Origin of the sequence: Bacillus sp. BB081 (assembly GCF_008368895.1) — a bacterium.
Classification (GTDB): Bacteria; Bacillota; Bacilli; order Bacillales; family Bacillaceae_G; genus Bacillus_A; species Bacillus_A wiedmannii.
The window spans coordinates 1-56196 of sequence record NZ_QOZX01000035.1 but is presented as its reverse complement, the minus strand read 5'-3'; the positions used below and the strand labels follow the sequence as shown (position 1 = coordinate 56196).

The following is a 56196-nucleotide window of genomic DNA, read 5'->3' as shown; positions in this document are numbered from 1 at the left end:
ACAGAAATGAGTGAAAAAATGCTAATTAAAAGGGCATATGAACATGGAATTATAGTTTATCCTTGTTCAAAATATTATTCAAAATGCATACCACAATATCCGCATATTCAACTTGGATTGAGTGATTTGTGTGAAAAAAAGATAATAGAAGGAGTTTCTCAATTAGCAAAAATTTGGCTGTAGCTTTGATATAACTACTTAAAATATAACAGTATCTCTTTCACATATAGAAAGGAAATGAAATCATGGAAAAATCAATAAAAAGTGAATTGATTGGAATGTTTATCTTTAATGAAACTTTTCATACATATGAACAAAACGAAGGAAAAGTACATTGGGGATTGGATATTGGAAAAGAGCTTGTACATGTACATGTACATGAAATGATGAAAAGAGCAGAAAAGCTTTATGTATGTTTAGAAGAATTTGATAAAAAAGCTAAGGTCGCTATAGCGGAAGAATTAATAGAGTATAAAAATGATTTTTGGCCTGAATATGATGAGAATGATGAACATTTAGATTGGGATGCTGTAGATGCGGGAGAATATGATATGACGAAAGAAACATTTGAGCAGTCTATTACTCTTATGGACATTGTAATTAGAGAAAATGATATATATTGCGAATATAATGATGGAGATTTATTTGGTGGACATAGAATCCATGCTTCTTTTGACAATGAGTACAATTTATTAGCTGCAGAGATTTAGTTTTGAGCGGTGAAAGTAAAAAGGATTGATTACTATAATCAATCCTTTTTTTATTATTTATATATAATAACGGTGAAATACTAGGTAGAGAGTTGCATAGTTTTAACGTATTATCCGAAAGGAGTCTACCTCCTCAAGCGTGTGAAAGGCGATAGTCAAGCGGTAGATGGGAGATGAATTTCGGTTTTGTGTAGCCAAACATTTGGTTTTCTTATTTATTTCGCCCTTGATAAAATCAGTCTTATAAGAGGTAACGTTTGGTATAACAATGAAAGTAGATAATAATTGTGTAATGTTCAGGTTGTGTAATCACAGTCATAGCTTATGGGAAATGAAGCGGAAAATGAGGTGAACGGATATGATAAAGCCATAATAAGGCGTACAAATTCCGTTTGTATCCAACAGAAGAACAAGCACATCTCATACGTAAAACGTTCGGATGTGTACGCTTTGTTTATAATAAAATGCTGGCTGAACGAAAAGAAGTAGAAACAGTTGTTGGGTTAGACTTCGCAATGGCTGAATTGTACGCGACTAGCGAAGATGAGAAATCCAATGTTGTAGGTGGATTTAGTTTGTTATTCAGAATATAATTTTTTGACGGTATTTTTCACTTCGAAATGGACGAAAAAAAATAATTTATCTTTCAAAAACGAACATTAAAAATATTTTCAATTAAAATGTTCACTTTTAGATTGCATGCACACTAAAAGTTTGATATATTACCAATATAATAATTTTACACATCATCACTCGTATATACTCGGTAATATGGTCCGAGCGTTTCTACCTAGTTCCCAATGAAAGAACTGGACTACGGGTTAAAGTATTCGGCCGTGCTATGTAATGTACGCTACCGATTTATAATTTTGCATGTGCTTAATTAACTTTGACTACCGTAGTTCTAGAAAGTAGAGATTCTTCTACAATTTCTAGAACTTTTTTGTTTGGACTAAAAGCATCGAGTATAGAAAACAACAAGAGAAAGAGGAGATTATTTATGAAAAAGAATACGTTGAAAAAATGTGCTGCCCTAGTAACTACTGTTGCATTGTCGTTCTCGATACTTGCGGGATGTAATGCGAGTCCGAAACAAGTTGAGGCAAAAAGCAATCAAAAACCAATCTTAATTCAAGGTCCAATGCCGATAGAAGCTGAGAAGTTTGCAAAAAGATTAAAAAATGTGAAAGAAGAAAAGTCTGGAACTTTCGTATTTTATAAAGGCACTGTCGACAATTATCCTGTAATTGTAGCGAAAACAGGTAAAGGAATGGAAAATACAGCAGCCGCTACAGCAGTGGCTATTGAAAAATATAAGCCTATAGCGATTATTAACCAAGGAACATCAGGTGGACATGATCCTAATTTAAATGTATTTGATATTGTTTTGGGGAAAAAAGTTGCGAATATAGGTTCATTAAAAACAACAAATATGGATGAGAATCAAGGGATTGAACCGACAAAATGGATTTCAATGGACTTAATGGCTTCTGAAGGAAGTGCAGGAGAAGATCCAAATGCTGAGAAAATCCGATACTACGAGGGAGATAAGAATTTACTTGCAGCAGCTAATGCGGTAAAAGATAAATATACAAAAGGTAAAGTAGTGGAAGGTACGATTGGTTCAGCAGATGTTTGGAATAATGAAGTTGATAGAATTAAATGGTTCCATACAAAATACGGTACATCTGTTGAAGAAATGGAAGGCGCTGCAGCAGCGCAAATCGCAAAAGCGTATGACGTACCATTTTTAGGAATTCGAGTGTTATCTAACAATAAAACAAACGGCGGAAAATATAATCCAAATACAGCGGCGGCAAATCAAGAATATGTATATGAAGTAGTTAAAAAATATATAGATTCAATGCAAAGTAAATAGTAGTAGTTCTGTCCCAGTATAAACGTCAAGTAACTGTAAATGTTTTCGAGACGGATAAACTTGTCTTAGGAATGGTAGTTGAAAAAGAAAAGCTTGTTTCTTATAAAAAATATAAGAAACAAGCTTTTTTATTTAAAATAAATTGGGTAATTAAACTATAACGTCAATGTTTATCGTTGAATATCATAATAATATAATGGAGGTGATGTTATATGGCTCTTACTACAGGACCAATTGAAAATGTAGGAAATCAACCTGCTAATGCAAATAGAGTTAGGGTGAAGATCCTTAACCGTACTGCGGGCCCACTTACTGGAGTAGCTAGAGTTTTTAGACTTGACGGTTCATTAGCATTAATTGAACAGGTAAACTTCAATGTGAATTCTAATGCTTCTACTTTTGCAACTCTAAGTTTAGTTCATCCTGCTTTTGGACAAGCATTTGAATATGAAGTTCAAATTGTTCCTAATCAACCTGGTGGCCTATATAGTGTTTATGGACTAACAGCTGAAAGTGTTATCATTACTGCACAACGTGTTGTGAACTCAGAATTGACACAGTTTCTTTAATTAAAATAGATTGGTGCCTACATGGTATCCAATCTATTTTTGTACTTATTCTTGAGAGGAAGAAGGGTTTTACACAAAAATAAAGACAGTTATAGAAAAAGGAAAAGTCGATTTATCAAATATGCATAATTGCATAAAAAAATTGAAATTTATAGGTTAACATTAAACTACTTTTTAATTGTAAAGAATATTTTAATAATCTGTACTAGAGAAGGATATTCCTTGTGAAAAGTAGATAAACAAAAAGTGTGGAAATAATACAGACTCAATAGAGTTTTGTATTAAATAAAAAGAAAAGGATGGGTATGGCTTTCTAAAAGTTTTTAGGGGTTAGAAAGCATTTTTTAGTTAATAGCTTCAAATTATATGTTAAAGGGGAAATGGGTATATGAAGTTTCGAAACACAAAGCTTGCTATGGTTACACTATCTTCATTTTTTATTTTAGGTTCTGCATCTCTATCATTCACAGATATCATACACGGTGAAGTAGCTTCTGCATCACCACAAGAGATTACTGTAAAAAGCTATGATGATACATATTATAATAATGCAATAGGAAAAACGGGTTTAGAATTAAAGAAGGAACTTCATAATATTATTGATGATCATACAAAGTTATCATACAGTGCGGTTTGGGAAGCACTAAGAGATACTGATGAAGATCCAAATAATAAAAACAATGTGATACTCTTATATACTGGGCGTTCGCAAGGGAAACTTACGAATGGTTCAGGAGTTGATAATTGGAACCGAGAGCATGTTTGGGCAAAATCTCACGGTGATTTTGGAACGACTGCAGGAGCTGGAACAGATTTGCATCATTTAAGAGCGACGGATGTATCTGTAAATAGCTCACGTGGAAATCTGGATTTTGATAATGGTGGTGTGAATCATTCGGAAGCGACAGAATGTAAATACGATGGTGATTCTTGGGAACCTCGTGATAGTGTAAAAGGGGATATCGCTAGAATGCTATTTTACATGGCTGTTCGTTATGAAGGAGACAACGGCGAAATAGACTTAGAATTAAATGAAAAGGTGAATAACAATAAAGATCCATACATGGGCAAACTATCCGTTTTACTAAAATGGAATGAACAAGACCCTGTAGATGATTTAGAGCGACAGCGTAATGAAGTGATTTTTACGAAATATCAACATAATCGTAATCCTTTTATTGATCATCCGGAATGGGTAAATAAAATTTGGAACTAAAATACTTAAAGTTATTTTACTTTGAGAGAAGGGATTGATCACTATGATCAATCCCTATTTATATCTATACTAGAATAAATGATTTATATAGGGTTGGAGAGGAGAATAGGATAGATATTTTATCAAGTTAAGTATAATAAGAGTCTTTTAATACGGTCCCCATTCTATACTCACACCAACAATAAGAAAAATAAGTCCAATGATAAACCAAATGAATGCAAGTGGAGCCATAAATCGAATCCATTTTCCGTAAGAAATGCCGCTCGCTGCGAGAACGCCCATTAAAACACCGGAAGTTGGATTGAGGCAGTTCACTACACCTTCTCCAAGCATAACAGCCTGTACTGTAACTTGGCGTGTAATATGCATGAAATCAGCTAATGGAGCTAATATCGGAATGAAAATAACAGATTCTCCTGTCCCGGATGAAATGAGGAAATGTAATGCGGCACTACTTACATACATACCGATAACGCCAAATACAGGGCTATGTCCTTCGAGAGACTGTGCAAGTTGGTTAACGATTGTATCAAGTAATTTGCCTTGCTCCAAAATGACTGAAATACAACGAGCCATTCCGACGATTAAAGCACCATATATGAGATTTTGGCAGCCTGCTAGAAAAGTAGAAGCGATATCGTTTGCTTTCATGCCACCTATTATTCCCGCTGTAATTGCTATGAAAATAAAAGTAGCAGTCATTTCTGCGTCTGTCCAATGTAGACGAAAAGCGCCTACTAAAAATACAATTAATGATAAAGCTGAAACGAGTAAAATTAATTTATGACGTATTGTCCAAGGAACTTCAGTTTCCTCTATTTCTTTCTCACTTGAAAGAGCATTACTTGGAAACCAGTTATCTCCGAGAATGCTTCCTTTATTCGATTTTTTTAAGCGTTTTACATACCAATTAATATATAAAATAGTGGCAATTAAAAAAGAGATATAGATTGCGGTACGTAAACCAATCCCTGAAAACATTGGAAGTTCTGCGATCTTTTGTGAAATGCCTAAAGGTGAGGGCGATAATATAGTAGCATTAAAACCAGCATAAGTGCCTAAATAAATAATTGCTACACCAACGATAGCGTCCCATTTCAATGTGCGTGCAACGATGATGCCGATGGGGATAAAGCCGATAACTGAGTTAACAATAATGCCAGTCGTGCCGAGAATAGAAAAGAGCGCAGCGACAATACAAATGAAAAGTAATTGCTGATTTCGAAATTTGTTAATCACATGATAGATTAAACCGTCAAGAGCACCTGTTTTTTCAAGAATTGCAATGGCTCCACCTGTAAATAAAATTAAGAAGATGATAGGAGCAGCAAGTGTCATCCCTTTTTCAATAGCGGTAAAAAAAGAAACAAACCCTACCGGCGATTGTGGAACAGAATGATAACTTCCTGCTATTGTCGTTGTAACAGTACCGTTTGTAACTCTTTTAAACTCTCCAGCAGGAACGAAATATGTAGCAATGGCACAAAGTAAGGCAATAAAAAATAGTAGTACGTACGCGTCAGGCATTTTAAACTTTCGTTTACTCGGCTGCTTTTTTACCTCGGTATGTAATTGCATAAAAACCCTCCTTTTTCACTTGGTTAATTTTAAATATTCTGAAATTTATCTGTGAAATAGATTATAATAAAGGTGGCTTCTTAAGGCAATAGTTTTTCTATGCTTTTCCTGCACATACAAATTATTGCACGTTAGACAGGGAAACGAAAATAACCCAAGAATATGTTATATAGAAGGAATAAGGAAAAGAGGGGAAAAAGATGTGGAAAACTACCGATCTATGTGATGAGTTTGAAAAGGAATTAAAAATATGTCGCGAGTCTTTTCGGTCTTTTGGGAAGAAAGAACAATTTTACGGGAAAATTGCAACGGTAAAAGTGAAGGATGATAATGTACTAGTGAAGGAAGGATTGCAAACATTACCAGAAGGAACGGTATTAGTTGTTGATGGTGGAGCGTCTACGAATTGTGCGTTACTTGGCGATAATTTGGCAGCTATTGCGGAGGAAAGAAAGCTGGCAGGAATTATTGTGAATGGATATGTTCGTGATTCTAGTGAACTAAAGAATATTAATATTGGTATTTTAGCGTTAGGGGCGATGCCAAATAGAAGTGTAAAAGAAGGAAAAGGAGAGCGGGATATTTCATTGCAATTTGGACAAGTAGAATGGAAGCCAAATGAATATGTGTATGCGGATGAAGATGGCGTCATTATTAGTGAAAAGAGTTTGCATCGTTAAAGGATAGTAAACTACTATTCTTAGAAAATAAATCCGATAAAGCATGGACAAAATTCTTTGTCAATAGTAAAATAATACAGAAATTTATAATTAACAGAATGTATAGGTTTATCGTTTTACGATAACTGAAATGGAAGTAAGTAGTGCCTAGAAAAGTGAATGTTATCACAATGATACGTTCATAAACAAAATTATTTTTCCTATACAAATATAGCCGCGAATGATGCGGGTCGGAGGTGTTGCGCAGTTTGTTCGACACTTACAAAAAAAGAGTGTCAATTGCACGCCCTTGAAGGGCCTTTTTTTGTGTAAATAGTAGTAAGGGAGGAAATTTTGGGATGGCAATGTTGAAAAAATGGCTGCTTACGTCGTTAATGGCAGTTACACTTGTATTTGTTTCTTTTGCGAATACAGTACATATTACGTTTGCTGAAGGAAATACAGCAAAACTTGCAATTATTGGTGAATCACAAAAGGGCATTATGTTATGTCCGAAAGAAGAGCAAATTAAAGATGGGGAAACAGCTTTAAGTTTGCTGCAAAAAGTCATGGGGGACAAAGTAACAGCAGAGACGATGTCGTTTGGAACGTATGTTAAAGGCATTGACGGCTTAATGGCTGGGGACACAAGCGGCTGGTTGTATGATGTAAATGATAAATCTGCAGAAGTTGGAGCAGATAGTTATAAATTAAAGTCTGGAGATGTTGTTGTCTTTCGTTTTGTTGCAGACTGGAGCAATATGAGCCAGGAAACATTACAGCAAACATTAGATAAATTTGGTACTTGTAAAACTGTAGAAGAACCAAAGACAGATGACCCAAAACCAGAAGAACCAAAAACGGATGATCCAAAACAAGAAAAACCAGAAGAACCAAAGACAGATGATCCAAAACCAGAAGAACCAAAAACAAATGATGAAAAGATAGAACAACCAAGGCAAGAGAACATTCAAGTTCCAGCAGCGAAAGTAACTGACGCGATCTCTAAGACATCTGAAAAGATGTTACAAGATGGAATTGAAAGTGATTGGGTAGCTTTAGGCCTTTCTCTTTCTGGAAAGAATGTTCCAATTGAGGCGAAATTAAATTATGTTAAGTCAGTAACTGAAAAAGTAGAAAAGCGCATTAACCGTTTTTCAGCGACAGATTTAGCTAGAACGATTATTATGATGAATGCAATGCAAGCAGACCCTACAAAGGTTGGCGAACATAATTTAGTTCAAAAATTGTATGAATCAGATAAAGTAAATTCTGTTACAGGTTATACATTTGCTTTACTTGCATTTGATACGAAGAAATATGAAGTGCCAGTGAATTCAAAATGGAATCGAGTTGCTTTAGTAGATGCGCTTTTAAACTCACAGCATACAGATGGCGGCTGGACTTACGATAGCGCAAGCAGTAAAGACAGTGCTAGTAGCGTTGATGTAACAGGTATGGTTTTATCAGCATTAGCTCCATATCAAGATCGACCAGATGTAAAGACAGCTGTAGAAAAAGCTGTTGCCTATTTATATAAAGAGCAACTAGAAAATGGTGGTTTTTCTGCTGATGGACAAGAAAATTCTAATAGTGTTGCGCAAGCAATTATTGGACTATCACTTGTGAAAGATGTAGATCAAAACCGTCTACATAAGGCAGTGCAAAATCTACTGTCATATCAACTTCCAAATGGTGAATTCAAATGGTTACCAAGTGATCAAAACGGTAGCGGAATGGCTACAGAGCAAGCGTTATTAGCACTACTTCAGTTTAAAAATCTTGAAAAATCGATTTATGACTGGTCAAATGTATCTGTTCCTGAAATCGATAAGAAACCAAATGTGGATTCAGAAAATGTTGTAGTAGAAAAAGAAGTTACTGAACAACCAGAAGAACAAAAACAAGTACAACAAGAAACAAAAGATGATAATTTAAAAGTTGTTGTTGATAACGAACCGGTTAAAAGCAAAAAGTCAGGAAACGGTAGCACGTTACCAAAAACAGGAGCATCTTCTCATAGTGCAGCTACAGAAGTAGGTATGGGTGTATTATGTATTGCTTCTGCATATGTATTATGGAGACGTAAAGCAGCTTAACAAAAATTAGGAGCAATCATTTGCTCCTAATTTTATTATGAAAGGTGAGAGGCAATATGAGTAAGATGAAATGGTTTATTTCTTTAATGCTTTCACTTGGGCTACTTGCTGGATGTGAAGAGGCAGCTGTAAAGCCTGAGAAGAAAGTAGAACCAAAGCAAGAAGAGGTAGCAAAACAAGAAGAGAAAAAAGATGAAGCGAAACCGGAAGAAAAACCGGAGGAAAAACAAGCTGAACAAGAGAAAAATAAGCAAGACGAACAGAAAGAGAAGCAAGAACAAAAAGTAGAAGAGAAGCCGCAGGTGCAGCCGGAAGTAAAGAAAGAAGAGAAACAACAGGAACAACCGAAAGAACAACCAGCTGTAAATAAGCAACCAGAACAGCAAAAAGCACAAGAAGAGAAACAACAACCGAAAGCGCAAGAAGTAAAAGAAGAAGCGAAGGTTGTGAATCAGCCGAAAGAAACACCGAAGCAGGAGCAAAAAGTTGATCCGAATAAAGAGGAGAAAACGATACCGACTCCGACCGTTCCAAAGCCAGAACCACCAAAACCAGATCCAGTACCAGAACCTAAAGCAAAACAAGTTACGATCTCGGTTAAAGGTAATCAAGGATACTTATTAGGTGCGAAAAAGATGGATGTACAAGAAGGCGATACAGTGTATAAAGTATTGCAGCGTACAGGATTAGATGTTGATGCAATGGGCTCTAAAGATGGAGTTTATGTAAAAGGGATTAATGATTTATATGAAAAAGATGTTACTGCTACTAGTGGATGGAAATATCGTGTGAATGGTGCTTTTCCAAATCATAGTGCTGGTGTAGTAACAGTTAAGCCAGGCGATACAATTGAGTGGGTGTTTGTATTAAAATAAGAAAGGCATTCGGTAAAGGACTATGAAAATAAGTTTTTCTTCTTTACATCCTTTTGTGAATTTTTTCTATTATATCGGGGTGATGATACTATGTATGATGTGTCTTCATCCTCTTTTTTTAATTGGAGCAATACTATTAATCGTCATAATCAATATGATGCAAGGGAATAGCGAAAAGATAAGAAAGATGTTACCGAGCACAATTGTTTTCTTTTTTATGGTCATTTTATTTAATGCATTATTAACGCATAGAGGCCGAACTACATTATTTTGGTTAGGTGATAGCCGTATTAAGCTTGAGGCGATTATGTTCGGACTAGTAATGGGGTTATTATTAGTTGCGATTATGTTTACGTTTGCTTCGTATAATGATATTATTTCAAGTCATAAATTTTTATATTTGTTTTCTAGAATTTCACCGAAAGTAGCATTGTTAACGATGATTACAGTGAGGTTTGTTCCATTGTTTATGAGGCGATTGCAGAAAATAACACTCGTTCAAAAGACAAAAGGTATACAAGTAGATGCAGGTTCAATTGTTGAAAGAGTGAAAAATGGTATGCAATTGCTGCAAGTATTATTAATTTGTTCATTAGAAGATGCGCTGCAAACAGCAGATTCTATGCAAGCGCGTGGGTTTGGTGTAACGAAGCGTACGACATATATTCGGTATAGAATGGAAAGACGAGATTGGTACACGCTCATTTATTTAAGTATTCTATTTATAATTGCTATTATATGTAGCAATTATGGCGGAGGAAAGTTAATCATTTATCCGAAAGTTGAATCTATTCTATTTCAGCAATGCGATGGAATGATGTTTGGAGTATTTACGATGTTTATTAGTCTACCAATTATAATGGAAGGAAGGGAATGGATATGGTGGCGCATGCAGAAATAAACAATTTATCATTTGTATATACTGATGAAAACGAATACGCGTTACAGCATATTTTTCTTTCTATTCAAAAAGGAGAGTTTATTGCACTTGCCGGCGGATCGGGCTCTGGGAAGACGACTTTATTAAAACATTTTAAAAAGGAATTACTTCCAATCGGTAAGCGTACTGGAGATACATATTATGATGGTACTTTATTAGGAAATGTACCTGATTTATTATCTGCACAAGAAATTGGTATGGTATTTCAAAATCCAGAGAATCAGCTCGTAATGGATACGGTCATTCAAGAATTAGCATTTTCTTTAGAAAATATCGGGTTACCATCACAGATTATTCAAAAACGAATAGCAGAGCTTATTAGCTTCTTAGGATTTCAAGATTTATTGCACCAATCTGTTCATACGTTATCTGGCGGGCAAAAGCAGCTCGTCAATTTAGCTGCGGTATTAGTTATGCAGCCGAAATTATTATTATTAGATGAACCGACGGCGCAGTTAGATCCAATTGCTGCGAAAGAGTTTTTAGGATTGTTAAAACGTATTAACGAAGAACTTGGCATTACGATTGTTTTAAGTGAACATCGTTTAGATGAAGTGATACCACTTGCAACACGCGTTATTTGTATGGATAACGGCCGCATCGTTTATGATGGCAGTCCTAAAACGGTTATAGCGAACATGTGGGAAGTAGAAAACTTTCGTCCATTTATTCCGCAAATTCCAAGATTGTTTTTAGAGTGGAATGTAGAAGATATACCATTTACAGTGCGAGAAGCGCAGATGAAACTGAATAACTTTTCAGAGATATCATATGTGAATGAGCCAGTAGCAAAAAGTGAAAAGCGAGAAGTCATTTTAAGTGCAGAGCATATATCTTTTCAATATGAAAAAAATAGTCCACTTATTTTACGAGATTTAACAGTATCGATTGAAAAAGGAAAATGGGTAGCACTCGTTGGGAAAAATGGGACAGGGAAGTCTACACTGTTAACGATTTTAGCGGGATTGCAAAAAGCGAGAAGAGGGAAAGTAAAGTGGAATGGGAAAGTGATACATAAAATTGATTCGAAAGAACGATTTAAAAGGATCGGGTATGTATCACAGCATCCGTATTATCATTTTACATTTGATACAGTGTGGGGGGAAGTGTATGAACGTGCACGTGAATTATACGGAGAACAAGGAAAAGAAATAGCCGAAGATATGCTAAAACAGTTTTGGTTGTATTCGCTTAAAGAACGCCATCCGCATGATTGTAGCGGGGGAGAGCAACAACTACTTGCGTTATGTACAACGTTATTATCAAAGCCAACTTTATTATTACTCGACGAACCGACAAAGGGGTTAGATCCATGGAAGAAAGAAAGAGTAGGAGAGCTATTTAGAAAGCTGCAAAAAGAAGGTACAACAATTGTAATGGCAACGCATGATATTGAGTTTGCAGCGAAATACGTTGATCAATGCATGATGTTATTTGACGGAGCAGTTATTATGAATGATGCACCGAAAGAATTTTTTAGTGGAAACTTCTTTTATACAACATCTATCAATCGATTCATTCGAAAAGAGTTGCCACATGCATTAACGTGGGAGGATGTGTACGAAGCGTGTCCAAACGATATGTTGCATTCATAATATGTATTTTTGCAGTAATAATAGGCACATTACTCTTTACTACACTTATCATGGACGGTTATTACATGTTAAGTAGTTTGTTTTTATTAGTTGTTATTATGTTACCGTTCTATATCCGCTTTGAAAGAAAGGCTTTTGTTTCACGTGAAATTGTGCTCGTTGCTGTGTTAGCGGCAATTGCAGCAGTTAGTCGTGTACCATTTTCTATTTTACCAAGTGTACAACCAACTTCATTTGTCATTATCGTTTCTGCAATTGTGTTTGGAAGTGAAACTGGCTTTATGATCGGTGCTACAGCGGCTATCGTATCTAACATCTTTTTAGGACAAGGTCCGTGGACACCGTGGCAAATGTTTTCGTGGGGTATGATTGGTTTTATAGCTGGATTACTACGTAATACATTTTTAATGAGAAAGCTATGGGGAAGACTTCTATACGGATTGTTTGTTGGATTTTTATTTGGCTGGATTATGAACTTTTGGGGGCTTCTCGGTTTCATACGTGAGGCAACGTGGGAAGCTGTCATTTCGTATTATATCGCAAGTTTTTATTTCGATTTGAGCCATGCGATTTCAAATGTTGTTTTCTTACTATTATTTAGTACGTCTTGGATTACGATTCTTACAAGATTTAAAAAGAAATATGGCATATTAGATAAGCATAACACGGCATAGAAAAGCATACTCATATAAGGTAGGGTCGCGACTTACATATTCGTTTGCCTCTTTCATGCTTCTTACATATTGTAAGGAGCATTTTTTATTGTCAAAAAATAGATTCAATATATACCCGTTATTATATAAATTTATTTGTATAATAGTAGGTGAGAACTATTTTCATAAGGGAGGTGTATAGTTAATGAAGTTAGTTATTCCGAAGCAACATGGTGCATGGGCCATGCTCGTTATACCATTTCTATTAAGTGTCATACTTGGGAAACCTACTATGTATCATATTCCATTGTTTTTAGCTTGGTTCTTTATCTATTTAGCTACGTATCCATTTCTTACGTACATAAAGCAAAAACGAAAAAAAGAGTACTTACATGCTGCAATTGTATATTTTATCATTGCGTTCGTATTTGGAATGATTTCTCTATTATATGAATGGCGCATTCTTTTATTCGTAGTATTCATGATTCCATTATTTATTGTAAATATGTATTACGCTCGTCAAAAAAATGAAAGAGCATTACTAAATGATATTAGTGCGATTATTGTTTTTTGTATTGGCGGTTTAGTTAGTTATTATTTTTCAATGAAACTTATAGATAAAACAGCATTATTTATTGCGCTTATTTCATTTTTATATTTTTTAGGAAGTACATTTTATGTAAAAACGATGATTCGCGAGAAAAATAACCCGAAGTATCGTCTTATATCATGGGGGTATCATATTGTATTAACAGTCATTGTCTTTGCTATCAATCCGTGGTGTTCTCTTATTTTTATACCGAGTGTCATTCGAGCAATTATGTTATATGGCAAAAAAATTTCTATTATAAAAGTAGGGGTTTTAGAAATTGCTAATTCTGTATATTTTTTAATTATAACGGTAATAATTATGAAGTATGCCATTTGAAAAAACTTCCCACCTTATGATGGGAAGTTTTTTCAATCTTGTTCTAAAATATGAACCGTGTAATCACAGCGTTGAATAGCTTGTTCGATCGCATAAAGTGATTGTTCAATACGAGCGCGATTAAAATCTTTTTCAACAGTCTGTAGCGCTTCTTCTAAACAATGTTTTGCTTCTTGTAATGATTGAAAAGAATTTTGGACATATCCGCGAGCATTTTCGTGCATTTCATAATCCTCCTTGCATATTTATATATGTATAGTATGAACAGTAAGGCACAAAATATAATTTGTTATATTTGTTTGACAATTAGAATGAAATTACGTATAGTAAGAATTAAGTGAATATTTTCTTATCCAGAGAGGTGGAGGGACTGGCCCGATGAAACCCAGCAACCGCGATGCAGGTGCTAATTCCAGCAGAACATATTTGTTCTGGGAGATAAGACGAAGATATATACGTAACTTCTTCTTATCGGAGAGGTTTTTTTGTTGCAAAAAAACCGATTACGAAAATTTATATTAAGAAGAAAGGGGTTGCGAAGTACTGTGACACTCGAAAAATACGTAAAACTGCGTAGTACAGTTTATGAATATATGATAGAGCAAGATAAGCCAATATCATTGTTAGATATTCAAGAACATATCGTTTCGCATCATGAAGGAAAATTCACGAAAAAGATGTTACATCAATTTTATTTATCAAGACTATTAGATGAACTGAAACTGGATGGGAAAATTACATTAGCTGATGAATATCTCTATACTGAAAAAGGGGTATTTTATAAGGCGGGAAAAGGGAGCTAAGCTCTCTTTTTTTTGAAGTATGTAGAGTAAAAGACTGCTTAAGCAGCCTGATACAAGGGAATGGTGTTGAGTGTGTAGTGTCAAAGATTGAATGTGCCTGAAAGAGGCACTTCATATCGGCTGCAAATGAAAAGAGACACCTCCGCCGAATAGGTGTCAGTCGTTTTGTCATATAGACTTGCTATTTGACAGTTATTAGAATAACATGCAGGGGTTGTGGAAGTCAAAAGGGAATTAAAGGAAGAGGTGTTGTTATGTACGCTTATTTAATAAAAGAACTATATACGCATATTCCGAAATATATTATTGATAGAGGATATGAATATTATGAAGAAGGACATGTAGAAGATGTTGAAATACATAATAATAAAGTATTTGCGTTTGTGACTGGTAATGCAGGGAATTATGAAGTAGTGATTGAACTGGAGGATTTTTCGGAAAGTAGCTGTGAATGTCCATATGAAAACTATTGTAAGCATATGGCGGCAGTTGTTTATGATATTCAAGGTGCTGGTGAAAGTACGGTAAAAGAGAAACTGAAAGATTTAGAAAAGGAAGAGTTACTTACAGTATTAAATCGTTTATTACAAAGTTCGAAAAACGTACAAATTGTAGAGAAGATGTTAAAGAAGGGGACACTTTAACTTATAGAGGGAGTTGTTTTGTAGTGAATGTACTAATTGTATACGCTCATCCTAGTCCTTCCAGTTTTAATGCGGCGATATTAAAGCATGTGCAAAAAGGGTTACAAGAAACAAATCATTCGGTTACGGTACTTGATTTATATAAGGAACAATTTGATCCAGTCCTTGTATTTAATGAAGAGAAGAAAAGACGTGATTTAGTAAATGAGGAAGAGACAGCGCGATATAGAAAATTAGTGGAAGAGGCAGATACGCTTCTCTTCATCTATCCGATATGGTGGTGGGGGATGCCTGCTATTTTAAAAGGATTTATTGATCGCATTTTCGTAGCTGGATTTGCTTATAAATATGAAGGTGCCCTGCCGAAAGGATTATTGAACGGAAAGAAAGCGTGGGTTATTAATACGTTGGACTCGCCTTTATGGTACGTCGCATTATTATACCGATCAGCAGATTGGATTATGATGAAGAGAGGCGTTTTACGTTTTTGCGGTATTCGCGATATAAAACGGTCAGTTTTCCAATCAGTGAAAACGAGTAAACTAGAGAAGCGGGAAAAATGGTTAGTACAAATAGAAGAAAAGGCTCGTACATTATGAATGAAATCGATCGTATTCTAAACTGTTGTGGGTATGATAAAGAACTTTTGCGAACGTATATTACATGTTTACTTCAATTGAAAAAATGTAGCGAAACATTTCAACAAATGACGATTCAATTAAGAAATGATTATCTAATAAGAGGGATTTGTGAAAGAGAAGTTGATGAGGTGGTAAGAGGAAGTAAAGAATATGAAACATATTTTCTTCCTAAAGCGTTACAGTGGAATTTCCTTAAGAAAAATCCACATTTAATTGAAAAAGTATGTGAAGACTTTTTTGCATTTGAGGCATTACATCTTACGGATATAGAGTGGGAGACCGTGATAAATTGCACGGGAAATAAGTGATTTATTGTGTAAAAAAGCTAGTATAAAACTAGCTTTTCGTTTAAATAAATAAGAAACATAGACTAATGATGAATCCTGCATATAGTAAGTTCACAACGCAAAATCCCATAATATCACGAGCGCCTAAACCAGCTATCGCTAATGCCGGTAATGCCCAGAAAGGTTGAATTAAATTCGTCCAAGCATCACCCCACGCAATTGCCATTGCTGTTTTTGCAGCAGGGACACCAAGTTCAGCACCAGCTGGAATCATAATGGGTGCTTGCACAGCCCATTGACCGCCGCCAGACGGAACGAAAATATTAACGATGCCAGCACTTAAAAAAGTAAAGAGCGGGAAAGTCGTTTCGTTTGAAATGCTAATAAAGAAATTCGAAATAGCTCCTCCAAGTGAAAGTCCTTCACTATTAGCTCCAATCATCATTCCCATAATTCCTGCATAAAACGGAAATTGAAGTAAAATACCACAAGCACTTTTCGTAGAATCTGAAAAAGCGCGAATATATTGAATCGGCGTACGGTGGAAAATAAGTCCAGCAATTAATAACATAAAAATAACGATGTCTAGCGTAAGGTTAAAACCTTTCGTATAAAAGTAATTGAAAATATAAATGAGACCTAACAATCCAACGCAAAGTGTAATAATGATACTATTTTCCATTTTTTCAGCGAACGTATTGTTCCCTACTTCTTGAGCGGCAGCTTCTTCATGGAATACGCTAGGATCTACCGTTATCGTATGTTTTTCATCTGGATGCATCGCTTTATTAATGAGAGGCATCGTAACGAGAAAAATAATAACTGGAACGAGTGCGTATGGTGAGAATAGCGTTTCTGTTATTGGAATCGCTTCTTTTATACTTCCAGCTGTCGTTTTAATTAATGTTTCGCCGCCAGTTGCTAACGTAAGAGGAATAGAAGCAGAAAGCCCCGCATGCCAAATGAGAAATCCAGAGTAAGAAGAAGCGATGGCTAGTCTATAATCCAATCCTTCGAGCTGCCTTGCCACTTCTTTTGCATATAAAACAGATACAACAATACCAAATCCCCAGTTTATGTATGCTCCTAGTAAACTTACGATTGAAATGGCAATAATACCTTGTCCATTCGTTTTCGGTAGTTTCGCAGCTTTCGTTAATCCTTTTTTAATGAGGGGAGCATTTGCTAAAGCAGATCCTGTTACGAGTACAAGTGCCATTTGCATAGAAAAGGCGAGTAGCCCCCAAATGCCATTACCCCAGTGATTAATCATTTCCACAGGTGTTTGGTGCGTTGCAAACATGCCGAAGAAGATAACAAAAACAGTTAATAAACATGATAAAATAAACGGTTCTGGCAAGAAACGTTGCACTAAGGCGACGCAACCATTAGTAAAAGAACGAAACAAAATAGATCAACCTCCTTATGTATGTTTATTACAATTATTCGAGGTTGATTTGGGAATGACCTTTTAAAAATAGAAAATTCAGATATTTTAGATGGTTTTCATTTATAGTTCGGCTATTATACGAAGTTGGATAGAGAAAATAAGAGCCTGTAAATTTTAAATGTTAGAGTTAGTGAGTGTGTTATTATGACACGTCAACGTCGAACTATTACAACCAAAATTAATATTGCCTTGAAATAATATTAATTGTAAAATAGTGGTCAATGCTCTTAATTTTAGCAAAAAATAAAAGGGGTGATGTAATGAACAAAATGAAATTGTTTAGTGGATCTTCTTTAACGATGGCTATGTTGAGTACTTCAGCTTTTCCAACTTCTGTAGTTACAAATCATAAGATAATACAAAGAGAACTTAGTGTGTACTAATGGGTGGTAATAGATTTATGAAAAAAAATGTGGAATAATCATATTGGTTTTGTTTTTTATTTTGAGTGCTTGTTCTAGTAATAATACTTTTAAACAAGCAGATATTGAAAAGGGAATAGTATATGAATTACTTTCTAAAAATACAAATACGAACACTGAAATATCTTATAAAATAAAAATGACGAATAATACCGATTATGTTATTGCGCAAAATAATGTTATGTTTTCATTTCCTAAATCCCCAACAAAATCTGGTCAAACAACTAATCCATTTAAAGTGTTAGCTAAAGGTAATACTTTAAATATTAAACCTGGGGATAGTGTTGTTTTGGAAGTATCATTTTCTCCTGATTTTTATTCTGAATTTAAGAATACAGAAGTGACTAAAGCGAATTTGTATATAACGGGTTATATCGATAAATTAGCTGATGAAAATCATTTTGATTTTATTAAAAGTATTAATTTAGATTGAAAAAGTGAGCTATTTAACATGTTAGTGTTAAATAGCTCACTTTTATTTAGAAGAATGCACTAAGTTAGACAGGCAAAATGGGGGTATGTAGTTCACGTTTCTGGAATAATTGTAATAGCAACGGTCCGAACCGAAGCCTCTATTTCATCATTACTTTGGCTATTGTAGTATTTAATCATTAATTCGTTAAGTTCGCTTTGAAACTTTCCAAAGTGTTCTTCATCTAGCTTTAATTCTACTACAGAAAAAGTAGCCTTATCTTCTTGACTGTTTTGTTCCTCTAATTTTTTTAGGTAACTTTGATATTGTGTCATAAGTGATAATTGGTAATAGGAAATGTAATTTAACTTTTCCTCATCACATAATCCTTTCCACTCACTTCCTTCAATTTTTGCATCTTCTTCATTGATTGCGTAATATTTTTCAGAAACAGATTTTACCTTTTTTTCTTTAATTACATGGACGATACCAGAATCAACCATAGTTTGTAGCTGTCTATATAGTGTTGCTTGTGGTACATTTTTAATGATTTTTACCATTTCTAATGGTGTTAGCCCATCTTCTTTATTTCTCATTAACACTTGGCAAATTTTCATTCTTACCGGATGCATTAAGATTTCAACTTTATTACTCATTATATCACCTTATGTATTGTTTTTTATTCTCATTATAAATAATGAGAATAATGATTGCAATCCATCCGTTTTTATTTTATCATTATCAATAATGATAATGAGATTTGAAAGGAGTGATGACAATGAAAATACATTATGGATTGAATGATCTTAAAGACATTGATATTATGGCTTTTTTACCCATTATATTTCCAGTTATTGCAGTGGGGGCACTTTTAGTTTTAATTGCATTCATTGATTTATATCGTCATAGGAAAACAAGAAAAAATGTACTTGTATGGACGTTAATTATCCTTTTCGTTAATATATTGGGACCTATTTTGTACTTTGTTATAGGAAGAAAGGACAGTGAGAAATTATGAAATTAGAGATTAAAAATGTAACAAAATCATTTAAAGGAAAAATTGCTGTCAATAATTTCTCGATGGAACTGCAAGCGGGGGAATGCGTCGGATTAATTGGACCAAACGGAGCAGGGAAATCCACATTAATAAAAGTAATTTCGGATATTACTAATCCAACTGCTGGTGAAGTTTTATTGAATGGGATAAAAATATCAAAAATGAAAAGAGAAATTGGTTATCTACCTCAATATCCTAATTTTTTTCATTGGATGACGGCGCGAGAAACGCTTACGTTTATGGGCCAACTTTCGGGATTGAAAAAAGAAGAATTGTCAAAGTCAATTCCAAAAATGTTGGAGAAAGTTGGACTAAAGGGCGAAGAAAATGCAAAGGTGAGTACCTTTTCTGGAGGAATGAAACAAAGACTCGGTATTGCACAAGCATTACTGCATAAACCAGCGCTTATTGTCATGGATGAACCAGTATCTGCATTAGATCCAATCGGTAGAAGGGAAGTATTAAATCTCATTGAAGAAATAAAAAAAGATACGACCATTTTATTATCAACCCATATATTAAGTGATGCAGAAGAAATCTGTGAACGATTTGTCATGATTAAAGATGGAACAAAGATAGAAGATACAACAATTACTGAGCTTTTGCACCGCAATGGCGAAAATAAATTAATCATTGAAATCACAGCTAAAGATCGAGAGTGGATTGATGTTGTAAAAAAGTTGCCCTATGTGAAGGACGTAGAAGTAATTGGGCTTAAAATCAAAGTGAAGGTTGAAAGTATCGAAATAAACAAAAATATGTTACTGCAAAATGCACTCGAACATAAAGTGGACATCGTTAAATTTGAAATAAACAACGATACTTTAGAAGAAATTTTCTTGAAATTGGTGGTGCAAAAATGAATAATCTAATGGTATTGATAAAAAAAGAATGTGTTCAAATGTTACGTGATTTTAAGGTGATTTGGCTACCAATTGTTTTTATATTTTTAGGGGCAACACAACCAATAGTAACGCATTACTTACCATCAATTTTGGGGGCATTAGGTGGAGGTCAGGGAATTACCATCGATCCGAGTATGACAGCACAAAAAGGAGGTGAAGTACTGGCGAGTACTTTGGGATCCCAGTTTGATCAGCTGGGACTTATGATTCTAGTGATTTCTATGATGGGTGCTATTCAAACAGATAAAGCCAATGGTATGTTGGCTTTTATTTTAACAAGGCCCGTTACTGTTACTTCATATGTAGGTGGGAAAATAGTGTCCAACTATTTACTGGTAGCTTGTAGTGTAACAATTGGATACGTTACTTCTTATCTATATGTAAATTATCTTTTTACTGCTGTTCCATTTGCACACCTAATTACCGGATTACTATTTTATTTAATTTGGGTTCTTTTTATCGTATCTTTCACAACGATGATAAGTGCTATTTTTCACAGTCAAGGTATTATTGCGCTAATTTCAATTGCTTTTCTTTTAGCTTGCAGAATAATCGTCGGTTTGATTCCAATAGTAGATCAGGTTAATCCAGCTAGTATGAGTAAACATGCAATGGAAACGTTAGTCACAGGGGTAGTAAATTCAAACGCAATAATTAATGGATTACTAACTATAGTTTGGATTTTATTGACACTCTTCGTAACAAATTATTGGATTGCTAATAAAAAGTTTAATGATGAATAACTTTGATGAGGATAGTGGCTTCAAATAAAACACCTTAATAAGAAAAAGCTTCCACTACTGTGGAAGCTTCTCTAACTGAAAGTGTTGGAAGTACTACGAGAACAGTGGTGCCTTATGAATAAGGGACAATAAAAAAATTCTGGATGCAAGAGGATTTTTTTATTGGGAATAGTAAGGATGAGGGGAGGTGCATTACATATGGGAAAAGGTAGAAGTAATAATGCTGGTAAAAAGCAACCAAATTTCGATGATTCATCTAATTTCGCTAAACAAAGTCAACCGACAGAAAAGAAGAAGAAATAAAAAAAGGAGCTCTCTTTATCAAGAGAGCTCCTTTTTTAGATATATTGATGTTTCAACACAACAGATCGTGTGTTCAATCAAATAGTCATACATGTAAGGTTTAAACTCCTGCTTCCACTACTGTGGAAGCTTCTCTAAATGATGTGCAATATCAATATACATATTTGAGTAAACTGAATGGATGTCATTACTTGGTGTAGCGTTAGAAGAGAAATGGACAATGACCATATTCGCTTTCGGATCGATGTAAAGTGTTTGTCCGTAACTACCTAACACTTCAAAAGCACCTTGTTCATTGTGCGGAATCCACCATTGATTATGATAAGAAATGGAAGCTCCAGGGCCAACTGCAAGTTCACCTTCTTGGACATTTTTTATATCTTCAGTAATAGAAGAAGGGAGAATTTGTTTTCCGTTATATTCCCCGTTATTTAATAATAATTGTCCGAATCTCGCCATATCTCTAGCAGTTGCATTTAAACCAGCGCTAGCTTGTTCAACTTTTGTTTCATCTGTTACGTAATACGCGTTTTCTTCCATACCAATTTGAGACCATATGCGCTCGCTAACATTTTCAGCTAATGATTTCCCAGTGATAGTTCGAATAATCCAAGCGAGTGTTTCTGCTGATCCGTTATCATAAGAAAAATCGGAACCAGGCGGTGCAGTTTCTTCTGCTTCTCGTAACATATCATAAATTTTCATCGGACCGTCGTAGTTTTTACCTCTAGGTAAAATATTGCTCGCTAAATATAGTTGTGCATCTTGATTTTCTAACGCTGGATGTTCGTATCCGTGAGTAGGATATTCTACAGAAACTTGCATGTCCATTAATTGCTGAAGTGTGGCATTACCGAACGGTGTATTTTTTAATTCTTTTATATATGCGTCAGCTGTTTTTTCTAAGTCAATACGATTTTCTTCAGCGAGAGATTGTATAATTGCACCGGTAAAAACTTTTGCTAATGATGCCATGCCATGAGGTTCACTTTCGTTATATCCATTGAAATATCGTTCATAAACAAGTTGTCCATTATGTACAACGACAAAAGCATCCGTTTTATTATCGTCTAAAAGTTTTTTTAGAGGAGTTGTATGTCCAAATCTACGCTCCACAGCAAAATCGTCTAAGTTTTGCGATGCGGTAGAGAAGTGGGAAACGTGATCCGGGTTATTATTTACCTCGTTAATTAAAGTGAATTCTTTCATATGTGTGTACGACCAACGTAAGTAAGGATCATCTAACCAATTTTTCTTCGTCACGTTATTTTTCGATGGGATTGTTTTATTATGTTTGAAGTATGTAAAACCGAGCCCTGTAATTACAAATATAAATGTGATTATGAGTAAGAGTAGGGGAGATTTTTTAAGTTTCATATCGGTCCCTCCTTTTTATTTCTATTATAAGTATACGCTTCTATTGAAATAAATACAAAATAAGGAAAGTAAACGGGGAAGTTTACTTTCCTTATTCGTGTTAAGCGGAAACTTTTCCGTCCGTATGCTGTTTCTTGAATTTTTGTTTTCGTCCGTGTAATCCATAATATAGAAGTAAAGTGAAGGCAACGATAATAGCTGCGATAAAATACATATTATGGTAACTTGATTTCGCTGCGACGATACCTAAAATGAAAGAACCAAAGCCAATACCACTATCAAAGAATGAGAAGTAAGTAGCTGTCGCAGAACCACGTCGGTGGTTTGGAGCGGCAGAAATCGCAATCGTTTGGAAGCTAGGAATTAATGTCCCGTAGCCTAAACCGATTAGCATACCTGCGCCAAGGAACCAAAATGAAGTCTGTGCTTGACTTAAAATGAACATCCCAATTGTGAAAATAATGATAGCTGGGTAAACAAGTACATTTTCACCGAAGCGATCAAAAATCTTACCTGTAAATGGACGAGAAATTACAACAACAAGTGCGTATAAAATAAAGAAGTAACTAGCAATGTCAGCTAAACCGAGCTCTTTTGCATAAATAGGAATAAAGGATAAAATGCCACTATAAGAAAAGGCTAAAACAAATCCTGTAAGAGCGATCGGAATAGAAGATGGTTCAAGTAAGTCTTTCCATTTCATTTTTTCTTGTCTTTGTTTCTTTATTGGTGCTTCATGCGGAATATTTACAAGTAGTCCTAATAAAAATGCAAGTAATGAAAATACGGAACAAACGATAAATAATACAGTAAATGAAAAATGAGAAATAATTGTTAAACCTAAAAAAGGACCAATTACCATCGGCAGACTCATGAATACGCCGAAATAGGCAAGTGCTTCGCCGCGTCTATGAGCTGGCGCAACATCTGTGACAATCGTACCTGTTGCAGTTGTTGCCATACCGAACCCAATACCATGTAAGAAGCGAAGGGAAAGTAATAAAAATAAACTTTGCGCACCGAAATACATAACAGTAGCGGCTAAAAATAATGAAAGTGAAATAAATAATATTTTCTTTCTTCCTAAATCATCGAGCCATTTTCCTGTAAATGGTCGACATAAAACAGATGAAATAAGAAATACAGTTGCAACTAAACCGATTTCCTCAGGTTTTCCTTTTAGGTTGTCTATAACGTAGACAGGCAAAGTAGTCATAAGCATATAAAATGTTAAGAAGAGAAATAGACTACTAAAACAAGTTCCGAGGAAATCCTTCGTCCAAAGTTTCTCACTTTGCATCGTCATCCCTCCAATTTAATCTAAATTTTTAATAATTTGTTGTAACACTTGAAATGCTTGATGTAACTCATCTTCGTTAATATCTTCTAGCGTCTTTTCTTCAAAAGTATCAACTTCTTCTTGCCATACCGGAATCATTTTTATCGCTGTTTCTGATAAAGAAATAAGCTTTTCACGGCGATCTTTTCCTTCTGTACGAATAATCCATCCCATCGTTTCCATACGTGTTAACGTACGAGTCATCGTTGGTGATTCAACATTTAAATACTGACATAATTCTGTTTGCGTACAAGAACCAGTTTGATTGATGCGGAAAATAACAGCCCATTGCGCACTAAATAACCCAGTTGGAGATACGCGTTCATTAAATTTCTTTGTGAATTTTCGAGAAGTCTGGCTGACAATGTGAAAAAAATGTTGTTTTTCGTCCATGTATTTTGATCCTTTCAAATTAGTTACCTAGCTAACTATATACTTTTTCATTATAATTGTCTAGTAATAGACATGTTGATTTATGTAAAAAATTCGTATAGGTTTTATGTTGCGAACATATATTCTGTATGCTATTCTTTAAGTAAGTAAAGAATTTTCTTTCTATTAAATAGAATGGGGGAACTTGTGATGATTAAGCCTGCAACAATGGAGTTTGTTTCACTATCGAATGGAGAAACGATTGCGTATCAGGAAGTTGGAAGGCAAAATGCAGAAATTCTTGTACTCATTCACGGAAACATGACATCGTCACAACATTGGGATTTAGTAATTGAAAAGCTGCAAGATCAATACCATATTTACGCTCTTGATTTAAGAGGATTTGGCCAATCAACGTATAATCAATCGATAGATTCATTACAAGACTTTGCGGTTGATGTAAAACTATTTATTGATCAATTAAAACTAGAGAAATTTTCATTAATGGGCTGGTCAATGGGCGGTGGTGTTGCGATGCAATTTACAGCGAATCATCCAACGTTTGTCGAAAAGTTAATTTTAGTAGAATCAGTGGGCATGAAGGGATATCCAATTTTTAAAAAAGATATTAACGGGCAGCCGATCGTATCAAGTTTAGTAAAGACGAAAGAAGAGATCGCACAAGATCCCGTACAAATTGCTCCAGTACTAGACGCGATAAAAAGTATGAATAAATTATATTACCGTACAATATGGAATTTATTAATATATACACATAATCAACCTGAACCGGATCGTTACGAAAAGTATTTAGATGATATGTTAACACAGCGTAATTTCGTAGATGTAAATTATGCGCTCATTACATTTAATATTTCGGATGAACATAACGGGGTTGTAGAGGGGAATAAGCAAATGCATCGTATTAAAGCGCCGACACTCGTCATACAAGGTGACAGAGATTACGTCGTACCGCAAGTAGTCGGTGAGGAATTAGCAAAACATTTGCCGAATGCAGAGTTGAAAGTGTTAGAGGATTGCGGTCATTCGCCGTTTATTGATTGTTTAGATGTATTTATAAAACATGTTGAGGATTGGTTAGAATAGAAAGAATCCCCAAAATGATAAGTATTGCATATACTATAACATTGTAGGTAAAAGGGGAGATTATCCATGCATCATCCGTTCTTAATAGCGCATTCGCCATATAATCATCACTTATATACAAAAATAATGATAGCTCCGATGTATATGCAAGTTTCACCAGCTGTAGTTCCTTTACAAATGCAATACCCGCAGCCACCAATTGCTCATGCACAGCAATACGTGTATGAAACTGCTTTTTATAAACATCCGTATTTTAAGCAATTCCATAACAATGTGAAAGCGCAAGTATGGGAAGGATAATAAGCTAAAAGAATCATTCTTTTAGCTTATTTTTTATCCTTTTCGGTAATTCATCTCCATCTGATTTGTGTCATGGGTGAAACCCAACAATTCAGGTGGAGATGAATTGCCGTCAGAAGGTAGGCTGCACGCTTTTGTTTCGTTCATTACAATTTTCCCAGGGCAAATATTTGTTTCTTTTTGTCTTGCGATATAATCTTCCCTTAGATAAGGAAGGAATATATTGTAAGATAACGAAATTGGATAATAATAATCATTTTGTTACTTGAGTCAATAGGAATTGCGATGAAGACCATGTCACATTTTGTTCCGTTTTGTTTAAAATATTGATTTTTCAAAAGAAATAATTTTAATGCACTCTCTAAGAAAGGTGGTGAAAACAATGGCTAGAAAGAAAGCGGTGAAAGTATTACGTAAACAAAAGAAAAGAGAAAAAATACAACGATTCACTCAAAAACAAAATATTGGACGAGCTTGCTTGACTGCAAAAGAATTTCGTTTACTGCAACGCATGTCACATAGTTCAAAAGCATTGCGAAATGTTGGATTGTACACAATTAAACAAAGTTATTTGAATCATAACAAGATGGCTACTGTAAATGAAGTGGACACCGCCATGCAAGCCGATATGAATTACTCAGGTATTCAATCAAACTCTGTTCAAGCGATTCGTAGAGCCTTATTTACAGAAGTGAAGAGCTTTTTTAAAGCATTGGAACAGTGGAAGAAAAATCCCGAAACCTTCACAGGGCGTCCTAAGTTTCCGAACTATTCTCCTTCAACGGACAAACGAATCATTGAAATCTATCAAGTTCCAAAAGTGGATGAGAACGGATATTGGATCATTCCGATGAGTGTGGCATTCAGGAAAAAATTCGGTTCCATTAAAATACGTATGCCTAAAAATGTAAGAAATAAAAAAATCTCCTACATTGAGATTGTACCGAAGCAAAAAGGTCGGTTCTTTGAGGTGCATTATACATATGAAATGCACGTTTCTCAAATGAAGAAACAATCAGCGACCACTAGTAACGCTTTGAGTTGCGATTTAGGTGTAGACAGATTAGTAAGTTGCGTGACAAATACAGGTGATGCATTTTTAATCGATGGAAAAAAATTAAAATCCATTAACCAGTACTTCAACAAAATGATATGTAATCTGCAACAGAAAAATATGGAGAATGGAATTTCCAAACGTGTTGTAACGAATAAAGTCGCTGCAATTTGGCATAAACGAGAACGACAAATAAACGGTTACATTTCACAAACGGTAGGATTGTTGTTCAAAAAAGTGAAAGCATTCGATATAGATACTATTGTCGTAGGGTATAACACGGGTTGGAAACAAAAATCTGATATGGGAAAAAAGAATAATCAAACATTTGTTCAAATCCCATTTCACAAACTGATTGCGGCAATTGAGAATAAGTGTGTAAAAGAAGGTATCCGATTTTTAAAACAAGAAGAAAGCTATACTTCAAAAGCTAGTTTTCTTGATAAAGATCCGGTTCCAGTTTGGTCTAAGGATGATAGGACGCATTATCGCTTTAGTGGCAAACGAATCACTCGTGGTCTGTACCAAAGTAAAGCAGGAACATGTATCCATGCTGATATTAATGGTGCACTGAATACATTGCAAAAATCAAGAGTTGTAGAATTGGATGACAATCTTAAAGTGAAAACGCCGATTCTATTAGAAGTGCAAAAACGTAAGGCTGTTGCTTCGCGCATAGCTTAGTGGGTGCGTCAACCATCCATGTGTACTCGACTTGTCGGGGCTTGTAGCAAACGCTGGGTTCATCTGAGTGGTGGCTTCTTCCACAAGGGAGAACTGCTCTTTTTCTGAAAGGGTGGTGCAAGTGGGAAAACAATGTTCGTTGCCAGTACCAACCAAAAATAGACTTTGGGGTGTTACCGTAAGGTGGCATGAATGCTAGAGCGTCAAACTGTCTAGCGATAGACGAAAAGACCTAGCATTCTAACTCAAGCCCCCACTGAAATGTTTCATCTCAGTGGGGGGAGTTGACTGCGAATATTCGTACACGCATTTGAAGAAACAGTTTATAATGAGAAGTGGACAGCGTGAGAAGGAGAGGGAAGAGGATGTCAATGCGTTTTACATTTTGGATTATGGTTGGGATTGTAGCAATCTCGGGTTTGTCGCAAGGGATGCTCTTACCAGCCATTGCAATGATTTTTGAACAAGAAGGGGTTAGTTCAAGTATTAATGGTATTCATGCAACGGCATTATACATTGGGATATTAGTTATTTCACCGTTTCTTGAAAAACCGATGCAAAAGTTTGGAATGAAGCCAATTATCGTCATTGGTGGGTTTCTCGTTATTATTTCATTATTCTTTTTTACACAAACCTTTTCATTTTGGGTATGGTTCGTACTTAGATTTCTAGTTGGAGTCGGAGATCATATGCTTCATGTCGGAACACAAACATGGATTACGACAACATCAGACCCAAGTAAAATAGGTAGACAAGTATCGATATACGGTGTATTCTTCGGAATTGGTTTTGCCGTCGGCCCGTATTTAGCAAGCACTGTGCAGTATGGTCTTGCAACGCCGTTTATTATATCTACTATACTTTGTTTAATAGGTTGGCTCCTATTACTTCCAACGAAAAATGCATTCCCAGCGCAAGATGAAAGAGAAGTGAAGAGCGAATCATCATTTTCTCGTTATAAACAAGTTGTTGGATTAGGATGGATTGCGCTACTGGGACCACTTGCATATGGCGTACTGGAAGCAATGTTAAACAGTAACTTACCAGTATACGCGCTTCGTAAAGGATGGTCTGTTTCAGAAATATCCTTCTTATTACCAGCATTTGCAGTTGGGGGCATTATTACACAAATTCCGCTCGGTATATTGAGTGATAAATATGGAAGGGACCGTATTTTAACGTGGACGTTCAGCATAAGTACGGGTATTTTCTTGCTGGCAGCCGTATTTGATCAATATTATTGGATCGTCTTTGCCTGCATGTTGTTAGCGGGTATGGTCATTGGATCGTGCTTCTCTTTAGGGCTTGGATTTATGACAGATTTATTACCGAGACACTTATTGCCAGCAGGTAATATATTATCTGGAATCGCCTTTAGTTTAGGAAGTATACTGGGACCTGTATTAGGAGGCGTATTTATAGAAAAAATACAGTATACAAGCTTTTTTATTGCGGTTATGATTATAATAGGAATTCTCGCAATGGTATATATGATCTACATGAAGAATCAATTCGCATCAAGAAAAATAGAAAGTAGGTTAGGGCATGACAAAACAACCTAATAAAAAGAAATTTGAAGTACTTGAAAATGAAACAATTACAGACTGTTTAGCGCGCATGGAACAAGAAGGATACGCACCGTCTCGTCGTATGGAAGAGCCAATCTTTCATGAAGTGAAGAAAGATGGCAAAACAGAAGTTGAACCGTGCGGTAGAAAAATTGTTTTTGAAGGGAAATTGAAGTAATACAAATAGCAAATTCTCTTTATAGTATAGAGCCACCCAATTCATTTGAGTTGGGTGGCTTTTTTTTATACTGACCAATGAAAGACTAGGCTAAACGATCTTCATTTGTAAAGGTAGTATGGAGAGGAATTAACTACATAAAATTGAAGAAAAATGCGAAACCTTTTTATAAAATATGGAAATGTTAAAACCCCTTTGATAAAATAGCAATATGTAAAAATAATTATTTATAAATTCTCAATGTAATGAATATTCATGTTTAAATATACGAATTTAACTACATAGTTATTGTAATAAAGGGGGAGAAAGATGTTAGATGAATTGTATAATGCTTTTTTAAATGCATCGGGTTTTACAGAAAGCGCGAGGAAACGAGACCAGTATGATAAATTACATGATTATTTGAAAGATCAAGAAAGAGAGTTAAAACGATTCATTCAAGAGGCTGAATCAGCGAAAAGAGATTATGAGAGTAAAAGTAATGGTTTAGAAGCTAATAAAATTCCGGCAGTTGAATTTGAACAAAAACGTCATGAAAAGGATGAAGACTTAAATACAGTATTATCCTATTTTAAAAGTGAATTAAGCAATGTTGGATCTGCGATAGGTACAGCTTATGCAAAGTATTTGGAATATAAAGCGAAAGCAGAAGCGGAGAAAGCGTCAGCATACGCTGCCGCGACCAGAGCTTTCGAAGAAAAGAAAAAGGAAATTGAAAAACTTATCCATTAAGTATACAAAGAATGGAGGGAATCCACATGAGTGGCAAAGAGGTTGAAATTATAGGAAGTAACACTGCAAGTGCCATTTCTTACGCACAAAACATAGAGAACGGCATGAAAGATTCTTTAAATCAAGCGAAAAACTTAAAAGCATACGTTACATGTGCGAAATGGAATGGAAAAACGAGAGATGCCTTTTTAAGTTATCTTGATTTAATCATTCAATATAACTCAGAAATGGTAGAGGCATTTGAAGGACATACGAAAGCTTTGAAAGAGTTAGAGAAAAGTATTCAAACGTATGGCGATATATCGGAAGTAAGGGCGATAAAAAAATTGTGATGGAGAAATGAGGAATAAAAGAATGGGGAAAGAAATGATTTTTGCACCTGCTGAATTATATGTTCTCGCAGGTGCAGCTGGGGTTACCGATATATTTGGATTGCCAAACCGTGACGTAATTATTTTACTTGATGAAGAATGTGTCACGAAAGCAACTACGAGTTTAAAAGAAAAAGGCTTACTTACAAATGAAAACGGAATTACCCCTGCAGCTTTTCAAATGATTGAGCTATTAAAAGAATATGAAAATTGTCATGAATACACGAGAATGAATAATGTATTAATTGGATTTTTGAAAGAGGATAAAGACCGAGTGGCTGTATTAACGGAAATAGAGCCAAATAAAAAATACGAGATCGACTACATACCAAAGCCAGACGTATATTTTTCCTTATTAACACGCATCCCTTTCTTATTGAGAGAACCGAGGGAAATAGAAGATACATTTTTCTCAAAGAGAATGACAGAGGCAGAACAACAAACATTTGAGGAAAAAGATTTATCAAATAAAGATGTTATAGCGATAGAAACGTATACGAGGCCTCGGAGTAATAGAGGAGGAAAATGGGAATGTTTCTTATATTTCACTGAAGGAGAAGATTTCGTTCAAATTGATGTAGAACGTAATCAATATGACTGGGTGAGTCTCTATGCGGTAAATAAGAAATTGTATGACGTGTTAAAAATGCCGTATAAAAAATTAATTGACCCGAGACAATTTTCGTTAGGAGGTATTGAATAATGCAAGTATCAATGGGAGATGGTGGTTCTGGTGGTGGAGAAGAAGTATTAGTTAATTTTCAAGAACTACTTGATATAGTAATGAAATTAGAAGATATATATAAAATCCATGTAGACGTCATTGGAACGAATATTGAGAGTTTATTAAGCAGTGATTTTTATCAAAAAGGTGAAGCGATGAGAGTAATTGAAAAATATCCTGATATATTACACAAAACACTTGAATTTGCTCAACACTATTCTAGGTCGGCGACACTTGTAAGGAACGCATGTGTAGAAATGCTTGAAAAGGACGAACAATTACGTGAAATATTAAGTAAGTTGTAGAAATCACCATACGGCTGGGGGATGAAAACGAAATGGATGTGAAATATAGACCTGAACCATGGCAAAACATGGGAGATGGTATGAATCGAATTACAAAAGATACACTCATAAAATTACGGCACGCAAATGAATTATTGAAAAAAATTGATGGAAGAATACGAGATTTAGACTCAGATGGTAGTATACATTTTAACCCAAAAGATCAATCGCAAAAAATCGGGGAATTACTCGAGAGCTATTCGACATTACAAAAATATTGCGGAGAAGCAGGGCGATTGGTCTCTGAACATATAGATAAACCTTTTTTAGTAGAAATGGATAAATTCGCTCAAAAAATGAGAGATACATCTATTCTCAGTTTCAAAACAGATAACCGAATTGGCTCCACAACAACGACAGTATTACCAGATGCGCATGCAGGGTACGGAAGTGTACCACAAACAATAAAAACAAAAAAAGATAAAATAACAATAGAAGATATTTTTAAAGATTCACCTGCATTTGATAACGTACTGAGAGAGGAATACAAAGAACTAAAAAAACAAAATCCGGATGCAAAACTAAATTATGAAGAATACAAGAAAGTAGTCCCATCCACACGAGGATTTGAATACAAATCGATAGAAGATGAACAGAAAAAACTAGAAATGGTGCGAGACATAGGAATAGGCGTAGGAATCATCATCACAACAATCCTTTGTCCACCACTCGGGGCCGCTGCCGCAGTAGTATACGGAGGTGTACAAATAAAAAGCGGTATCGACGGAGAAGACTGGGGAACACATAGGAAATTGAGCCAAGAAGAGCGGGTAGGAAACATCATTTTTGGCGGATTAGATGCCATCCCAGTTGTTGGAGCAGTAGGAAAAGGAGTAAAAGCATTCAAAGGCACGAGTGAATTAGCTGATTTAGCGAAATTATTAAAATTCAAAGAAGGAATGCCTGGTTTTAATCCAAATTTGGGTAAAAATGTGGTACAATCGCTTAAGGAAAATAATCTATTAAAAAATTTAAAAATACAAGGCTGGAAAACCGTAGATAAGATTAATGATGCGGACTATTTCATTAAAGGTCTAGTAGCAAAAGGTGTGGACGAAACAACCGCCTTCATTAGAGGTGAAGAAGTATTACTTGATGGAAGCGTACGTAGATACGGTGGAACGAACTTCAGTGAAAGCGTAAAAGAAGCCCATGATGCCTCAAAGGCGAGTATTCAGAGTAGGATCTCGAATTTGGAGAGTGGTGGGGTTAAGGGTACTGGTAATAGAGAGGCTGAAGTTCCACCAGCCTTCAAGCAAGAGGAATTTGCCAGTACATATGAATCAAGATTCAAGCAAACACCCGCAGAAACGAATTCAAATGTCGTTTTTGAAGGGGTTAGAGGTGAGTCTTTATGTACCCTAAAACCACCACCAGATCCTACGTTACAGAAAATCTTAAATGAAGCTGGTATTAATGGAATTGAGTATAAAAATGGAGTTCCTGATTTTTCACCAGTAGCAAAAGCGCAATTTGAAATTGAATACATGTTAGGCGGGACCGGCAAGCACGGAACAAAAGCTAGAACTATTAATTTTAAACAAGCAGATCAAAAGTTGGCTGAACAGCTTAACAATTCACCAGAGTTGGCAAGCAAATTTGGAATGACTCCTGGGAAAATTAAAGCGGGAGACATTGCAGATTATCGAGAAGAATACAAGTTAACGTGGCACGAATTAAATGATGTGAAGACTATCCAACTTGTACCATCAGAAATAAATGGCAAATTTGGGCATCTTGGCGGCGTAGGAGAGATAAATGCAGGAGCGTTTAAGCCAGGGGAATTTGCCAATAAATAGAAAGGGGAAAATTTAAAATGAAAATAAATGATGAAGTTTTTGGTGAGCTTGAATATGATTATGTCTGGAGTAGAGATACTACCATTGAGTTTTGCGGCAAAGAAGCCGATATTGCTTTGATGATAGATGGTGAAGAAGATGGTGAATTTAGTGAAAAACAGTATGCTTCGTATAATTCTTTAATACAAAATTGGGGGCATCTTCAACAAAGTATTTTGCAACCAATTTTAGATTATTACAAGCAAAAACGACATGAGCTTGGGTATGATGTTTCATATAATGAAAATTATCCTTTAATTGAAACGATTGATCAGCTTCTTGAAAGGATCAGGCTAGTGGGGATTTATGTCCCATCTGCTAGACGCTTTGAAGGCAGATATATTGGACTAACATTTGACTGTACATGGGACATGGAAAATGGGTTAGGTATTCGTCTAATAAATGAAGAAGTAGCTAGGGTAGGATACCAAGATGTTGCAATTTAAGCATTACTATTTGTTATAAATACACATAACAGAGTATGAAAAATTAGTTCGTTTTGGAAGTTAATGAAAAAACAGTAGAGATAGGTACTAGAAATCTCTGCTGTTTTTTTATGCAAATGGAAAAATTAATCTTGAAGGTTATTCCTATCGTACATACCATTGAGGTCTTTTCCTAAAGATATTGAATTTGTAAATCCATCTGATAAGGGTACGGGTGAAGTTAATAGGCTTATTCCCAGTACTCCCGGAAAGGTGACAGGAGGAAGTTCTACAAAACTGGGGAAAAATATGTTTGAAGAAATGGGTTTACCTAAAACTACAAAACGAACTCCTTATGAAGCGCAACATATTATTCCTAAGGAATTTAGAAGTCATCCTGTATTACAAAAAATAGGTATGGACATGGACGATGCTTCAAATGGATTTTTTCTTCGAGTTCCAGATGCTGATGTTAGTGCAACTTCTAGACATAAAGGATATCATGCAGTTTATAGTAATTTTGTGAGGGGAAAATTGGATGAAATAGATATTAGGCAAGATATATCTATAATAGAAAAATAAGTTTTTGAATTGCAACAAAAGTTAAGACTACTTCAAGAAAAGGGATTACCACTATACATGAAGGGTAATTATCTTGAAAAAGAACTTAAAAAGATTAAAGAAATTGGATTGGAACAATACAAAATAGAAAGAATGGACAAAGAGGTTGCGACCCTTGTATGGAAAAGAGGAGGAGGGGCAACAGTTGACCTTTGGGAAAGGTGGTATAATAAGTAATGAACTATGGTGAATTTAATAATTTAGTTGAAGAGGTAATTCAGTTCTCGAAAAAATTCCAGAGCGAACTTACTAATAATATTTCCAATGAGATTGTTATTATTAATGATATAAAAAAAGCAGAGCATTTAGCTTATGATGAGCTTTTTGGCGAGGATGAGTATAATTGGAAAGATATCAGAGAATTGGAAATGAGTGCAGTTTGGGGTATTTATTACGCAATGCCAGAAAATGAAAAGCCTAAAGGATTGGAAGAATTATTAGAAATTATTGCTGATAATGTGAGAAGAAGCTCATTTAAATATAGTATATTTTATAACGATGTTGTAGCTGACCTTACTAATTGTGCCATCAATAGAGCGATAAACGGAAAGAGTAGTTCCTTTTTTGAAGAATTGTTTGAGATATATCAACTCGGTGCTTTTCCTTGCGGTTGGAATGGTGATTATCCAGAAGGAAAAATTGTAGCGTTTAAATTAGATTAATGAAATTTGTCAAGACATGCAGGGTACCATACTGTAATTATCAAATGATTGTATGTATAAACCTAAAGTGACTAACGACTTATAAACCTAGAAAACACTTGAACTTAAAGCACTTGATTGTCTATGATAGGCAACAAGTGCTTTTTTAATTGAAAGGTATGCTATAAATTTAAAGAAATTATTTTTATGAATTAAAGCTAACGAAAATTACCAGTATTATATAATTGAAAATACAGTAGCAAAAGGTGTGGACGAAACAACCGCCTTCATTAGAGGTGAAGAAGTATTACTTGATGGAAGCGTAGGTAGATACGGTGGAACGAACTTCAGTGAAAGCGTAAAAGAAGCTCATGATGCCTCAAAGGCGAGTATTCAGAGTAGGATCTCGAATTTGGAGAGTGGTGGGGTTAAGGGTACGGGTGATAGTAGTAAGACAAACCCAAACAAAATTAAGCTAACTCCGGAAAGAGAAAAATACTATCGAATGAAAATAGATGAAGCCAAAGCGCGAGGGGATTATAAGGAAGCAGATAACATTAGGTATAATCGTCATTGTGAAGAAACAGAAGAGCCTTTAGAACGTAAAGAGTGGGATGTTAAGCGTGAAAATTTAAGGAAAAGTCAAGAGCGTGGAAGAGAAGAAATAAAAGGGAGAAAAGCTTTGGGAGAACACCTAAATCGTACATTAGAGGACAATAACTCTGGCAAGGTTGTTACGTATACATCCAGTGAAGGGCATCTTACGCGTCCGGATAGTATAGGTCGTAATGCTAAGGATGAAATCGATTTAGTTCATGATCACAAACACAAAATAAGTGACAAAGAACACGTTATTCATAATGACAGTCAAATGCTCGAAGATAAAAATGGAAGTCATATTGTGACAATATCAAGTGATAAACCCGATTTGAATGGGATTCCTCCTCATCCAAGACCAAGTGGGCCTTTAGCGAAAGAGAGTGACATTTTCTATACTGATCCAAATAGTGGTAAAGTAACACATAAGTGGGAAGCGCACCCAGATATCCCTGGTGGAGGTATATGGATAAAAATATAGATAAGTATGTAACTTTACTTTTTAGTATTAAGGAGGATTTAAATGAAACCTAATTATTTTACAATTGCAATGTATCCTACAGTATCGATTAATCAGGAAGAGATACTAGTTCGTCTTTTGAGCGTGTTTGATTCGAATGAAAAATTTGCTCCTACTCATTGGGGTAACAGTGAAACCGTACGGGTAGAATATAATCGTGAGGAAATTCTTGAAAAGGTGATTTTGGAACGTAAAGTATCAGAAGTACACTTATATCGTGATAAAGCAGTGCACTATAGAGGAAGCTTTAAAGTTAACTGGAGTCATAGGTCATATCTTGAGTTTGAGTTTCATAAATCAATACCTAAAAGTTTATGGTCTGCTTTTTTTGAGTTATCCGATCAAATCGCAGAAATTGTAAAACCACGTTTTGGGGTGTCGCAAATTTTTTGGAAAGCGTCTTATCCATGGAATACGGAACGTGAACGGTTACATATGTGGATGAATATGTCTGCCTTACCTATACCGGTAAGGTTTCTTCCTAACGGTCCTTTGGGGGTAGGTGCTAGAACATATTTGAGTGGTCATATTTTAGACATGTTTGATAAGGAATTATTACTAAATAGCCCAGCTGTCGTATCAGAGCTGGATTGGGGTGGGATTTGTATAGACCTTTTACAAAATCCATTAGAAGCCGATATAGATATGTTACTTGATAGTTGGTTACATGTGATGAAATACTTAGAACCAGCTCAAGTAATGGCCATGCCAAGTTTTCATGAAAGTCGAATGGTTGTAACTTATTCTCCAAATGTTGCTTGGAAGGAGTATCTGGAAAGTTAAATGAAAGGAATTTGTAATCATGGATGAGAAAAATAATGATAGAATAAGAGTCATGGAAATATTAAATAGATCTCAATACAATGATGAAATTATAGATGGGCTATATATGAGTGATTTAGATCTTACTTTTTCAGATTTGTCAGAGGTGATGGCAGAGGGTATCATGGCAAAACAAGTCCATTTAAGAGCTTCTTCACTAATGAGAGCATCTTTTTTTGATTGTGATTTTGAGTTGGCTGATTTCAGGAGCTATAATTTAGAGGAAATACATATTGCAGATTGTAGATTTGGTGAAGCTAATTTCTCTAAAGCCAATATGAAATATGCAAAGATAAATATAAGTAGTTGTTTTGAAACATGTTTTGATGAAGTTGATTTTTCATATGGAGAATTAGTTGGAACGATATTAAATCATGCTACTTTTCGACGAGCAAATTTATATAAAATAGATGCAAAACAGGCCGACTGTACGGGAACGGATTTCAGCAACGCGAATCTTACAGAAGGTAACTTTGAAAAAGCATATTTAGAAGATGCTAATTTATCAGAAGTAAACGCTAGAAATGCAGATTTTACTGACGCAGATTTAACGGGAGCGACCCTTTTAAATGGTGATTTTACTGACGCGAATTTTACCGGTGCTAAACTTGACAATGTAGTTTGGACAGGAGCAAAGGTAGAAGGAGCTAAATTTGATGAAAATGTGAAGGAACAAATCTTAAAAATGATTTAAATATGATGGGGATTATATACATTTGAGCACTCGAAAACCTATGATTGGTAGCGAGTGCTTTTTTCGTAGAGATTGATAAATAAGTGAAAATCAATATAGATTATTTTTAAGGATTGTTAGATAGATTAAGTCGGGAATATTATATAATTGAAAATACAGTAGCAAAAGGTGCGGACTCCGTAACCCAAAACTTTAAAGGTGTAGAAATACTGCCAGATGGAAGTGTCGCTAGAACTGGAACAAACTATAGCGGGAAATTCCAAGAAGCCCATGATGCCTCTAAGGCGAGTATTCAGAGTAGGATCTCGAATTTGGAGAGTGGTGGGGTTAAGGGTACGGGTGAAAGTGGAATTCCTCCTAGGTACGGTGAGAGAGAGATTACAGATGAAGAATATAAAGCATTAAGAAAAAAACACCGACAGCAAAAATAAGAAAACAAGTAAATAAAGGCCACAATAAAAAGATAGAAACGGAAGATCAAGCTCTTCCTGGAAAAAATTTTATAGGTTCACTAGAAGCAGATCATATTGTGTCTATGGACAGAATTGCAAGTATGGATGGTTTTGGTAATTTAACAGAAAAACAACAGTTAGAAGTATTAAATAACCCAGAAAACTTTACAGGATTAAGTAAATCTGTAAACACTTCAAAGCAATCTAAATCGTATGAAGAATGGACACATTATAAAAAGGGAACACCAGATGAGATAGAAGTTAGTCCTGACTTTAGGAGCAAGATGATTACAAGAGAAAAACAGCTTGAAAGAATATTGCAAAAACAAATTGATGATTTTAACAAAGAATAATATAAAATAATATTAAAAAGGATGGGAAAAAAATGAGTTCTAAGTTAGATATATTAAGAGAGTATAATGAAGATATTCAATTGATTAATGCAAATGAATTTAAGAATATAAACGCATCTTTAATTCCTGATTTATGGGTGGAAGTATTTAGTGAACATGATAGAGAAAAGAGAATCAAGAAAATTTTAAGTATATGGAAAAAATATGTGAATAATAATTTATCTAATACTATTGCTTACTTATCAGAATACCTTGAGGATATTGAACTGATGGTAAGTGAGGACACCTATTCAATCTTGTATACAATAAAAAATCAAGGTGGAGAAGATTTATATTATGAAGGAAGAAATCCTAAAGATAGTTTTAATAATGAGGAATTAGAATCTTCATGGAGAGAAATTCCTGAATCTATTAGGGACTTTTACGAAAATGTTCATAATGGATTTTATGATTACACAAGTGAATCGATGGGATTGATGCCATTAGAAGCTATAACTTACTTTGGGGATGATGACTTAGAGTGGGGGATTATAGATGAATTGGAAGAACCGATAAGGGTTAATTTAAAAACATCTTTTGGATTCTTTAGTAATGGTATGGGGAGTTACATAGCTATAGATTATGAAAATTGTAAGAATAACAATGCTACTTTTTGGTCAGCTAAGAGTCAGCCTAAATATAATGTTCACTTTTGGAATTTTGTAGATGAATGGATTGTTATCGGTTTTGAATAAAAGGGTTTTAAAATTTTGCTACAAAGTCTATAAACTTAAAGAGATTTTTAGGTTTAGAAAACATTTCCCCCAATATGATTTAAAAGAATTATATAATGACACTTTATTACATCATCACATTGGTGGTGGAGGTCAAACTGTGGATGTACTCTCAAAGCTACATCCAGGTTTAGGAGGGATTCATAATGCTGAGAAAAGCGCAGGAATTTGGGGAAATGACCAAAAAATGCTGAACTATTAGAAAAGTGAAGGTGATTATTTTGGTAATGAAGGATGCTATGAGCAAATATTTTAATTTAAGAAAAGAATATTTTGATAAAGGGTTAGATTTTTTATTTAAAACGCCATATAACGAAGAAGTGGATTCATTTATATATCAGGGTGAAATGGGTGATGAAGAAGAGATTTCATGGAAACCTATTGAAAAAAATAATAAGAATGATTTAACGACGATTGAGGAAAGATTTGAAATTAAACTGCACACTTCAATTGATGATTATTTTAATTCTTATTGGTTTGCTGATTTAGATGGATTTATTGGTAATCATTATATTAGGCTAGAACCTGTATTACCAAATATTGAATTGGATTCCTTCGAAAGTAATTTAGAAGGGTATAAAAACAATCATAATAAGGTTGATAAGACTCCAATAGGTGTAGAAGGGAACGGTTTGATAGTTGTGTTAGATAATGTAAGTGGTAAGGTTGAATTGGAGGGTTTTGAACGAGGTTCGTTTGAAGCGCTTTCGGATAGTCTAGATGAGTTAATTTCTAATTTAAAGTTACAAAAATAATATACTAAGAACATTTATATGAAAAAATGTCTGATATGAAGTGTAGACCGAGTGTTAGATACAATTGGACTGCAGTATTTTATAGAAAGATATGATTAAGATCAAGCTAAGACCTACAAAATTTATGCTATTTAAAAAACATATGAAATTAATGCACTTGATTGTCTACTTGAGGCAAGCAAGTGCTTTTTTATTCGTGCATGCAATACTATAAACTTATTTTATATGAATTCAAGTTAACAAAATTTGCTAATATTATATAATTAAAAATAGATTAGCAAAAGACATGGACAATACCCCATTCTTCATAAAAAAGCAAGAAACATAACTTAATGGAAGTACACGTAAATAGTGTGGAACGAACTTCGGTAGAAAGAGTAAACAATAAAGGAGATATGTAATGAAAATAAATGATACAGTTTTTGGCGAACTTGAGTTTAATAATTATGATTGGATTGGATATAAAAACATTGAGTTTTTTGGGAACGAAGTTAAGGTGGCATTAATAGTCAGGGGAGAAGATGATGGTCATTTTGAGAAAGAACAATATACGGCACATAACTTTTTAATAGAAAGATGGCTACAATTACAACAAAGTATTTTAGAGTCTATATTAGATTATTATAAACAAAAAAGATATGAACTTGGTTACGATGTTGAGCCTAACGAAAGTTATCCTTTAATAGAAACAGCTACTCAAATTCTTGAAAAAATAACTTTAGTTGGAATTTTTGTTCCAGATAATGATCTTATCGATTTTCTTGATATTGGACTTATATTTGACTGTACATGGGATATGGAAAATGGATTAGGCCTTTGTCTTATGAAAGGTGAAGTAACAGAGGTAGGTTATCAGGATGTTGTACTTTAAATTTTGAAGCCTATTTTTATAGAGACAATAATATTGTTTTATTATTCATTCGTAATAAACGAGCTGCAGCTTTAAAAGAAAAACCACCAAAAGAAGTAACAGTTAAGATGGATATTATATAATTTGGAAATGAATGGTATAAATCTGAAGTATATAGGATCGGTAATTTATGAAGATTAGAAGTTTAATGTAATAATAGGGATGGAGTAAAAATGACAATGATACAATTTAATTCTTATCATCAAAAAGTAGAGATAAAGAGAAATTTAGAACTTATGAACTTAGAATATAAAAAAATTAGAGAGTATGTAAATTTTGATGTATGTTCTTTTGAGCAATTAGATGAATTTCAAGTAGGATACAGCATTGACACCGATGGAAACTCCCTTGTAACCGATGAGGAAGATACTTGGGATGCAAATTGGATTGTTATTGCATATGAAACTATGTGTGGAGATCCAATTATTATTGATTTAAATGAGGAAGGGTACCCTATATCTTCAATCATGCACGGAATGGATAGTTGGAGTGGTGGCGATTTTCTTGCAGATTCCATGGAATCATTTATTAATTTTATGAAAGATATAGGTGATTTTCTAACTGAGCAACAAGTGTTAGAAGGTAAAAGAATGATAAAAACTAAAGAATTGGAAATATTGCTAAATGAGTTTTTGGAAAGAAATAAATTTACTGATTTTGAAATATGGCACTCTTTATTAAGTCCATTATTTGATATTGCAGAAGAATATGAGCAAACAATGGAGATAAAAGTAAAAAAGATGAAGGAAGAAGGAAAGAAAATAACGGAGATTGCCCACATGCTTAATATAAAACCTAAAGAAGTGTATGAGTATATTAAGAAAGTTTAATAGCAACTCTTCACTTTTAAGAGAATAATCAAGCGCGATGATGGAGCAATACAGGCAGAAAATGCTCGAATTCTTATAAAGCCGAAACAAAAAATCTGCTGAAGAAGAAACCATTTTGCTCAATCTTTTTTCAAAATGGTTTCTTTTTATTTATCGTAAAACTTAGGATTAAGAGTTGTTTTTGATTAGACTTTATTTCTATTGATCATATAAATATTCTTGAAGAAGTAGAAAGAGACCTTGAGATGTGTGCACTAAGATGTGTGCACTAAATCGTTTAGTAAATGGAAAAGTGGATAATTTTTATCCCGCATTAACGGGCAGTAAGACCCCCACCTCAAAATTCAGCGAAAACAAAGAAGTTAGGTGGGGGATCAACTGCCAGTAAAAGCCCGATTGGTTCAACTAATAATCAGTGGGTGATGAACAAAACCCCCACTGAAAAGGTATTTAAGGTGTATAAAATGGGAGGATGGCCTTGTGGATGGAAAGGTGAGTACATGAAAGGGGAAATGATTGTCTACTTACCAAATGAAAAATGAAGGCTTACATACCGACATACTTTATGAATTTCATGAAATCTATTGCGAAACGATTATAGAGAGATGACAGGCGATACGTTTAAATATCTTGATAGTTTAGGAGGAATTATTAAATGATTAATCTATTTAATATTCCAGATTTGATAGAAAAGTCAGCAGCGAGTGATATTGAAATCCAAGCAGTAGAAAATCGTATGAATGTTACATTACCTAATGTATATAAGGAATTATTGAGATGTACAAATGGCTTTTCAATCGGTAGTGGATTACTTATTTATGGTACGGAGCATATTGCAGAAAGGAACGAGGTTTGGGAAGTAGATGAGTATGCGAGGGGGTATGTCTCAATTGGTGATGACGGTGGGGGAAATGTATTTTTAATGGCTCAACATGCAGAGGAAAAAGAGGTGGTAGTAATTGATTCTGGGGACATGAATCCAAGCCATGCTACTGTAATTACCGCTGATTTTAAAAAATGGGTGAATAGTGGTTGTGTAAGTGAAATAGAACAGAAAACAATACATAAGTCATCTGATATTTGTAATATAGTGTTAGTGAAAACTCCTAGTGAAGGTTTGAAAGATTTAATAAGAATAAAGAACGTATTAGGGTTTGAGATTGCCGCGGTAGATTTGCTAAAGGGTTCAAAAAATCTTCCTTATATATTAGTAGAGAGATTTCCATACGGTAAGGCGAAAAAACTCATTGAAAAATTAGCAATTGATAGTACTATACTGAGTATAGAAACGACTGGAAAAAACAGTTAGTGTTAGAGGGTAACTTTCATACGATTAGAGAAATCGATATGGATCCAAGAGAGTAAATGGGGAGAGTTAAAAATGATTATAAATGATGCAGTTTTTGGTGAGATTGAGTATACATATGGATGGGTTAAGGACATTACCGTTGAATTTTGTGGAAAAGAAGTTGAAATAGCATTGATAGTGAAAGGTGAAAAAGACAGTAAGTTTGATGAAGAACAATATACTGCTTATAATTCATTATTGCAAAATTGGGAACAATTGCAGCAAGTTTTTTTACAAGCGATTTTAGACTATTACAAGCAAGAACGTCAACAATTAGGATATGATATTGGATTTAATGAAAACTATCCACAAATCGAAACAACTAATCAATTACTTGAAATGATAACTTTAGTTGGAATTGTTGTTCCATATGGAGATATTCATGAAGAGCGAGATATTGGGATAACTTTCGATTGTACGTGGGATACAGAGAATGGATTAGGAATACGTCTACTAAATGAAAAAGTAATTGAAGTGGGGTATCAAGACGTTGCTATTTGAATTTTAATCTAAGGAGTGAAAAAGTAATATGAAAGAATTTGAGGAAAGGTTTAGTGAATTGCAAGCTGATATGATATCTATATGCATGGAATATGTTGAAAATAGAGCTGATAAAGTATATGTGTACGCTTCATGTGAAGAAGATATGATTTCTAGTAGTTTCTTTTATTTCATTAACAATAAGTATGTAGAGTGTCACAAGGTTAATGATGCATTGGAAAATGGGAAAAAAAGATATGATGTATCTCCAGAACGAATGTTTCAGGTTCTACAAATTATAAGTGAAGATATTGAAGGAATTGAAATGTTATGCAAAGAATACGAAAAAGATATGCCAACTGAGATGAAATTAATATACGATACTAAGAGTGGTAAGTTTAAAGCTGAATATGAGTATGATTTAATCCATACAAATGATGATATAAAAACGGCGGATGATTTTGCTGATGAGTGGTTTGAGGAAGTGAAAAATAATAACCTTTAAAAAATCAAAATCAAAATCAAAATTAAAATTAATAGATATATTTAAATTGAATTAATAACTCATGAAGGTTATAACATTCATTTGTAGAATAGAAATAACACCAAATTCCAGATAAAGTGCAATTGGTATGAACCACTTAGATGAGTCATATAGAATGGGATAACCAAGAAAAACTTGTTAGTCGGTATTATGTGCTAGGGGGAGCCCGGAAAATGGGTGTTCATTTTCCACAAGATTATATTGAATGTGTACTTGAAAATAATGGTGCAAGTGCGGAACCAGAAGCTTTTGATGTAAATGAAGTAGTGAGGTGATTTGGCTCGTTACTTTTTTATGATGAAAAACGCATAGAGAATATATTAAAGGTTTATGAAAATTATAAAGGAACGATTCCTAATCAGGTTATTCCTTTTGCAATTGATCCTTCAGGAAATTTGATCTGTTTTGGCTATAAAAATCATGAAGAAAATCCAATTGTCATCTATGGGGAGCATGAAGGCGCATGGGAGAAAAAAGTGTTAATAGAGGGTGAAGGGATTACAACAGAAGAAGCAGAGAAAGTTAGTGAGGGTTTCCTTTTTTATGGATTCAATCTTTAATAAAGGCTCTGTTAAGGGTAAATGTTGATATTTAAAACCTATCTGAAATCTTATTATTAAATACATCATAAATAGAGAGAGGAGGAATAACAATATGAATTTAGTAGAGCAATATGATACGTTATTAATTAATGCAGAAAGTCTTTTAAATACCTATGAGGATATTGTAAAGAATAAAGATTTTTATAAAGAAGGACAACGGGTAATTGGTATATGTAAAGAATGGATAACAAATAATAAAATTACTGCTGATGATATATACGAAACTGTTGATTCACAGGATGGATACGATATAGTAGAATTTGGTTGTTTGAAAGGTATAACCGAGGAAGAATCGTATATGTGGGCTTTATTAACGAATATAGTGTGTGTATTATGTAGTCTTGCCTATCAAATGGAAAATCAAAAATATGTGCCACAGGCTATCGAGTGCATTATAGAGGAGAGAATAGAACTATTTGTAATATTTATTAATCAAAATATGGGTGTACATGAGAACGTTAAAGAGTGTATCAAGTATTTTAATGAAAACTTAGGTTATTAATATAGCCTACTATCAGCATTGTTCTTTAACAAAGCCTTAATAAAAAAGTTAGTTTGATAGCAAAAAGTAATACCCTCAAAATAAAAAATACGTTATTCTTTCTGTAGAATCAATGGAGGAAAGTAAATGAATACAGAGAACTTGGAAAGTATTTATCAAAAAGTAGTTTTACAGTTAAACAGTATTATTCCAGAACCGTGGGAAAAAGTAATGGTATATTCAGAAGTTGATGAATATAGTGATTCGACGGTATTTTTCTACTATCCAAAAAATAAGCAGGAACCGATATACAATTTAGATATTGAAGATATGGAAGGGATTGATGAAGACGAGACTGATCGTCAATTAAATATTCTTGACAGTATCTTCAGAGCGTTATGGGAAGAATTTAAAAGAAATAAGCAGGAACCTTGGACCAATTTAACATTTGAGTTATACTCTACTGGTAAGTTTGATGTTGAATTTGATTATACTTTATTAGAGGAAGAAAATAATTATAATCATTATGAGAGATTACTTATATGGAAGTATAAAAAGTTAGGAGTTTCTCCTGATGAAAAGAGAGAAAGTGATCTGAAACTAATTAAAGAATATATTCATACACAAAAATAATCTCTACTAGGTTTATAGATATAAGGTGTTTGAAAATACATACTCCATGATAGCGGTCCTATCATAGGAAACCTCGTGCAATGATTGAGGAGAAAATAGGTGAGATGAAGTTTTAAAGACATAAAAAATGGCACGTATTGTTATAGTTACGAGTACAGTGACGCGTTTTATATTGAAAATAAAACAAGCATAGCCACGCCTAAGTTTAGCAAGGTGTTATGCTCGTTTTAGGTTTTAAGATTAAATAACTTTATTGCATTTTTACAATTTCGGGTAATACTCCGATAGTTAGGAAAGATTCTAATCTTCTTCCTCTTGAGCTAAAGATAAAGAGATATCATCACGTACAACAGACAGCTTCTTCTTTTCTCCATTTGGATACACAATACTCCATAACGCATATCCATTGTAACGATCTGTGTAATTTTCATCACCTTTAACATAATTTACTGCCGCAATGGCAGCAGCTGAAGGACTACTATATTCTTTCCCTTCAAAAAGGATTTTGCCACTTGTTAAGTCGATTTCTGCTTTTGTTATGGAACCTCCATAAGTAGCCTCTAGGTATTTTTCGTCTTCGTTTAGTCGTGAATATACCTCTTTCCAAGAAATGTTTGATTTACGAATCGGAGAAGACGTTTTTACCTTTCTTTCTTCAGGTGTCTCATTTTTCACTGCATCGAATATCTCATCTAATACGTCCTTATATTTATCATATATAGCTACACACAACTCATCGTTTACTCTTGCCATCGGTTTATTCACTCCTTTATAGACCATGCGAAGATTATGGATATATTCCTCTAAAATATTTTTATTTGCTGTTGTAATTTTTGGGTGATTCACACAAGGCAATATAACAAAATCATATAGCCCTTGATAATCAATTTGAATAAATTCGGGACATTTAGGTTTTATCGTGGCATCTGGAGACAAAAAGACCTTTAGTTCATACTGATACGATTCCTCCATCTGTTTTAAGATTTTCGTATAGGTTTCAGTCTGGTCTTTGTTTTCTCTTGCCAATACCTTATTTTCCACAATGATTCTCATCGAATCATTTGTCATATATAAATCAAATCGAGCCCGCAATTCCTGGTTTGTTTCTGGAATAACTACAGACTCGGCTACCTCAGTTGCCACTTCTAATTCCTCTAGTTTAAGTGATGGATCCGATTCGATTAAAGCAAAATTAAAACTGGTTTTCTTACTTGATATATTTTCCTCACTAATATAGTAGAGAAAACGCTTCAGTGGGAAAGTACCTAGATTCAATGAAGACATTGGCGAAAGTAACCAACTGATAAAAGAACTATGCATCGTTTCGCGGTGTCCAAAACCCAATAATTGAAACAAGCTTTCTTTTTCAAAAGATTCTTGTAAGCGCAAGAAATCAGGGTCGCTAATTAACTTATTCAATTGGGTTTTCAACTCTTTTTCATTTCTTATCATCTTTTAACCTCCAAATCTTAGTAGATATAAATATCGTAAACTAAAGTTACTGTAATAATCAAATTTTTTATAAAAATAATAAAAAATACGAAACTTTTCTCCAAGTGTATAATCAATATTTCCCCTGCTATTTGTAGGTAGTAAAACTCCATCTCAACATTCAGCTAGAGTAAAGAAGTGAGAGTCAGGCTGCTCGTAAAAGCTCGATTGGTAAGTAAAGGCTAATAATTGGTGTGGGATGAACAAAAACTTACTAACTAAAGTTTTACTTTATTTTAAACCTACAATCATCAAGTGGTTGATCGCTTTATGTCACAACAGATTATTGGTAAAACCTTATAATCAAAATTTAAAAAAAATTAAACAAAATGTTAAAGTATGTAATTATTTGTTTTATAATGGAATTGTATTTTGGTAAGAATATTTTAAATGTTTGTAATGTAAATCAAACAGGAGGTTGTAAATATGGGGAGGAAATATGTAATTAGGATTCTAGCTTTACTCTCTGTCATATCTCTTTTCTTTAACTTAATGTTACCAAAGGCTAGCGCAGAAATTGAAAAGATTCCATCATTGAAAACAACAGCTACAAACAAAGCTGATGGCGGAAAAGAGATGCATGCAAAGGAGTCTATCACGATCCAAGACAAAGTAGAGTACACTAACTTAGTTGTTGGTAAAGAGTACACTGTAAAAGGTAAACTAATGAACAAAGTTATTAACAAGCCATTATTAATTGATGGAAAAGAAGTAACAGCTGAGACTAAGTTTACAGCAAAAGAAACGAATGGTGTTGTAACATTAGACTTTCCTTTCGTTGGTGCAGAGCAGCAACGAAGAGAAGTGGTAGTGTTTGAAGAACTATATGAAGATGGTGTTTTAGTGGCAACTCATGCTGACATTAATGATGTAGGGCAAACGGTTCGATTTGTAGAACCAACAATCAAAACAACAGCTACAAATAAAGCGGATGGTGGAAAAGAGATGCATGCAAAAGATTCCATCACGATTCAAGATAAAGTAGAATACAAAGATTTGATCGTAGGGAAAGAATATGTTGTAAAAGGTAAACTAATGAACAAAGTTACGAACGAACCATTATTAATTGATGGAAAGGAAGTAATAGCTGAGACTAAGTTTACAGCAAAAGAAAAGAACGGTTTTGTAACATTAGACTTTCCTTTCGTTGGTGCAGAGCAGCAAGGAAGAGAAGTGGTAGTATTTGAAGAGGTATATCAAGACGGTGTTTTAGTGGCAATTCAATCTGACATTAACGATGTGGGGCAAACGGTTCGATTTGTAGAACCAACAATTAAAACAACAGCAACAAACAAAGCAGACGGTGGAAAAGAGATGCATGCAAAAGATTCCATCACGATCCAAGATAAAGTGGAATATAAAGATTTTATTGTAGGTAAAGAATATGTTGTAAAAGGTAAATTAATGAACAAAGTAATGAACAAACCATTATTAATAGATGGAAAGGAAGTAACAGCTGAGACTAAGTTTACAGCAAAAGAAAAGAACGGTTTTGTAACACTAGACTTTCCTTTCGTTGGTGCAGAACTACAAGGAAGAGAAGTAGTAGTGTATGAAGAGGTATATGAAGACGGTGTTTTAGTGGCAGTTCAATCTGACATTAACGATGTAGGGCAAACAGTTCGATTCGTAGAACCAACAATCAAAACAACAGCAACAAATAAAGCTGATGGTGGAAAAGAGATGTATGCAAACGAATCTGTCACGATTCAAGATAAAGTGGAATACAAAGACTTAATCATAGGAAAAGAATATGTAGCAAAAGGTAAACTAATGGATAAAGCAACAAAGAAACCTTTACTAGTTGATGGTAAAGAAGTAGCAGTAGAATCTAAATTTACTGCAAAAGAGAAGAATGGTTCTATCACACTTGATTTCACATTTAATGCTTCTAAACTACAAGGTAAAGAAGTAGTAGTATTTGAAAAACTATATCAAGATGATATCTTAGTAGCAATCAACGTTGATATTGAAGATGAGGGCCATACAGTGAAGTTCAAAGCGGAAAAATTAGGAAAACCGCAGCAGGAAAAGCCGCAATTAGAGCAACCTAAAACAGGAAAAACATCAAAAGCTGGAACATTACCAGCTACAGGTGGAAATACGTCCTTTATGTGGTTCTCAGTCGGAGCCGGTCTTTTGTTATTAACTCTTGGAGCAATATTATTTATGAAACGTAGAAATGCATAATAATTAAATAGTCTTTTAGACAGAAGATGTGGATAGGAAATATAGTCATAAAGAAGGGCTCTCTTTTGATTCGTTTTTTCAAAAGAGGGTCTTTTCTTAGTAACATGCTGGTTGGTAAACGAAATGTTACTAAGGAATATATGTATAGAACTAGATACAAGTAATAGTTGAGAAAAAAACATTGTTATTTTACTAATGGGCTTGATGTATGATTACAAAAATTAATGAAAAATGGCGTTGAAGCAGCATTTGACTTTAATCGAGAGAATACTTGTAAATAAAATAGAATTCAGCCTTTTTTCTAGTATAGGGGGGATAGTTTGTGGAAAAAGATGAAATTGCAAACTTATTAGACAGTATGTTAGATAAAGAATTAGAGGATTTAGATTCCCCTTCAGATAATGATTGGAGGGAACTGGAGAAAAAATTTGGATGTCAATTTCCTAAAGAATTTAAATGCTTTATTGAACTAATGTCTGAATATGTATTTCCAGGGGATATTTTAAATGTTTCTAGTGGTAAGACTAACGGAAATGATACTATTGAATTTATTTATGATTATGAAATGAAAGAAGGTTTTTGGAAAAACGAACTAATCCCTTTTTATAGTATAGGTAATGGAGATTACTTTTGTCTTCATTCAAAAGAGGGCCAGCAAACGGGAGTTTATTTTTATTTTCATGAAGAGAATTGTGTAACTAAGGAAGCGGATAATTTTGAAGAATGGTTAAATCAATTACCAATTTATTTGAATTAATAACTAAAGATAGATTTGTATTCTAGAAGTTAATTCTTTTATTAAACTATAAATTTTTTGAAACTCATCAATAAACTCTACTCAAAGTATGGAGGGAAATAAATGTCATTAGAAAAAAAGATATTTATTTTAAAAAGAATACGTTTTCTGGATCATGAAGATGATAGTATTGAGCTATTTGAGGAAATCTTAAATGAAATATTGCAAATGGCAGATAATAAAGTAATTATTGATTTGTGCAGTATATTTCATGATGAAATAGATGAACCTTCGATTGTTGGTGATTTAATTGAATCGATTTTTTATATAATCGAAAAAAATGGAGTTGAAGATGGTTTAAGTAAACTGATTGAAGGGATAAGCATTGTTTTGTCACAAGCTAAATATTGTGCTAAAAGATTCTATAGAAGTCTTCTAGCTTCAGATGATTTTATTATTCCATTTATTAATGTATTGAAGAAGGCTAAAACTACAAATAAAGAAGACGTTATTAAAATTTTGAAAGAAATAAGTGAGAAACAACCACAACAATATTTTGAAAAAGTTGATTTGATTTGTAAAGAGGTTATTTAATACTTTAATTATAAAATAACTCTAAAGTTTGCGTGTAGGATCATGAAAATAGCTTTAATATGTTTCATTAAAATATCAATCTAGATAAATCATATGGTTAATACTAGCTAGAGTGGCTTCGAAAAATATTTGAATAGCACGCCAAAAGCAATGGGCAATTTGAAACCAATCTTTGTAATGGGGCGTACTATTGAGGATTACTTTGTGTAATTCTAGCCTAGAAAAGGATTGAATATTTATTAGAAGGTGAAGTTATGTGGAGAGAGAAGATTAGTCATATATCCAAAATAAGAGAGAAACGAAATCGAAAACTCAATTTACCTATTAACGAAAAGGAGTTATCAAAATTTCGTAAATCTGTAGTAGAAAAATTTGGTGAAGATGTCCTGCCACAGCAGTACTATGAATTTTTACAAACAGTTAATGGAATTGAATTTAATGGATTAATAATATATGGGATTGATCAAAGTTTTTTAGATTTTAAGCCAATAAATCAGGTAGATAGTTTTTTTGATGCTAATGAAATATGGGAATCAATTAAAGACGAAGATGAACTGATTTTTTTCGGAGATTCAGATATAGCTTGGTATTGTTATAATGTTTCCAAAAAGAAATTTGTTGAACTAGACAAGCCTTCAGGCGAGCATATGGAAACTTTTTGCGATTTTGATACTATGCTTAAATCTGCTCTCTCAGCAGCACTTAGCTAAATGTATAGTAGTCAATGTCTAACTGTTTAATCTAGATGAAAATAGTGCAGGGGGATTCTATGGAAAGTAAGGGAAAAGCGATAAAAATCTATGATTTCATTAAAAAAGGGGATATAGAACAAGCGAAAGAGATCATTATTACTGATAAAAGTTTGCTTGATTTTGTAACGCCTTATGGAACGTGGCTACATGCTGCAGCTAGAGCTGGTGAACTGGATATGATAAAATTTCTTGTTGAATCTGGTATGGATATTAACCTTAATGAAGGTGTACCAAAGTCAGCGCCTATTGCACATGCAGCTAGTGAAGGTGAAATTGGTATTGTAGAGTACTTATTTGATAATGGTGCAATATTAGATGTTAGTGACCCAAATAGAAATCCTCTATTCTCAGCGATTTATGGTGGGCATCTTAATATTGTAAAGTATCTTGTTCAGAATGGTATTGATAGTACTGTAAAGTATACAGGGGATACTATGAAAGAGATGGGAGCTTACGAATTTGCTATTGAAAGAGGAGAAGTGGAAATTGCTGAATATTTAAAAATGTAAACTTGAGATGGAAGCCATATATTCATGTAATAGAAAAGTTGAAAACTAATGATCATATTAATTTAATTATCCAATTCATTTAAAAGGAGAAATTTATATGGACTATCAATCTGAGGTTAAGAGATTATATAGTTGTAGATTTTTAAAAAATCAATCGGAATGTGAAGAGTTTGACAGTGTATTAGAAAACTTAGCAGATTGTGATGATGAGAAGCTTATTAAAGAGTTGTGTATAGTATTTGAGGATGAAACACAAGAGGAAGAAGTTATGTTTGGTCTAGTTCATTTTATTGAAGATTTTGAAATGGGAAAATATCTAACAGAGATGCCTAGAGCTTTACCAAAAATGGTTGAGAGTGCAAAAGAGTGGGCAATGTTACTAAACAAAAGAATTTTAAATAGTGATTTATGTAGAAGTGAGTATGCTAAAGTACTTGTAGGAATGAATCATGATATACAACTAACGATAATTAATTTACTTAATGAAATTATTGCTGATAACCCTAAAAGATTTGAGAGGACTGCCAATGAGGTTCTTAGTCAATTACAAGGAGTTCATAAAAATAAATAAGAATTGTAGAACTACTGTATTATAGATAAAACTAAGAACAACCTAGCGAAGAGCTAGGGTGTTTGTGTTATATAGTTTCACCATATGCTTCCGAATTAGGAGCAGGAGTAATCAACGAACCTTTTGTAGCGTTTCCTATAATAGAATGAAAGTGTTTAACGCTTAAATATAGGAAGAAAAACAATTAAGCTTTTATTTTATTTAAAATGGTTACTCTATTAGTAGTGAATAATAAATAATTTTGTTTTACTGTCTTAATTAAAATACGATCAGTTGTACCATATGCTGTTCCAATTCGGATTGCGCTTTTTTCTTCAACACCAGCATATGTATTATCTTCCGTTACCTCAGTGATTTCACATAATGGAATATGAATTTTAGAGAATTGCCATGAAATAATTAGTTCATCTTTTGTTTTTTCAACATGAATACCTAACATATTACCAGAACCTTTCTATAATAAAATTTCACTCATACTATTTTATTATACAAATTTATAAATTATATTTCTATTTTTTTACAGATAGTATACAATTAACAACGAGAAAAAGATTCATAATTACTTTCATTCCCATTATAACGAATTCTACAATAGAAAACAGAACGTATATTTGGTATAATCGAAATATACTATATGAAACGATGTACATGAGTTTGAGATTTATGAAAAAAGGTAAGTAATACATAATAATACATACGCTATAGGATTCAGTTCATGTTATACAAATCAATCGTTAGAAAGGAAAAGAAGTATGAATCAAATTTCATTCGAAGATTTATTTGAAGAAGAAAACAAACGAGAAAAGGTGGAGGTAGCTGAGACCCCCGTGCCTTTATCGCCCTTACAAAAGGATATTTTAGAATTAATTAATTGTGAAGAAATAAGTGCACTTGAGTTATGCGAACAATTAATACGAGCTGGTAAAATATCAGATGAGAGATTCACAACGAATAAGCCTAAAGCATATGGGCAAGTATGCTTACTATTAGAAGGTTTTGTTAAAGAAGAAAAGCTTATTTTTGTCAAAAGTGATGAGAAAAGAGATAGAGTATATAAATTGAAAGAAGAAGATTCTAACGAATAAAATGTGTAAAGTATAGTAATGAAATAAGGAAGTCCTCATATTTGTGTTGAAAGATTATTTTCACATAAGCGTGGGGATTTTTTTTGAGGGAGGATGTATGAAAGATTGGGAGTATAATGAATTATTTCATGCAATTCGGGAGGCGTATGAAGAGTTATTAGATGAAGAGAGAGGGTATCGATATGCTATAGCAAAACTAGCGGATGAATTTGATAATGTAGGAAAGATTGAAGATGTTATCGTTGATACTGCCATAGGAGAAATAGCAGTCAATCATCATATGGTTTTTGTTGGGCGTGTTAAAGGTATAACAAAGAGGCTAAGTATGTTTAATCTTCAAGAGGCAGAAGGTGAATTGACAGTAGAGGAAATAAAAGATTTATCGATAAGAATAAATAAGGTAATAGAAGAATTAAAAAATGTAAAGAGTGATTATAAATCTTCGGTTGAATAATTCATGTTTCTGCAAATGTAAGAGACATTGCTAAACAAGAGAATAGAAATCGCTGCATACATAAAACGTAAGATGGATGAGAGATAATAAAGGTTGGAAAAAGAATAAGACTAAAATAAAGAAATTAATAGTCATATGGTTATCAAAAATAAAAAAATTTATCTTATAGATAGTAAAATGGTTATTACTATATTACAAATAACCAACTTTTGGTTTATTTTTTATAGGAAAACAAAAGAGTAATCGTAAAGACTACTCTTTGATTTTTTTCTTTTCTTCCTTTTCAATTTCGGATACGGATTTTTCAGGGTCTTTTATAAGGTTTCCTAATTCCCCGGAACAGTCAAATTTATCTTCGAAATTTTCAGTAGTACTAATACGAGCTACAAAATCTAATTGTTGGTCATTATTTATATACCCTTTTAGTCTAGGTATGCCCATAGGACTAGTTTCGTGTTCTGTAAATGTAATAGATTTAACATCTTTAACATTATAATGAATATATTTTGCTACTCTTGTTTCTTGTACTTTCCAAAACTTTTCCTCTTCTTCTTTATGTTTTAAGTATTCCAAAGTAAAAAATCCTCCTGCCATGAGTAACAAAGCAGATACGCCCAAAATAACTACTTTCTTCATTGGAAATCTCCTTATGAAAAACTTACGATTGCATTCTTCTTAAAATGGGGTAGGGAAGACAAGAGTAGTGCAGAGACTATTCTTATTTCTTTTCTTTCTCTTCCTTTTCAATTTCGGATACGGATTTTTCAGGATCTTTTATAAGTTTTCCTAATTCTCCAGAACGTCCAAAATGATCTTCAAAATTCTCTGTGGTACTAATACTTGCTACAAACCATAATTCTTGATCACCATATATATATCCTTTTATAGTAGGGATTCCCATCGGGTTCACCTCATGTTTTGTAAACGTAGTAGATTTCACATCTTTAATATTATAATGAATATATTTTTCTACCCTTGTTTCTTGTGTTTTCCAAAACTTTTCTTCTTTTTCTTTTTGTTTTAAGTATTCCATTGTAAAAAAAACTCCTGCTATAATACAAATAATGGATAAAATCATTACTTTCTTCATAAAAAATCCCCTTATAAAAAACTTACCATTGCACTCTTCTTAAAATAGGATACAGAAAATAAGAGTAGTGCAAAGACTACTCTTGATGTTTTTCTTTCTCCTCCTTTTCAATTTCGGATACCGATTTTTCAGGGTCTTTTATCAGTTTTCCTAATTTCCCAGAACGCGTAAATTGGCCTTCAAAGTTTTCAGTTGTACTTATACGAGCTATGAAATCTAATTCTTTATTATTATTTATATAGCCTTTTAATCTAGGGACTCCCATAGGACTTACACTCTTTTCTGTAAACGTAATCGATTTTACATCCTGAATATTATAACGAATATACTTTTCTACCCTTGCTTCTTGTACTTTCCAAAACTTTGCCTCTTCTTCTTTTTGTTTTAAGTATTCCATTGTAAAATACCCTCCTGCTATGAGTAACAAAGCAGATACAATCAAAATGACTATTTTCTTCATGGAAAATCCCCTTATAAAAAACTTACCAATGCATTCTTCTTAAAATGAGACGAAGAAGAAAATAGTAGTACAAAGACTACTCTTGTTTTTTTTCCTTCTCTTCTTTTTCAATTTCAGATACTGATTTTTCAGGGTCTTTTATTAGTTTTCCAAGTTCTCCAGAACGCGAGAATTTATCTTCAAAGTTTTCTGTAGTACTTATACTAGCATTAAACCACAATTCCTTATCATCATTTATATATCCTTTTATATAAGGAATACCCATTGGATTTACTTTATGTTCTGTAAATGTGATAGATTTTACATCCTGAATATTATAACGAATATACTTTTCTACTCGTACTTCTTGTACTTTCCAAAACTTTTCCTCTTCTTCTTTTTGTTTTAAGTATTCCATAGTAAAATATCCTCCTGCTATAATACAAAT

69 protein-coding genes, 6 pseudogenes and 2 riboswitches (1 of these 77 only partly in view) are annotated in these 56196 nt (G+C 33.9%); of the genes and pseudogenes, 61 read left to right on the top strand and 14 right to left on the bottom strand.

Features of this window, described 5'->3' with window-relative positions:
- From pdxR to DN394_RS16440, 6 genes and pseudogenes are all read left to right on the top strand, one after another.
- Positions 1-183, top strand: the 3' end of a protein-coding gene (gene pdxR, locus DN394_RS16470; protein ID WP_149293973.1) for a MocR-like pyridoxine biosynthesis transcription factor PdxR. The gene continues 1209 nt to the left of window position 1, outside the view; 183 of the gene's 1392 nt are visible here — the last part of the coding sequence; the start codon falls outside the window, past its left edge; its stop codon occupies positions 181-183.
- 62 nt (positions 184-245) lie between these two features.
- Entirely contained in the window at positions 246-710 is a 465-nt protein-coding gene (locus tag DN394_RS16465; protein WP_149293972.1) for a DUF2262 domain-containing protein, read from the top strand.
- A 371-nt stretch (positions 711-1081) separates the two neighbouring features.
- Positions 1082-1198 (top strand): annotated as a pseudogene (locus tag DN394_RS16455) (helix-turn-helix domain-containing protein); the annotation flags it as partial.
- A gap of 245 nt (positions 1199-1443) precedes the next feature.
- Positions 1444-1547: riboswitch (purine riboswitch) on the top strand.
- Between the two features lie 163 nt (positions 1548-1710).
- Complete coding sequence (locus DN394_RS16450; RefSeq protein ID WP_149293971.1) at positions 1711-2589, top strand: 5'-methylthioadenosine/S-adenosylhomocysteine nucleosidase; 879 nt, start codon at positions 1711-1713, stop codon at positions 2587-2589.
- Between the two features lie 212 nt (positions 2590-2801).
- Positions 2802-3158, top strand: a complete 357-nt coding sequence (locus DN394_RS16445) for a hypothetical protein (protein WP_001229419.1) — start codon at positions 2802-2804, stop codon at positions 3156-3158.
- A 388-nt stretch (positions 3159-3546) separates the two neighbouring features.
- On the top strand, positions 3547-4374 hold the full coding sequence (locus DN394_RS16440) for an endonuclease I family protein (RefSeq protein WP_098209258.1): 828 nt from the start codon (positions 3547-3549) through the stop codon (positions 4372-4374).
- A 147-nt stretch (positions 4375-4521) separates the two neighbouring features.
- Here DN394_RS16440 and DN394_RS16435 read toward each other — a convergent pair whose 3' ends face one another.
- Complete coding sequence (locus DN394_RS16435) at positions 4522-5952, bottom strand: YfcC family protein (RefSeq protein ID WP_149293970.1); 1431 nt, start codon at positions 5950-5952, stop codon at positions 4522-4524.
- A gap of 200 nt (positions 5953-6152) precedes the next feature.
- On the opposite strand from DN394_RS16435, the gene rraA reads away from it, so the two are divergent.
- From rraA to DN394_RS16400, 7 genes are all read left to right on the top strand, one after another.
- Positions 6153-6632 carry a ribonuclease E activity regulator RraA gene (rraA, locus tag DN394_RS16430; protein WP_097914966.1) on the top strand — a complete coding sequence of 160 codons (480 nt, stop codon included), beginning with the start codon at positions 6153-6155 and terminating at the stop codon, positions 6630-6632.
- A 338-nt stretch (positions 6633-6970) separates the two neighbouring features.
- Positions 6971-8710 carry a DUF4430 domain-containing protein gene (locus tag DN394_RS16425; RefSeq protein WP_149293969.1) on the top strand — a complete coding sequence of 580 codons (1740 nt, stop codon included), beginning with the start codon at positions 6971-6973 and terminating at the stop codon, positions 8708-8710.
- 56 nt (positions 8711-8766) lie between these two features.
- Positions 8767-9585 carry a DUF4430 domain-containing protein gene (locus DN394_RS16420; RefSeq protein ID WP_149293968.1) on the top strand — a complete coding sequence of 273 codons (819 nt, stop codon included), beginning with the start codon at positions 8767-8769 and terminating at the stop codon, positions 9583-9585.
- Between the two features lie 22 nt (positions 9586-9607).
- Positions 9608-10486 (top strand): energy-coupling factor transporter transmembrane component T, encoded by an 879-nt coding sequence (locus DN394_RS16415; RefSeq protein ID WP_149293967.1) that lies wholly within the window; start codon positions 9608-9610, stop codon positions 10484-10486.
- A complete protein-coding gene (locus DN394_RS16410; protein WP_149293966.1) occupies positions 10459-12120 on the top strand; it encodes an ABC transporter ATP-binding protein in 1662 nt (553 codons plus the stop codon). Before DN394_RS16415 ends, DN394_RS16410 begins: the two co-directional genes overlap by 28 nt.
- Positions 12093-12794, top strand: coding sequence for an ECF transporter S component (locus tag DN394_RS16405; RefSeq protein WP_098085476.1), 702 nt, complete (start codon positions 12093-12095; stop codon positions 12792-12794). The genes DN394_RS16410 and DN394_RS16405 overlap by 28 nt, the downstream gene beginning before the upstream one ends.
- 184 nt (positions 12795-12978) lie before the next feature.
- A complete protein-coding gene (locus DN394_RS16400) occupies positions 12979-13701 on the top strand; it encodes a YwiC-like family protein (RefSeq protein WP_046957955.1) in 723 nt (240 codons plus the stop codon).
- Positions 13702-13733: 32 nt separating this feature from the next.
- Here the strand turns inward: DN394_RS16400 and DN394_RS16395 are convergent, their stop codons facing one another.
- Positions 13734-13925 (bottom strand): hypothetical protein, encoded by a 192-nt coding sequence (locus DN394_RS16395; RefSeq protein WP_000545003.1) that lies wholly within the window; start codon positions 13923-13925, stop codon positions 13734-13736.
- Between the two features lie 122 nt (positions 13926-14047).
- Positions 14048-14146: riboswitch (SAM riboswitch) on the top strand.
- 40 nt (positions 14147-14186) lie between these two features.
- Between DN394_RS16395 and DN394_RS16390 the strand changes: the two genes are divergently transcribed.
- The 4 genes from DN394_RS16390 to DN394_RS16375 all read left to right on the top strand — a co-directional run bounded on the left by DN394_RS16390 (position 14187) and on the right by DN394_RS16375 (position 16097).
- A complete protein-coding gene (locus DN394_RS16390) occupies positions 14187-14504 on the top strand; it encodes a hypothetical protein (protein ID WP_002096439.1) in 318 nt (105 codons plus the stop codon).
- Between the two features lie 254 nt (positions 14505-14758).
- A complete protein-coding gene (locus tag DN394_RS16385; RefSeq protein ID WP_046957956.1) occupies positions 14759-15148 on the top strand; it encodes an SWIM zinc finger family protein in 390 nt (129 codons plus the stop codon).
- Between the two features lie 23 nt (positions 15149-15171).
- Entirely contained in the window at positions 15172-15747 is a 576-nt protein-coding gene (locus DN394_RS16380; protein WP_016087070.1) for an NAD(P)H-dependent oxidoreductase, read from the top strand.
- Positions 15744-16097: a group-specific protein gene (locus tag DN394_RS16375; protein WP_064470909.1), complete on the top strand. Its 354-nt coding sequence runs from the start codon at positions 15744-15746 to the stop codon at positions 16095-16097. Before DN394_RS16380 ends, DN394_RS16375 begins: the two co-directional genes overlap by 4 nt.
- Positions 16098-16137: 40 nt before the next feature.
- Here the strand turns inward: DN394_RS16375 and DN394_RS16370 are convergent, their stop codons facing one another.
- On the bottom strand, positions 16138-17484 hold the full coding sequence (locus tag DN394_RS16370) for a short-chain fatty acid transporter (protein WP_098209252.1): 1347 nt from the start codon (positions 17482-17484) through the stop codon (positions 16138-16140).
- A gap of 302 nt (positions 17485-17786) precedes the next feature.
- On the opposite strand from DN394_RS16370, the gene DN394_RS29460 reads away from it, so the two are divergent.
- Positions 17787-17909, top strand: a complete 123-nt coding sequence (locus DN394_RS29460) for a hypothetical protein (RefSeq protein ID WP_255258687.1) — start codon at positions 17787-17789, stop codon at positions 17907-17909.
- A 43-nt stretch (positions 17910-17952) separates the two neighbouring features.
- On the top strand, positions 17953-18381 hold the full coding sequence (locus tag DN394_RS16365) for a hypothetical protein (RefSeq protein ID WP_080377609.1): 429 nt from the start codon (positions 17953-17955) through the stop codon (positions 18379-18381).
- A gap of 92 nt (positions 18382-18473) precedes the next feature.
- Here the strand turns inward: DN394_RS16365 and DN394_RS16360 are convergent, their stop codons facing one another.
- A complete protein-coding gene (locus tag DN394_RS16360; RefSeq protein ID WP_060487714.1) occupies positions 18474-19016 on the bottom strand; it encodes a transcriptional regulator in 543 nt (180 codons plus the stop codon).
- Positions 19017-19138: 122 nt separating this feature from the next.
- On the opposite strand from DN394_RS16360, the gene DN394_RS16355 reads away from it, so the two are divergent.
- The 3 genes from DN394_RS16355 to DN394_RS16345 are packed head-to-tail and all read left to right on the top strand — an operon-like array spanning position 19139 to position 21065.
- The gene (locus DN394_RS16355) at positions 19139-19378 is read left to right on the top strand and encodes a PLD nuclease N-terminal domain-containing protein (protein ID WP_060487713.1); all 240 of its coding nucleotides are present in this window, start codon (positions 19139-19141) and stop codon (positions 19376-19378) included.
- Positions 19375-20280: an ABC transporter ATP-binding protein gene (locus DN394_RS16350; RefSeq protein ID WP_098705068.1), complete on the top strand. Its 906-nt coding sequence runs from the start codon at positions 19375-19377 to the stop codon at positions 20278-20280. Before DN394_RS16355 ends, DN394_RS16350 begins: the two co-directional genes overlap by 4 nt.
- Entirely contained in the window at positions 20277-21065 is a 789-nt protein-coding gene (locus DN394_RS16345) for an ABC transporter permease (protein ID WP_098705067.1), read from the top strand. The genes DN394_RS16350 and DN394_RS16345 overlap by 4 nt, the downstream gene beginning before the upstream one ends.
- A 420-nt stretch (positions 21066-21485) precedes the next feature.
- On the opposite strand, the gene DN394_RS16340 is transcribed toward DN394_RS16345, so the two are convergent.
- From DN394_RS16340 to DN394_RS16330, 4 genes and pseudogenes are all read right to left on the bottom strand, one after another.
- Positions 21486-22745 (bottom strand): serine hydrolase domain-containing protein, encoded by a 1260-nt coding sequence (locus tag DN394_RS16340; protein ID WP_098953989.1) that lies wholly within the window; start codon positions 22743-22745, stop codon positions 21486-21488.
- 24 nt (positions 22746-22769) lie between these two features.
- Positions 22770-22916, bottom strand: a pseudogene (locus DN394_RS29980) (hypothetical protein); the annotation flags it as partial.
- Entirely contained in the window at positions 22846-24045 is a 1200-nt protein-coding gene (locus DN394_RS16335; RefSeq protein ID WP_046957969.1) for an MFS transporter, read from the bottom strand. The gene DN394_RS16335 and the pseudogene DN394_RS29980, both read right to left, overlap by 71 nt.
- A 15-nt stretch (positions 24046-24060) precedes the next feature.
- The gene (locus DN394_RS16330) at positions 24061-24477 is read right to left on the bottom strand and encodes a MarR family winged helix-turn-helix transcriptional regulator (protein ID WP_000343678.1); all 417 of its coding nucleotides are present in this window, start codon (positions 24475-24477) and stop codon (positions 24061-24063) included.
- 174 nt (positions 24478-24651) lie between these two features.
- Here DN394_RS16330 and phaZ point away from each other — a divergent pair, with 174 nt between their 5' ends.
- From phaZ to DN394_RS16180, 31 genes and pseudogenes are all read left to right on the top strand, one after another.
- Complete coding sequence (gene phaZ / locus DN394_RS16325) at positions 24652-25563, top strand: intracellular short-chain-length polyhydroxyalkanoate depolymerase (protein WP_117584440.1); 912 nt, start codon at positions 24652-24654, stop codon at positions 25561-25563.
- A gap of 66 nt (positions 25564-25629) precedes the next feature.
- Positions 25630-25863, top strand: coding sequence for a hypothetical protein (locus DN394_RS16320; RefSeq protein WP_000546484.1), 234 nt, complete (start codon positions 25630-25632; stop codon positions 25861-25863).
- Between the two features lie 382 nt (positions 25864-26245).
- On the top strand, positions 26246-27601 hold the full coding sequence (locus tag DN394_RS16310; RefSeq protein ID WP_098849389.1) for an RNA-guided endonuclease TnpB family protein: 1356 nt from the start codon (positions 26246-26248) through the stop codon (positions 27599-27601).
- 365 nt (positions 27602-27966) lie between these two features.
- The gene (locus DN394_RS16300) at positions 27967-29163 is read left to right on the top strand and encodes an MFS transporter (protein WP_000062791.1); all 1197 of its coding nucleotides are present in this window, start codon (positions 27967-27969) and stop codon (positions 29161-29163) included.
- The gene (locus tag DN394_RS16295) at positions 29147-29347 is read left to right on the top strand and encodes an NETI motif-containing protein (protein WP_000166302.1); all 201 of its coding nucleotides are present in this window, start codon (positions 29147-29149) and stop codon (positions 29345-29347) included. The genes DN394_RS16300 and DN394_RS16295 overlap by 17 nt, the downstream gene beginning before the upstream one ends.
- A 309-nt stretch (positions 29348-29656) precedes the next feature.
- On the top strand, positions 29657-30079 hold the full coding sequence (locus tag DN394_RS16290) for a hypothetical protein (protein ID WP_000883452.1): 423 nt from the start codon (positions 29657-29659) through the stop codon (positions 30077-30079).
- A gap of 26 nt (positions 30080-30105) precedes the next feature.
- Positions 30106-30411: a WXG100 family type VII secretion target gene (locus DN394_RS16285; protein ID WP_000014540.1), complete on the top strand. Its 306-nt coding sequence runs from the start codon at positions 30106-30108 to the stop codon at positions 30409-30411.
- 22 nt (positions 30412-30433) lie between these two features.
- A complete protein-coding gene (locus DN394_RS16280; RefSeq protein ID WP_098705063.1) occupies positions 30434-31153 on the top strand; it encodes a DUF5081 family protein in 720 nt (239 codons plus the stop codon).
- Positions 31153-31479 carry a hypothetical protein gene (locus DN394_RS16275; RefSeq protein ID WP_001198194.1) on the top strand — a complete coding sequence of 109 codons (327 nt, stop codon included), beginning with the start codon at positions 31153-31155 and terminating at the stop codon, positions 31477-31479. Before DN394_RS16280 ends, DN394_RS16275 begins: the two co-directional genes overlap by 1 nt.
- 32 nt (positions 31480-31511) lie before the next feature.
- Positions 31512-33317 (top strand): HNH endonuclease, encoded by a 1806-nt coding sequence (locus DN394_RS16270; RefSeq protein WP_000382756.1) that lies wholly within the window; start codon positions 31512-31514, stop codon positions 33315-33317.
- 17 nt (positions 33318-33334) lie between these two features.
- Positions 33335-33802: a DUF2004 domain-containing protein gene (locus tag DN394_RS16265; RefSeq protein ID WP_000700052.1), complete on the top strand. Its 468-nt coding sequence runs from the start codon at positions 33335-33337 to the stop codon at positions 33800-33802.
- Positions 33803-34090: 288 nt separating this feature from the next.
- Positions 34091-34363, top strand: coding sequence for an AHH domain-containing protein (locus tag DN394_RS29455; RefSeq protein ID WP_002108037.1), 273 nt, complete (start codon positions 34091-34093; stop codon positions 34361-34363).
- A 57-nt stretch (positions 34364-34420) separates the two neighbouring features.
- Complete coding sequence (locus DN394_RS29450) at positions 34421-34579, top strand: hypothetical protein (RefSeq protein WP_002108039.1); 159 nt, start codon at positions 34421-34423, stop codon at positions 34577-34579.
- Positions 34579-35064, top strand: coding sequence for a hypothetical protein (locus DN394_RS16255; protein WP_098705060.1), 486 nt, complete (start codon positions 34579-34581; stop codon positions 35062-35064). The genes DN394_RS29450 and DN394_RS16255 overlap by 1 nt, the downstream gene beginning before the upstream one ends.
- 247 nt (positions 35065-35311) lie before the next feature.
- On the top strand, positions 35312-36121 hold the full coding sequence (locus DN394_RS16250) for a hypothetical protein (RefSeq protein WP_000344621.1): 810 nt from the start codon (positions 35312-35314) through the stop codon (positions 36119-36121).
- 42 nt (positions 36122-36163) lie between these two features.
- Positions 36164-36943, top strand: coding sequence for a hypothetical protein (locus tag DN394_RS16245; protein WP_000804111.1), 780 nt, complete (start codon positions 36164-36166; stop codon positions 36941-36943).
- Between the two features lie 19 nt (positions 36944-36962).
- Positions 36963-37676: a pentapeptide repeat-containing protein gene (locus DN394_RS16240; RefSeq protein ID WP_098953619.1), complete on the top strand. Its 714-nt coding sequence runs from the start codon at positions 36963-36965 to the stop codon at positions 37674-37676.
- 113 nt (positions 37677-37789) lie between these two features.
- Positions 37790-38038 (top strand): annotated as a pseudogene (locus DN394_RS29445) (hypothetical protein); the annotation flags it as partial.
- A gap of 173 nt (positions 38039-38211) precedes the next feature.
- The gene (locus DN394_RS29440; RefSeq protein ID WP_002108047.1) at positions 38212-38481 is read left to right on the top strand and encodes a hypothetical protein; all 270 of its coding nucleotides are present in this window, start codon (positions 38212-38214) and stop codon (positions 38479-38481) included.
- A 32-nt stretch (positions 38482-38513) separates the two neighbouring features.
- Positions 38514-39215, top strand: a complete 702-nt coding sequence (locus tag DN394_RS16230; protein ID WP_000095659.1) for a superoxide dismutase — start codon at positions 38514-38516, stop codon at positions 39213-39215.
- Between the two features lie 52 nt (positions 39216-39267).
- A pseudogene (locus tag DN394_RS16225) lies at positions 39268-39464 on the top strand (hypothetical protein); the annotation flags it as partial.
- 29 nt (positions 39465-39493) lie between these two features.
- Positions 39494-40009, top strand: a complete 516-nt coding sequence (locus DN394_RS16220) for a SecY-interacting protein Syd (RefSeq protein WP_002108052.1) — start codon at positions 39494-39496, stop codon at positions 40007-40009.
- Between the two features lie 400 nt (positions 40010-40409).
- On the top strand, positions 40410-40880 hold the full coding sequence (locus tag DN394_RS16215; protein ID WP_000700063.1) for a DUF6985 domain-containing protein: 471 nt from the start codon (positions 40410-40412) through the stop codon (positions 40878-40880).
- A gap of 212 nt (positions 40881-41092) precedes the next feature.
- Positions 41093-41749, top strand: coding sequence for an SMI1/KNR4 family protein (locus tag DN394_RS16210; RefSeq protein WP_000177841.1), 657 nt, complete (start codon positions 41093-41095; stop codon positions 41747-41749).
- Positions 41750-41943: 194 nt separating this feature from the next.
- Positions 41944-42291: pseudogene (locus DN394_RS29820) on the top strand (hypothetical protein).
- Positions 42292-42404: 113 nt separating this feature from the next.
- Positions 42405-43058 carry an SMI1/KNR4 family protein gene (locus DN394_RS16205; RefSeq protein WP_000609056.1) on the top strand — a complete coding sequence of 218 codons (654 nt, stop codon included), beginning with the start codon at positions 42405-42407 and terminating at the stop codon, positions 43056-43058.
- Between the two features lie 72 nt (positions 43059-43130).
- Positions 43131-43598, top strand: a complete 468-nt coding sequence (locus DN394_RS16200) for a DUF2004 domain-containing protein (RefSeq protein ID WP_000586120.1) — start codon at positions 43131-43133, stop codon at positions 43596-43598.
- Between the two features lie 28 nt (positions 43599-43626).
- The gene (locus tag DN394_RS16195; protein ID WP_000657444.1) at positions 43627-44082 is read left to right on the top strand and encodes an immunity protein YezG family protein; all 456 of its coding nucleotides are present in this window, start codon (positions 43627-43629) and stop codon (positions 44080-44082) included.
- A gap of 140 nt (positions 44083-44222) precedes the next feature.
- Positions 44223-44681 (top strand): annotated as a pseudogene (locus DN394_RS16190) (SMI1/KNR4 family protein).
- Between the two features lie 94 nt (positions 44682-44775).
- Complete coding sequence (locus DN394_RS16185) at positions 44776-45225, top strand: Imm6 family immunity protein (RefSeq protein ID WP_149293965.1); 450 nt, start codon at positions 44776-44778, stop codon at positions 45223-45225.
- 126 nt (positions 45226-45351) lie between these two features.
- Positions 45352-45837 carry an immunity protein YezG family protein gene (locus DN394_RS16180; RefSeq protein WP_001091056.1) on the top strand — a complete coding sequence of 162 codons (486 nt, stop codon included), beginning with the start codon at positions 45352-45354 and terminating at the stop codon, positions 45835-45837.
- Positions 45838-46137: 300 nt separating this feature from the next.
- On the opposite strand, the gene DN394_RS16175 is transcribed toward DN394_RS16180, so the two are convergent.
- The gene (locus tag DN394_RS16175; protein ID WP_000620679.1) at positions 46138-47289 is read right to left on the bottom strand and encodes a PD-(D/E)XK nuclease family protein; all 1152 of its coding nucleotides are present in this window, start codon (positions 47287-47289) and stop codon (positions 46138-46140) included.
- A gap of 465 nt (positions 47290-47754) precedes the next feature.
- On the opposite strand from DN394_RS16175, the gene DN394_RS16170 reads away from it, so the two are divergent.
- The 6 genes from DN394_RS16170 to DN394_RS16140 all read left to right on the top strand — a co-directional run bounded on the left by DN394_RS16170 (position 47755) and on the right by DN394_RS16140 (position 52680).
- Positions 47755-49518 (top strand): VaFE repeat-containing surface-anchored protein, encoded by a 1764-nt coding sequence (locus tag DN394_RS16170; protein ID WP_000532979.1) that lies wholly within the window; start codon positions 47755-47757, stop codon positions 49516-49518.
- Between the two features lie 322 nt (positions 49519-49840).
- Positions 49841-50275 (top strand): SMI1/KNR4 family protein, encoded by a 435-nt coding sequence (locus DN394_RS16160; protein WP_000409723.1) that lies wholly within the window; start codon positions 49841-49843, stop codon positions 50273-50275.
- 102 nt (positions 50276-50377) lie between these two features.
- On the top strand, positions 50378-50848 hold the full coding sequence (locus DN394_RS16155; protein ID WP_000051083.1) for an Imm30 family immunity protein: 471 nt from the start codon (positions 50378-50380) through the stop codon (positions 50846-50848).
- Positions 50849-51102: 254 nt separating this feature from the next.
- The gene (locus DN394_RS16150; protein ID WP_000267973.1) at positions 51103-51558 is read left to right on the top strand and encodes a YrhA family protein; all 456 of its coding nucleotides are present in this window, start codon (positions 51103-51105) and stop codon (positions 51556-51558) included.
- 59 nt (positions 51559-51617) lie between these two features.
- Positions 51618-52109, top strand: a complete 492-nt coding sequence (locus tag DN394_RS16145) for an ankyrin repeat domain-containing protein (RefSeq protein ID WP_000444063.1) — start codon at positions 51618-51620, stop codon at positions 52107-52109.
- A 97-nt stretch (positions 52110-52206) separates the two neighbouring features.
- A complete protein-coding gene (locus tag DN394_RS16140) occupies positions 52207-52680 on the top strand; it encodes an Imm30 family immunity protein (protein WP_000386363.1) in 474 nt (157 codons plus the stop codon).
- 184 nt (positions 52681-52864) lie between these two features.
- Here DN394_RS16140 and DN394_RS16135 read toward each other — a convergent pair whose 3' ends face one another.
- Entirely contained in the window at positions 52865-53119 is a 255-nt protein-coding gene (locus tag DN394_RS16135) for a SunI/YnzG family protein (RefSeq protein ID WP_000900620.1), read from the bottom strand.
- A gap of 313 nt (positions 53120-53432) precedes the next feature.
- On the opposite strand from DN394_RS16135, the gene DN394_RS16125 reads away from it, so the two are divergent.
- Together DN394_RS16125 and DN394_RS16120 are read left to right on the top strand one after the other, a co-directional pair.
- On the top strand, positions 53433-53765 hold the full coding sequence (locus DN394_RS16125; protein WP_001071928.1) for a DUF3895 domain-containing protein: 333 nt from the start codon (positions 53433-53435) through the stop codon (positions 53763-53765).
- Positions 53766-53862: 97 nt separating this feature from the next.
- Entirely contained in the window at positions 53863-54219 is a 357-nt protein-coding gene (locus tag DN394_RS16120) for an Imm3 family immunity protein (protein ID WP_000656086.1), read from the top strand.
- Between the two features lie 252 nt (positions 54220-54471).
- Here DN394_RS16120 and DN394_RS16115 read toward each other — a convergent pair whose 3' ends face one another.
- From DN394_RS16115 to DN394_RS16100, 4 genes are all read right to left on the bottom strand, one after another.
- Entirely contained in the window at positions 54472-54855 is a 384-nt protein-coding gene (locus tag DN394_RS16115; protein ID WP_000758183.1) for a DUF1433 domain-containing protein, read from the bottom strand.
- Between the two features lie 82 nt (positions 54856-54937).
- On the bottom strand, positions 54938-55309 hold the full coding sequence (locus tag DN394_RS16110) for a DUF1433 domain-containing protein (RefSeq protein WP_000757419.1): 372 nt from the start codon (positions 55307-55309) through the stop codon (positions 54938-54940).
- Positions 55310-55385: 76 nt separating this feature from the next.
- Positions 55386-55769 (bottom strand): DUF1433 domain-containing protein, encoded by a 384-nt coding sequence (locus DN394_RS16105; protein ID WP_000724898.1) that lies wholly within the window; start codon positions 55767-55769, stop codon positions 55386-55388.
- A gap of 76 nt (positions 55770-55845) precedes the next feature.
- Positions 55846-56196: DUF1433 domain-containing protein (locus DN394_RS16100; RefSeq protein WP_370458314.1), on the bottom strand; the 351-nt coding region annotated here is incomplete at its 5' end.

What these genes read in the sequence shown, in the direction of transcription:
- DN394_RS16465 (WP_149293972.1), top strand. Translation starts at nt 246, where the DNA reads ATGGAAAAATCAATAAAAAGTGAATTGATTGGAATGTTTATCTTTAAT.
- DN394_RS16450 (WP_149293971.1), top strand. Translation starts at nt 1,711, where the DNA reads ATGAAAAAGAATACGTTGAAAAAATGTGCTGCCCTAGTAACTACTGTT.
- DN394_RS16445 (WP_001229419.1), top strand. Translation starts at nt 2,802, where the DNA reads ATGGCTCTTACTACAGGACCAATTGAAAATGTAGGAAATCAACCTGCT.
- DN394_RS16440 (WP_098209258.1), top strand. Translation starts at nt 3,547, where the DNA reads ATGAAGTTTCGAAACACAAAGCTTGCTATGGTTACACTATCTTCATTT.
- DN394_RS16435 (WP_149293970.1), bottom strand. Translation starts at nt 5,952, where the DNA reads ATGCAATTACATACCGAGGTAAAAAAGCAGCCGAGTAAACGAAAGTTT.
- rraA (WP_097914966.1), top strand. Translation starts at nt 6,153, where the DNA reads ATGTGGAAAACTACCGATCTATGTGATGAGTTTGAAAAGGAATTAAAA.
- DN394_RS16425 (WP_149293969.1), top strand. Translation starts at nt 6,971, where the DNA reads ATGGCAATGTTGAAAAAATGGCTGCTTACGTCGTTAATGGCAGTTACA.
- DN394_RS16420 (WP_149293968.1), top strand. Translation starts at nt 8,767, where the DNA reads ATGAGTAAGATGAAATGGTTTATTTCTTTAATGCTTTCACTTGGGCTA.
- DN394_RS16415 (WP_149293967.1), top strand. Translation starts at nt 9,608, where the DNA reads ATGAAAATAAGTTTTTCTTCTTTACATCCTTTTGTGAATTTTTTCTAT.
- DN394_RS16410 (WP_149293966.1), top strand. Translation starts at nt 10,459, where the DNA reads ATGGATATGGTGGCGCATGCAGAAATAAACAATTTATCATTTGTATAT.
- DN394_RS16400 (WP_046957955.1), top strand. Translation starts at nt 12,979, where the DNA reads ATGAAGTTAGTTATTCCGAAGCAACATGGTGCATGGGCCATGCTCGTT.
- DN394_RS16395 (WP_000545003.1), bottom strand. Translation starts at nt 13,925, where the DNA reads ATGCACGAAAATGCTCGCGGATATGTCCAAAATTCTTTTCAATCATTA.
- DN394_RS16385 (WP_046957956.1), top strand. Translation starts at nt 14,759, where the DNA reads ATGTACGCTTATTTAATAAAAGAACTATATACGCATATTCCGAAATAT.
- DN394_RS16375 (WP_064470909.1), top strand. Translation starts at nt 15,744, where the DNA reads ATGAATGAAATCGATCGTATTCTAAACTGTTGTGGGTATGATAAAGAA.
- DN394_RS29460 (WP_255258687.1), top strand. Translation starts at nt 17,787, where the DNA reads ATGAACAAAATGAAATTGTTTAGTGGATCTTCTTTAACGATGGCTATG.
- DN394_RS16360 (WP_060487714.1), bottom strand. Translation starts at nt 19,016, where the DNA reads ATGAGTAATAAAGTTGAAATCTTAATGCATCCGGTAAGAATGAAAATT.
- DN394_RS16355 (WP_060487713.1), top strand. Translation starts at nt 19,139, where the DNA reads ATGAAAATACATTATGGATTGAATGATCTTAAAGACATTGATATTATG.
- DN394_RS16350 (WP_098705068.1), top strand. Translation starts at nt 19,375, where the DNA reads ATGAAATTAGAGATTAAAAATGTAACAAAATCATTTAAAGGAAAAATT.
- DN394_RS16345 (WP_098705067.1), top strand. Translation starts at nt 20,277, where the DNA reads ATGAATAATCTAATGGTATTGATAAAAAAAGAATGTGTTCAAATGTTA.
- DN394_RS16340 (WP_098953989.1), bottom strand. Translation starts at nt 22,745, where the DNA reads ATGAAACTTAAAAAATCTCCCCTACTCTTACTCATAATCACATTTATA.
- DN394_RS16335 (WP_046957969.1), bottom strand. Translation starts at nt 24,045, where the DNA reads ATGCAAAGTGAGAAACTTTGGACGAAGGATTTCCTCGGAACTTGTTTT.
- DN394_RS16330 (WP_000343678.1), bottom strand. Translation starts at nt 24,477, where the DNA reads ATGGACGAAAAACAACATTTTTTTCACATTGTCAGCCAGACTTCTCGA.
- phaZ (WP_117584440.1), top strand. Translation starts at nt 24,652, where the DNA reads ATGGGGGAACTTGTGATGATTAAGCCTGCAACAATGGAGTTTGTTTCA.
- DN394_RS16320 (WP_000546484.1), top strand. Translation starts at nt 25,630, where the DNA reads ATGCATCATCCGTTCTTAATAGCGCATTCGCCATATAATCATCACTTA.
- DN394_RS16310 (WP_098849389.1), top strand. Translation starts at nt 26,246, where the DNA reads ATGGCTAGAAAGAAAGCGGTGAAAGTATTACGTAAACAAAAGAAAAGA.
- DN394_RS16300 (WP_000062791.1), top strand. Translation starts at nt 27,967, where the DNA reads ATGTCAATGCGTTTTACATTTTGGATTATGGTTGGGATTGTAGCAATC.
- DN394_RS16295 (WP_000166302.1), top strand. Translation starts at nt 29,147, where the DNA reads ATGACAAAACAACCTAATAAAAAGAAATTTGAAGTACTTGAAAATGAA.
- DN394_RS16290 (WP_000883452.1), top strand. Translation starts at nt 29,657, where the DNA reads ATGTTAGATGAATTGTATAATGCTTTTTTAAATGCATCGGGTTTTACA.
- DN394_RS16285 (WP_000014540.1), top strand. Translation starts at nt 30,106, where the DNA reads ATGAGTGGCAAAGAGGTTGAAATTATAGGAAGTAACACTGCAAGTGCC.
- DN394_RS16280 (WP_098705063.1), top strand. Translation starts at nt 30,434, where the DNA reads ATGGGGAAAGAAATGATTTTTGCACCTGCTGAATTATATGTTCTCGCA.
- DN394_RS16275 (WP_001198194.1), top strand. Translation starts at nt 31,153, where the DNA reads ATGCAAGTATCAATGGGAGATGGTGGTTCTGGTGGTGGAGAAGAAGTA.
- DN394_RS16270 (WP_000382756.1), top strand. Translation starts at nt 31,512, where the DNA reads ATGGATGTGAAATATAGACCTGAACCATGGCAAAACATGGGAGATGGT.
- DN394_RS16265 (WP_000700052.1), top strand. Translation starts at nt 33,335, where the DNA reads ATGAAAATAAATGATGAAGTTTTTGGTGAGCTTGAATATGATTATGTC.
- DN394_RS29455 (WP_002108037.1), top strand. Translation starts at nt 34,091, where the DNA reads ATGTTTGAAGAAATGGGTTTACCTAAAACTACAAAACGAACTCCTTAT.
- DN394_RS29450 (WP_002108039.1), top strand. Translation starts at nt 34,421, where the DNA reads ATGAAGGGTAATTATCTTGAAAAAGAACTTAAAAAGATTAAAGAAATT.
- DN394_RS16255 (WP_098705060.1), top strand. Translation starts at nt 34,579, where the DNA reads ATGAACTATGGTGAATTTAATAATTTAGTTGAAGAGGTAATTCAGTTC.
- DN394_RS16245 (WP_000804111.1), top strand. Translation starts at nt 36,164, where the DNA reads ATGAAACCTAATTATTTTACAATTGCAATGTATCCTACAGTATCGATT.
- DN394_RS16240 (WP_098953619.1), top strand. Translation starts at nt 36,963, where the DNA reads ATGGATGAGAAAAATAATGATAGAATAAGAGTCATGGAAATATTAAAT.
- DN394_RS29440 (WP_002108047.1), top strand. Translation starts at nt 38,212, where the DNA reads ATGGACAGAATTGCAAGTATGGATGGTTTTGGTAATTTAACAGAAAAA.
- DN394_RS16230 (WP_000095659.1), top strand. Translation starts at nt 38,514, where the DNA reads ATGAGTTCTAAGTTAGATATATTAAGAGAGTATAATGAAGATATTCAA.
- DN394_RS16220 (WP_002108052.1), top strand. Translation starts at nt 39,494, where the DNA reads ATGAGCAAATATTTTAATTTAAGAAAAGAATATTTTGATAAAGGGTTA.
- DN394_RS16215 (WP_000700063.1), top strand. Translation starts at nt 40,410, where the DNA reads ATGAAAATAAATGATACAGTTTTTGGCGAACTTGAGTTTAATAATTAT.
- DN394_RS16210 (WP_000177841.1), top strand. Translation starts at nt 41,093, where the DNA reads ATGACAATGATACAATTTAATTCTTATCATCAAAAAGTAGAGATAAAG.
- DN394_RS16205 (WP_000609056.1), top strand. Translation starts at nt 42,405, where the DNA reads ATGATTAATCTATTTAATATTCCAGATTTGATAGAAAAGTCAGCAGCG.
- DN394_RS16200 (WP_000586120.1), top strand. Translation starts at nt 43,131, where the DNA reads ATGATTATAAATGATGCAGTTTTTGGTGAGATTGAGTATACATATGGA.
- DN394_RS16195 (WP_000657444.1), top strand. Translation starts at nt 43,627, where the DNA reads ATGAAAGAATTTGAGGAAAGGTTTAGTGAATTGCAAGCTGATATGATA.
- DN394_RS16185 (WP_149293965.1), top strand. Translation starts at nt 44,776, where the DNA reads ATGAATTTAGTAGAGCAATATGATACGTTATTAATTAATGCAGAAAGT.
- DN394_RS16180 (WP_001091056.1), top strand. Translation starts at nt 45,352, where the DNA reads ATGAATACAGAGAACTTGGAAAGTATTTATCAAAAAGTAGTTTTACAG.
- DN394_RS16175 (WP_000620679.1), bottom strand. Translation starts at nt 47,289, where the DNA reads ATGATAAGAAATGAAAAAGAGTTGAAAACCCAATTGAATAAGTTAATT.
- DN394_RS16170 (WP_000532979.1), top strand. Translation starts at nt 47,755, where the DNA reads ATGGGGAGGAAATATGTAATTAGGATTCTAGCTTTACTCTCTGTCATA.
- DN394_RS16155 (WP_000051083.1), top strand. Translation starts at nt 50,378, where the DNA reads ATGTCATTAGAAAAAAAGATATTTATTTTAAAAAGAATACGTTTTCTG.
- DN394_RS16150 (WP_000267973.1), top strand. Translation starts at nt 51,103, where the DNA reads ATGTGGAGAGAGAAGATTAGTCATATATCCAAAATAAGAGAGAAACGA.
- DN394_RS16145 (WP_000444063.1), top strand. Translation starts at nt 51,618, where the DNA reads ATGGAAAGTAAGGGAAAAGCGATAAAAATCTATGATTTCATTAAAAAA.
- DN394_RS16140 (WP_000386363.1), top strand. Translation starts at nt 52,207, where the DNA reads ATGGACTATCAATCTGAGGTTAAGAGATTATATAGTTGTAGATTTTTA.
- DN394_RS16135 (WP_000900620.1), bottom strand. Translation starts at nt 53,119, where the DNA reads ATGTTAGGTATTCATGTTGAAAAAACAAAAGATGAACTAATTATTTCA.
- DN394_RS16125 (WP_001071928.1), top strand. Translation starts at nt 53,433, where the DNA reads ATGAATCAAATTTCATTCGAAGATTTATTTGAAGAAGAAAACAAACGA.
- DN394_RS16120 (WP_000656086.1), top strand. Translation starts at nt 53,863, where the DNA reads ATGAAAGATTGGGAGTATAATGAATTATTTCATGCAATTCGGGAGGCG.
- DN394_RS16115 (WP_000758183.1), bottom strand. Translation starts at nt 54,855, where the DNA reads ATGAAGAAAGTAGTTATTTTGGGCGTATCTGCTTTGTTACTCATGGCA.
- DN394_RS16110 (WP_000757419.1), bottom strand. Translation starts at nt 55,309, where the DNA reads ATGAAGAAAGTAATGATTTTATCCATTATTTGTATTATAGCAGGAGTT.
- DN394_RS16105 (WP_000724898.1), bottom strand. Translation starts at nt 55,769, where the DNA reads ATGAAGAAAATAGTCATTTTGATTGTATCTGCTTTGTTACTCATAGCA.